This is a genomic window from Streptomyces kronopolitis, assembly GCF_014646275.1.
Lineage (GTDB): Bacteria > Actinomycetota > Actinomycetes > Streptomycetales > Streptomycetaceae > Streptomyces > Streptomyces kronopolitis.
Genome location: NZ_BMND01000026.1, coordinates 56,176 through 106,694 on the forward strand (window position 1 = coordinate 56,176; position 50,519 = coordinate 106,694).

Annotated in this window: 46 protein-coding genes (1 of these 46 running past the window's edge); 23 read left to right on the forward strand and 23 right to left on the reverse strand. The window is 71.7% G+C overall.

The annotated features are described in order from the left end of the window. The 8 genes from IEY78_RS24695 to IEY78_RS24730 all read right to left on the reverse strand — a co-directional run. Positions 1-308: the 5' portion of a hypothetical protein gene (locus IEY78_RS24695; protein WP_189101769.1), read on the reverse strand. The gene continues 844 nt to the left of window position 1, outside the view; the window shows 308 of its 1,152 coding nt (coding positions 1-308); it begins with the start codon at positions 306-308; the stop codon falls past the left edge of the window. Beyond that, positions 305-1,750, reverse strand: coding sequence for an FAD-dependent oxidoreductase (locus tag IEY78_RS24700; protein WP_189101771.1), 1,446 nt, complete (start codon positions 1,748-1,750; stop codon positions 305-307). The genes IEY78_RS24695 and IEY78_RS24700 overlap by 4 nt, the downstream gene beginning before the upstream one ends. 1 nt (position 1,751) lies before the next feature. Next, complete coding sequence (locus IEY78_RS24705) at positions 1,752-2,609, reverse strand: class I SAM-dependent methyltransferase (RefSeq protein ID WP_189101773.1); 858 nt, start codon at positions 2,607-2,609, stop codon at positions 1,752-1,754. A 108-nt stretch (positions 2,610-2,717) separates the two neighbouring features. After that, positions 2,718-4,403, reverse strand: coding sequence for a GH3 auxin-responsive promoter family protein (locus IEY78_RS24710; protein WP_189101775.1), 1,686 nt, complete (start codon positions 4,401-4,403; stop codon positions 2,718-2,720). Then, the gene (locus IEY78_RS24715; RefSeq protein ID WP_189101777.1) at positions 4,390-5,058 is read right to left on the reverse strand and encodes a hypothetical protein; all 669 of its coding nucleotides are present in this window, start codon (positions 5,056-5,058) and stop codon (positions 4,390-4,392) included. Before IEY78_RS24715 ends, IEY78_RS24710 begins: the two co-directional genes overlap by 14 nt. Before the next feature lie 10 nt (positions 5,059-5,068). Beyond that, on the reverse strand, positions 5,069-6,562 hold the full coding sequence (locus IEY78_RS24720; protein WP_189101779.1) for a class I adenylate-forming enzyme family protein: 1,494 nt from the start codon (positions 6,560-6,562) through the stop codon (positions 5,069-5,071). Further along, positions 6,559-7,449 carry a holo-ACP synthase gene (locus IEY78_RS24725; protein ID WP_229700154.1) on the reverse strand — a complete coding sequence of 297 codons (891 nt, stop codon included), beginning with the start codon at positions 7,447-7,449 and terminating at the stop codon, positions 6,559-6,561. Before IEY78_RS24725 ends, IEY78_RS24720 begins: the two co-directional genes overlap by 4 nt. Continuing rightward, positions 7,443-8,492 carry a ketoacyl-ACP synthase III family protein gene (locus tag IEY78_RS24730; RefSeq protein WP_189101781.1) on the reverse strand — a complete coding sequence of 350 codons (1,050 nt, stop codon included), beginning with the start codon at positions 8,490-8,492 and terminating at the stop codon, positions 7,443-7,445. Before IEY78_RS24730 ends, IEY78_RS24725 begins: the two co-directional genes overlap by 7 nt. Positions 8,493-8,770: 278 nt before the next feature. Between IEY78_RS24730 and IEY78_RS24735 the strand changes: the two genes are divergently transcribed. The 3 genes from IEY78_RS24735 to fabG are packed head-to-tail and all read left to right on the forward strand — an operon-like array spanning position 8,771 to position 10,479. Then, positions 8,771-9,199, forward strand: a complete 429-nt coding sequence (locus tag IEY78_RS24735; RefSeq protein ID WP_189101783.1) for a nuclear transport factor 2 family protein — start codon at positions 8,771-8,773, stop codon at positions 9,197-9,199. Between the two features lie 9 nt (positions 9,200-9,208). Beyond that, on the forward strand, positions 9,209-9,691 hold the full coding sequence (locus IEY78_RS24740) for an ester cyclase (protein WP_189101785.1): 483 nt from the start codon (positions 9,209-9,211) through the stop codon (positions 9,689-9,691). Between the two features lie 47 nt (positions 9,692-9,738). After that, a complete protein-coding gene (gene fabG / locus IEY78_RS24745; RefSeq protein ID WP_189101787.1) occupies positions 9,739-10,479 on the forward strand; it encodes a 3-oxoacyl-[acyl-carrier-protein] reductase in 741 nt (246 codons plus the stop codon). 314 nt (positions 10,480-10,793) lie between these two features. Here fabG and IEY78_RS24750 read toward each other — a convergent pair whose 3' ends face one another. The 6 genes from IEY78_RS24750 to IEY78_RS24775 form a co-directional block, all read right to left on the reverse strand. Then, positions 10,794-11,393 carry an RNA polymerase sigma factor gene (locus IEY78_RS24750; RefSeq protein ID WP_189101789.1) on the reverse strand — a complete coding sequence of 200 codons (600 nt, stop codon included), beginning with the start codon at positions 11,391-11,393 and terminating at the stop codon, positions 10,794-10,796. A gap of 96 nt (positions 11,394-11,489) precedes the next feature. Further along, the gene (locus tag IEY78_RS24755) at positions 11,490-12,653 is read right to left on the reverse strand and encodes a beta-ketoacyl synthase N-terminal-like domain-containing protein (protein ID WP_189101790.1); all 1,164 of its coding nucleotides are present in this window, start codon (positions 12,651-12,653) and stop codon (positions 11,490-11,492) included. Then, positions 12,650-13,849, reverse strand: coding sequence for a beta-ketoacyl-[acyl-carrier-protein] synthase family protein (locus tag IEY78_RS24760; RefSeq protein ID WP_229700155.1), 1,200 nt, complete (start codon positions 13,847-13,849; stop codon positions 12,650-12,652). The genes IEY78_RS24755 and IEY78_RS24760 overlap by 4 nt, the downstream gene beginning before the upstream one ends. A 29-nt stretch (positions 13,850-13,878) precedes the next feature. Then, positions 13,879-14,151, reverse strand: coding sequence for an acyl carrier protein (locus IEY78_RS24765; RefSeq protein WP_189101794.1), 273 nt, complete (start codon positions 14,149-14,151; stop codon positions 13,879-13,881). A 40-nt stretch (positions 14,152-14,191) separates the two neighbouring features. After that, positions 14,192-15,439 carry an NAD(P)/FAD-dependent oxidoreductase gene (locus IEY78_RS24770; RefSeq protein WP_189101796.1) on the reverse strand — a complete coding sequence of 416 codons (1,248 nt, stop codon included), beginning with the start codon at positions 15,437-15,439 and terminating at the stop codon, positions 14,192-14,194. Next, complete coding sequence (locus tag IEY78_RS24775; protein ID WP_189101798.1) at positions 15,436-16,305, reverse strand: alpha/beta fold hydrolase; 870 nt, start codon at positions 16,303-16,305, stop codon at positions 15,436-15,438. Before IEY78_RS24775 ends, IEY78_RS24770 begins: the two co-directional genes overlap by 4 nt. Before the next feature lie 623 nt (positions 16,306-16,928). On the opposite strand from IEY78_RS24775, the gene IEY78_RS24780 reads away from it, so the two are divergent. The 9 genes from IEY78_RS24780 (at position 16,929) to lpdA (ending at position 26,617) form a co-directional block, all read left to right on the forward strand. Then, positions 16,929-18,101, forward strand: coding sequence for a macrolide family glycosyltransferase (locus tag IEY78_RS24780; protein ID WP_189101800.1), 1,173 nt, complete (start codon positions 16,929-16,931; stop codon positions 18,099-18,101). 70 nt (positions 18,102-18,171) lie between these two features. After that, the gene (locus IEY78_RS24785) at positions 18,172-19,170 is read left to right on the forward strand and encodes an NAD-dependent epimerase/dehydratase family protein (protein WP_189101802.1); all 999 of its coding nucleotides are present in this window, start codon (positions 18,172-18,174) and stop codon (positions 19,168-19,170) included. Positions 19,171-19,184: 14 nt separating this feature from the next. After that, positions 19,185-20,138 carry a 3-oxoacyl-ACP synthase III family protein gene (locus IEY78_RS24790; protein ID WP_189101804.1) on the forward strand — a complete coding sequence of 318 codons (954 nt, stop codon included), beginning with the start codon at positions 19,185-19,187 and terminating at the stop codon, positions 20,136-20,138. Positions 20,139-20,141: 3 nt separating this feature from the next. Beyond that, positions 20,142-21,413 carry a type III PLP-dependent enzyme gene (locus IEY78_RS24795; protein ID WP_189101806.1) on the forward strand — a complete coding sequence of 424 codons (1,272 nt, stop codon included), beginning with the start codon at positions 20,142-20,144 and terminating at the stop codon, positions 21,411-21,413. Positions 21,414-21,494: 81 nt separating this feature from the next. Then, positions 21,495-21,746 carry an acyl carrier protein gene (locus IEY78_RS24800; protein ID WP_189101808.1) on the forward strand — a complete coding sequence of 84 codons (252 nt, stop codon included), beginning with the start codon at positions 21,495-21,497 and terminating at the stop codon, positions 21,744-21,746. After that, positions 21,746-22,585: a hypothetical protein gene (locus tag IEY78_RS24805; RefSeq protein ID WP_189101809.1), complete on the forward strand. Its 840-nt coding sequence runs from the start codon at positions 21,746-21,748 to the stop codon at positions 22,583-22,585. The genes IEY78_RS24800 and IEY78_RS24805 overlap by 1 nt, the downstream gene beginning before the upstream one ends. A gap of 22 nt (positions 22,586-22,607) precedes the next feature. Next, entirely contained in the window at positions 22,608-23,867 is a 1,260-nt protein-coding gene (locus IEY78_RS24810) for an MFS transporter (RefSeq protein ID WP_189101811.1), read from the forward strand. Positions 23,868-23,909: 42 nt separating this feature from the next. Continuing rightward, positions 23,910-25,142, forward strand: a complete 1,233-nt coding sequence (locus IEY78_RS24815; protein ID WP_189101813.1) for an MFS transporter — start codon at positions 23,910-23,912, stop codon at positions 25,140-25,142. 71 nt (positions 25,143-25,213) lie between these two features. Continuing rightward, complete coding sequence (lpdA, locus tag IEY78_RS24820) at positions 25,214-26,617, forward strand: dihydrolipoyl dehydrogenase (protein WP_189101815.1); 1,404 nt, start codon at positions 25,214-25,216, stop codon at positions 26,615-26,617. Positions 26,618-27,510: 893 nt separating this feature from the next. On the opposite strand, the gene IEY78_RS24825 is transcribed toward lpdA, so the two are convergent. From IEY78_RS24825 to IEY78_RS24855, 7 genes are all read right to left on the reverse strand, one after another. Further along, a complete protein-coding gene (locus IEY78_RS24825; protein WP_189101817.1) occupies positions 27,511-28,065 on the reverse strand; it encodes a M23 family metallopeptidase in 555 nt (184 codons plus the stop codon). A 137-nt stretch (positions 28,066-28,202) separates the two neighbouring features. Beyond that, positions 28,203-29,447 carry a glycosyltransferase gene (locus IEY78_RS24830; protein WP_189101819.1) on the reverse strand — a complete coding sequence of 415 codons (1,245 nt, stop codon included), beginning with the start codon at positions 29,445-29,447 and terminating at the stop codon, positions 28,203-28,205. Positions 29,448-29,536: 89 nt separating this feature from the next. After that, complete coding sequence (locus tag IEY78_RS24835; protein ID WP_189101821.1) at positions 29,537-30,316, reverse strand: MerR family transcriptional regulator; 780 nt, start codon at positions 30,314-30,316, stop codon at positions 29,537-29,539. A 153-nt stretch (positions 30,317-30,469) separates the two neighbouring features. Further along, the gene (locus IEY78_RS24840) at positions 30,470-30,865 is read right to left on the reverse strand and encodes a GntR family transcriptional regulator (protein ID WP_189101823.1); all 396 of its coding nucleotides are present in this window, start codon (positions 30,863-30,865) and stop codon (positions 30,470-30,472) included. 148 nt (positions 30,866-31,013) lie between these two features. Further along, positions 31,014-32,021, reverse strand: coding sequence for an ABC-2 membrane transporter-related protein (locus tag IEY78_RS24845; RefSeq protein ID WP_189101825.1), 1,008 nt, complete (start codon positions 32,019-32,021; stop codon positions 31,014-31,016). Beyond that, the gene (locus IEY78_RS24850) at positions 32,018-32,947 is read right to left on the reverse strand and encodes an ABC transporter ATP-binding protein (RefSeq protein WP_189101827.1); all 930 of its coding nucleotides are present in this window, start codon (positions 32,945-32,947) and stop codon (positions 32,018-32,020) included. The genes IEY78_RS24845 and IEY78_RS24850 overlap by 4 nt, the downstream gene beginning before the upstream one ends. Positions 32,948-33,081: 134 nt before the next feature. Then, entirely contained in the window at positions 33,082-33,570 is a 489-nt protein-coding gene (locus IEY78_RS24855) for a GNAT family N-acetyltransferase (RefSeq protein WP_189101829.1), read from the reverse strand. Positions 33,571-33,637: 67 nt separating this feature from the next. Between IEY78_RS24855 and IEY78_RS24860 the strand changes: the two genes are divergently transcribed. Further along, positions 33,638-34,441, forward strand: coding sequence for an exodeoxyribonuclease III (locus IEY78_RS24860; protein ID WP_189101831.1), 804 nt, complete (start codon positions 33,638-33,640; stop codon positions 34,439-34,441). Positions 34,442-34,493: 52 nt separating this feature from the next. On the opposite strand, the gene IEY78_RS24865 is transcribed toward IEY78_RS24860, so the two are convergent. Next, positions 34,494-35,294, reverse strand: coding sequence for a MerR family transcriptional regulator (locus tag IEY78_RS24865; RefSeq protein WP_373294237.1), 801 nt, complete (start codon positions 35,292-35,294; stop codon positions 34,494-34,496). Between the two features lie 233 nt (positions 35,295-35,527). Between IEY78_RS24865 and IEY78_RS24870 the strand changes: the two genes are divergently transcribed. From IEY78_RS24870 to IEY78_RS24885, 4 genes are all read left to right on the forward strand, one after another. After that, a complete protein-coding gene (locus tag IEY78_RS24870) occupies positions 35,528-37,054 on the forward strand; it encodes a flavin-containing monooxygenase (RefSeq protein WP_189101833.1) in 1,527 nt (508 codons plus the stop codon). Further along, the gene (locus IEY78_RS24875; RefSeq protein ID WP_189101835.1) at positions 37,051-38,058 is read left to right on the forward strand and encodes an alpha/beta fold hydrolase; all 1,008 of its coding nucleotides are present in this window, start codon (positions 37,051-37,053) and stop codon (positions 38,056-38,058) included. Before IEY78_RS24870 ends, IEY78_RS24875 begins: the two co-directional genes overlap by 4 nt. Beyond that, the gene (locus IEY78_RS24880; protein ID WP_189101837.1) at positions 38,055-38,936 is read left to right on the forward strand and encodes an SDR family oxidoreductase; all 882 of its coding nucleotides are present in this window, start codon (positions 38,055-38,057) and stop codon (positions 38,934-38,936) included. The genes IEY78_RS24875 and IEY78_RS24880 overlap by 4 nt, the downstream gene beginning before the upstream one ends. A 136-nt stretch (positions 38,937-39,072) precedes the next feature. Next, positions 39,073-39,318, forward strand: coding sequence for a hypothetical protein (locus IEY78_RS24885; protein ID WP_189101839.1), 246 nt, complete (start codon positions 39,073-39,075; stop codon positions 39,316-39,318). Between the two features lie 126 nt (positions 39,319-39,444). On the opposite strand, the gene IEY78_RS24890 is transcribed toward IEY78_RS24885, so the two are convergent. Then, positions 39,445-42,801, reverse strand: a complete 3,357-nt coding sequence (locus IEY78_RS24890) for a S41 family peptidase (RefSeq protein ID WP_189101864.1) — start codon at positions 42,799-42,801, stop codon at positions 39,445-39,447. 246 nt (positions 42,802-43,047) lie between these two features. Here IEY78_RS24890 and IEY78_RS24895 point away from each other — a divergent pair, with 246 nt between their 5' ends. From IEY78_RS24895 to IEY78_RS24920, 6 genes are all read left to right on the forward strand, one after another. After that, positions 43,048-43,623 (forward strand): TetR/AcrR family transcriptional regulator, encoded by a 576-nt coding sequence (locus tag IEY78_RS24895; RefSeq protein WP_189101841.1) that lies wholly within the window; start codon positions 43,048-43,050, stop codon positions 43,621-43,623. A 107-nt stretch (positions 43,624-43,730) separates the two neighbouring features. Then, on the forward strand, positions 43,731-45,962 hold the full coding sequence (locus IEY78_RS24900) for an MMPL family transporter (protein ID WP_189101843.1): 2,232 nt from the start codon (positions 43,731-43,733) through the stop codon (positions 45,960-45,962). 382 nt (positions 45,963-46,344) lie between these two features. Further along, positions 46,345-47,478, forward strand: coding sequence for an energy-coupling factor ABC transporter permease (locus IEY78_RS24905; RefSeq protein ID WP_189101845.1), 1,134 nt, complete (start codon positions 46,345-46,347; stop codon positions 47,476-47,478). Position 47,479: 1 nt separating this feature from the next. Beyond that, positions 47,480-48,241: a cobalt ECF transporter T component CbiQ gene (gene cbiQ, locus IEY78_RS24910; protein WP_189101847.1), complete on the forward strand. Its 762-nt coding sequence runs from the start codon at positions 47,480-47,482 to the stop codon at positions 48,239-48,241. Next, a complete protein-coding gene (locus IEY78_RS24915; protein WP_189101849.1) occupies positions 48,229-49,008 on the forward strand; it encodes an energy-coupling factor ABC transporter ATP-binding protein in 780 nt (259 codons plus the stop codon). Before cbiQ ends, IEY78_RS24915 begins: the two co-directional genes overlap by 13 nt. 103 nt (positions 49,009-49,111) lie before the next feature. Beyond that, the gene (locus tag IEY78_RS24920) at positions 49,112-50,308 is read left to right on the forward strand and encodes a serine hydrolase domain-containing protein (RefSeq protein ID WP_189101851.1); all 1,197 of its coding nucleotides are present in this window, start codon (positions 49,112-49,114) and stop codon (positions 50,306-50,308) included. Positions 50,309-50,519 lie beyond the last annotated feature (211 nt).

A 50,519-nucleotide genomic window follows, 5' to 3' on the forward strand; every position in this document is an offset into this window, starting at 1 on the left:
TCGACGTACAGCTCGCCGATGCGGTCCTCGGTGAGTTCGTCGTATCCGGTGTCACCGCGGGTGCGGTCGAGGAACTCCCAGAAGCCCAGGGTCTGTTCGGTGGGGTGGTAGGTGGTGTGGCTGTAGCGGTAGGTGACGTCGGCCAGGGACTGGGTGGCTCGGTACATCACGTCCGTCCACAGCAGCCCCTTGAGGTGGCTGGGGGTCAGCGGCTTGGACGGGGTGACGGTGATCGGCGCGAGCAGGACGCGGCGCCGGCCCGACGGCGTCGGGTGCGGCCTTGGCTGCTCCACGGAGAGGGCCGTCATACGAGAATCCCCTCGGCTGCCATGACCCTGCGGACGAGCTCGTCCCTGCCGGGTTCCTCGGGCCGTGCCGGGGCGGGCGGTCCTGCCTGCCGGACGCGGGCGAGGAACGTGTCGTCGCCGAACACATCCGCGGGCGTGCTGAGCGTCATAAGGATGCGGGTCAGTCCACGCCAGACGGTGCCGTCGCTGCGCGCCGCGGCCGCCACCTCGTCGAAGCCGGGCGGGCCGTCCTGCGTTCGGACCGGCGCGGGAGCGGGCGTGCCGTCGACGGCGGCCCGCCAGCGGGCGATGCGCAGCCGGTCGGACGCGGCGGACTGTTCGTACCAGGGCAGGAACAGTTGCTGCGTCATCCGTGCCACGGCCTTGCGCTGCGCGATGTCGACGTCCGGCCGCCCGGCGAGCAGGTCGGCGAGCCGGAAGGCGTGCTCCAGGGCGAGCGACATGCCGCGGCCGAACAGCGGATTGGTGATACAGGCCGCGTCGCCCACCGGGAACAGCCCCGCGACCGGGGACTGCTGGGTGCTCGCCGTGCCCCAAAAGGCGTTGGGCGGACTGGTGATCGCGCTGACGGGGGAGATCGGCGCGCTGACGCCGCCTTCCAGCCACGGGGCGAGGCCCGGGGTGGCGAGCGCCGCCGCGGTGAATCCCGCCCGGGTGCGCAGGCCGTGCAGCGCCCGGTCGCCGGGTAGGGTGGCCAGGGCAATGGAGAAGATGTCATTGTCGCCCGGGTGCAGGACCCCCGCGTAGTGGCTGAAGATGTCACCGACGGCGTTGCCGCGGTTGATCAGCCCCGGCAGGGTGCTGCTCTTGAGCCGGTAGAAGCGGGAGTAGCCGGTGAGCCCGGCCGGGCTGGTGCGGTCGGCGGCGAGCGGTATACCCGCGTTGCGCAGCCAGGTGTGCGACAGGGCGCGGCGCCCGGTGGCGTCCACCACGATGTCGGCGGGTATGCGCTCTCCGCCGCCGGTGGCAACGGCGCGCACCCGCTGTGCCGGCCGGTCGAGTTCGATGCCGTCGACGGTGGTGTCGTGCCGGATGGTGACGCCGGGCAGGTCGCTGACCGCTCGGTGGAGGATCAATTCCAGGCTGGAGCGGCGGCAGCCGAGTGCGACCAGTTCGTGGTCGCCGGGCTCGGGCGCGCGGTGGGTCGAGCTCGCGGGCAGGGCGTCGGTGAGGTCGAGGGTGGGGGCGCCCGCGACCCGTGCCGCGGCGAGCACCTGCGGGGCCCGCTCGCGCAGCACCTGTACGCCGAGTGAGGTCAGGGTGTGCGAGTGCAGCCCCTGCGGCACGGTCGGGCGCTTCCACCAGGAGGTCGCCTCGGCGATGGACCACTGGGGAGGCTTCGGCGCCCGTTCGAGGACCAGCACGCGGTAGCCGATGCCGGACAGCGCCATCGCGCTGGCGAGCCCGGCGACGCTGCCACCAGCGATCACTGCTGTTGGCACGTCAGTGCCGCCGTCCGTGGACGAAGAAGACGCGGCGTACGTCGCGTTCCTCGCGCGGCGGCACCGGGTCGGGCCAGCGCCCGAAGTCCGCGCCCTCTTCCCCTGGCTGGGTCGCCTGCACGGTGAAGCCGTGGCCGTTGAACAGGGCCTCCGGTTCATCCGTGCCAAACAGCCAGGGGCAGCCCCATCGCTCGAACACGTCGAGCAGGCCGTGCATATGGGGCAGGGCCAGGGCGGCGGCGTTAACGATGTCGGCGGCGATCCGGCTGCCGGGAGCGGAGATCGCGGCGACCCGCTCGAGGATGCGGTGGGTGTCGCGCTCGGGGATGTAGTAGAGCAGTCCCTCAAGCAGCCAGGTGGAGGGGACGCTGGGGTCGTACCCTGCGGCCTGCAGGTCGTCCTCCCAGGAGGGCGAGGTGAGGTCGACGGCGACCTTGCGGTGGTCGGCGCGCGGCTCGACGTCGCCGAGCCGCTCCTGCTTGTACGCGAGAACGGCCGGCCGGTCGACCTCGAACCAGCGCACGCGGCCGGGCCAGTCGAGCCGGTAGGCGCGCGAGTCCATGCCAGCGGGGGCGAGCACGATCTGGGTGGTCTCCGGGTCGGCTGCCGCCTGCTGCAGGTAGTCGTCGAAGAACCTGGTGCGGATGGCGTTGTAGTCGGGGGTGCTCGGCAGGGTCCGCTCGCGGCCGGGCGGGAAGGTGGCCGCGCGGACCTCAGCGAGCAGTTCGGGGCCGATGTCCCCGGCGAGCGCCGCAGCGTACGGGTCCTCGTACAGCCGATCCGGGCGCTTGGTCTCGGCAGCACGCAGTGCGGCGGTGAGCAGTGCGGTCCGTTCGACGGCGTCCAGTGATGCGGTCATTGCTGTCCTTACCTTCTTCTCTGTGCGTGAGGGGCCGAGCGTCGGCCCCTCACGTGCCCGTCTGCGGCGGGGTGTCCGCAGTACGGGGTCGGGGCGCTGTCGGCGCTCTCAGTCGCCAGCGGGTTCCGTGAGCCGGGCCCACAGCCGCGGGTCCTGCCGGAAGAGCCGGTCCTTGACCTGTGTGGGGCGGATGCCGGATGCGACCTGGTCCTGCCAGTCGCGCAGGAACGCCTCGGGGTGCAGCAGGCGCACCGACGGAGCGGCGAGCCGGTCCGCGGCGCGCGCCGTGCGGTAGTCGGCCGACTCGCGCTGCAGAGCCTGGTCGAGCCGGACGGTGAAGCGGGCGGACTCGTCCTGACTCCATGGCGTCGTCGCCGCCACCGCGAACTCGTAGGCCGCGGGCCGCTGCCGGTCCGTTGTCACCCGGCAGGCGGCGTTACGTAGTTCAAGGCCGGTGGCGACGAGTGCGCTCTGCAGAGCCCTGATGACCTGGGCGTCACGCAGCCGCTCCCCGGCATGGTCGGAGCGGTTGTTGCCCCGGCCGGCGTACTCGAGGCGGGGCACGCCGTCCTGGTGGTCGACGATCCGTACGACGTCACCGACCGCGTACCGGTAGAGCCCACCGACGTGGCTGAAGACGACGTGATAGTCGCGGCCCGGCTCCAACTCGTCGGGCCGCAGGGTGGCGGTGTCGGGCCCGAGGTCCTGATCGGCGTCGGCGAACTCGTGAACCGCGGCGGTGACGACGAGGCTGCCCGCCGAGCGGTGCCGGTCGAGGGCCACGCCCACCGGCCCTTCGGACGCGGCGACAGGGGCGGGCAGAGCGGTCACGCCGGCGCCGAACTCCTCGCGCAGGCGCGGGAGATACAGCGATGCGAGGCCCGTGGTCCAGCAGAACAGGGCGCGCATGTTCGGCCAGAGGTGAGCCGGGCGCACGGTGCCGTGGCGCTCGGCGAGCTGCTCCAGTTCGGCTGCGCGTGCGGGTTTCGGGGAGCCGTATGGCAGGCCGCCCAGGGTGCCGTCGCGTACCTCCTTGACGATGCGCGGCCACCACTGGCGTAGCTGATAGGGCAGGACCGCCACCATTGCGGGGTTGATCCCGATGACACAGCGCACATCGCTCTCCACCGCGAGGCGCAGCCGCAGATACATCTTCTCCAGGTGATCGTTGGCCGCGACCGGGACCGGGAGGGTCGCCCAGGGCGCACCGGTGCCGGGTTCCGCGGACAGCGGCTCGTCGAAGGCCGAGCCGAAGTCGACCTGGCTGGCGCCCACGTGGGGCCGCCCGGATGCGGTGGTGGGCGGGGCGGCGAGCGGGTCGTGCTTGAGGTTGAGCACGGCGCCCGGGTGGCTCAGGACATCAGGGAAGTGCTCGATCAGGGGTGCCCATGCGGCGTAGTAGAAGGGGAAGAAGGTGGTGCTCATGAAGCGGGGCGCCACCGGGATCTTCTTGTGTGCGCCGGTGCTGCCGCTGCTGGTGAAGAAGACGGTGGGCCGGTCGGCGGTCAGGACGTTGCGCTCGCCGCCTGCGGCGCGCTCGATCCAAGGCTCCAGGTCCGCGTAGGTCTGAATGGGCACGGCCTTGCGGAAATCGTCCAGAGTGCGGATGCGGTCGAAGCCGTGCTGCTTTCCGTATTCCGTACCGGAGTTGAAATCGAGCAGGTCGCGAAGGACGCGTTGCTGGTGGCCCGCGGCGTCGGCGAAGGACTCCCGCAGGCCCTGTCGTTCGGCGAACACGCGGGCGCGGTAGCGACGCAGCCGGTCGGGATCCGTCCAGGATTCAGCCGATCTCATGGGTGAGCACCTCTCGTATCGCTGCCACGCTGTCTTCCGGGCGGTCGTGTTCCTCGATCTCGGTCACGGGCAGGGACTGGATCTCGTCCCGCATGGTCTTGGCCAGGTCGGTCTGATAGCGGCGGAAGCCGTCCCACTCGGGCCGCGGGCCGTAGTACTCGAGCAGGTTGAGGTCGGCTCCCCGGCGGCTGCGCCGCCAGGTCGTCTCGGGTGGCACGTCGAGGTAGATCACCCGGCGCGGCTGGGGGAACGTGCGCCACCACGCGAACAGCGGGCTGTCCGGGGCCCCCGCGAGCCGGCACTTGGCCAGGAATTTGTAGTAGTAGGAGTCGACGACGACCGGCCGTCCCGAGCCGTCGTCGCGCAGCAGCTGGTCGCGCAGATGGACGACCGCGGTCTGCAGCAGCGTGGAGAAGAACTCCGGGGACCAGGTGTCCGGGTGGGGCGCGACGTCCTTTACGACGTCCCTGCGCAGCCGGCCGATCAGGGTGTGCTCGGGGGCGAGGTGGGCGTCGTCGACGGACAGTAGCCGCCACTGGGGCGCGGTCCGGCCGAGGTGGTCGAGCGCGGTCGACTTGCCCGCGTGGTCGGGGCCGAGCAGGACGCAGAAGGGCGGGTGTCCGGTGCTCGGCGCGGTGCGGTCGTGGGCGGTCATGGGAAGCGGCCTACCTCTCCGCCAGGGCCTTGAGGCGTGTGCGGTCGACCTTGCCGTTGCCGTTGAGCGGCAGTTCCGGCAGCAGCAGGCAGCGGCGCGGGACCTTGTACGGTTCGATCTGCTCCCGCAGCCGGTCGAGCACCTCCTCCTTGGTCAGGCCGGTGACGACGACGAGCACGGAGGTGCGGCCGTCCGCCGGGGGCAGTACGGCGGCGGCGGTGACGTCCGGGATGCGCAGGGCTGCGGCCTCCACCTCCGTGCAACTGACGCGGAATCCCCGTTCCTTGTAGAGGTCGTCGCGACGGCCGGAGAAGTAGAGGTAACCGTCCGCGTCGAGGTGGCCGTAGTCACCGGTGTGCAGTTCGGGGAAGAGTCCCTCGCGTCGCGGGAAGCGTTGGGCGGTGAGCTCCGGGCGGCGCCAGTAGCCGGCCATGACGTGTGGTCCGCGGATCACGATCTGCCCGACTTCGCCGGGAGGGAGTTCTGCGCCCGCGTCGTCGAGGATGACGATCTCCGTCCCGCGCAGTGGTCGGCCGCAGGAGACCGGCCGTTTCAGGTCGCCGTCCGGCTCCATGATCGTGGCGCGTTTGCACTCGGTCAGGCCATACATCACCTGGATGCGCAGCGAGGGCAGGTGCTCCCGCAGGTCGGCCATGGTGCGCGCGGGCAGATCGGCGCCGGTGTTCGTCAGCAGGCGCAGCTTGGGCAGGGGGGCGCCCGGCGCTCGTTTGGCCAGCCAGGCGAGGGTGCCGGACACGGAGGGGACGCCGGCCAGCACCGTGGCGCCGCTGCGCTGGAGGCTGCGCAGCAGTGGTGGGCCGGCCTCGGAAACCGTCGCCAGCCGCAGTGTCGCACCGCTGACGGTAGCCAGGAACAGCTGGTAGAGCCCGTAGTCGAAGGACAGTGGCAGCGGGCAGTGGACGATGTCGTCGGACCGCAGGTTCAGCTCGGCCTGGATGGCGTGGACGGCGTACAGCATCTGCTGATGCGTGCTGACCACGGCTTTGGGCAGCGAGGTGGTACCCGACGTGTAGATCAGGCAGGCCGGGTCGGTGGTGAGGCCCGGGTCGGGCAGGCCGTCGGGTGCCGCGCCGGACCGGAGCTCCGCCGTGCGCAGGCATGGCACCCCGCACTCCTGTGCCGTCCGCTCCGCCGCTTCGTCCTCGGTGATCAGGAGGGCGGGTTCGGCGTCGTCCAGGACGTGGGTGAGCGGCGCGCCGCATACGTCCTCGTGGATCACGCTGAAGACCGCGCCCAGACGGGAAGCGGCGTACACGATGGCAGCCACCGCATGGCGGTCCTCGGTGGAGACCAGGACCCGCTCGCCCCGCCGCACGCCGTGGCCGTGCAGGACGTGCGCGGCGGAGGTGCTGGCCGCGGCGAGTTCCCGGTAGGTGAGGGTGGTCTCCTGCCAGATGACGGCGGGCGCGTCGGGGTAGCTCCGGGCGGCGGCGTCGAGGATGTCGTGGAGGTGGACCGGTACCTGGGTCCGTGCCGGTGTCATGGCTTCTCCTTCTGGGACCGCGCCGCGCTCGGGGGGACAACGGTGGTCGCGGTTGCCCGGCAGACGAGCTGTGGTGCCGGGAGCAGACGGGCAGCGCTCTCCCGGTCGGTTCCGCCGGCGGCGATGACCCGGTGTGCCTCCAGGGCGACGACGCGGCGCAGCCGGGTCCGCCGGATCAGGCGTGCGGTCGCCTCCAGGTAGTCGCCCGGGTGGACGGGGGCCGTGAACCGTACGTCGGAGTACTCCGACAGCAGACCTTCGTCGCCGTCCGTCCGCACGGTGATCTCGGTGAGCAGATCACCGAACAGCTGCATGATCCGGGCGCCGTCGACCAGATCACCCCCGTAGTGGGCGTCGGGCTGAGCCAGGCGCACCCGCAGGAACGCGGTGACCGGAGCTTCTTCGGAAGACGTCCCGGCCGAGGGGACCCCGTGTGTCGTGGAATGTGGTGACATGCCCTGTTCCTCTTCCGGGCGTGGGACGGCCCGCTGGGTTGCCGGGTGTGGGGGTTGCGGGTGCTGGGTCGCCACGGCGGTTGCCACGACGAGTTCGTCCTTGTGCGCGATGGAGACCCTCATTTCATCGAGGCGGAGCCGGGCGGCGACTCGTGCGGCCGCGCCGGTCAGGTGGGCCGAGGGCGCCCCGTCCGCGGAGCGTCGTACGGTGACGTGGTGGGGACGTATCCCGGAGCCGAAGCCGACGCCCAGGGCCTTCACCACCGCTTCCTTGGCCGCGAACCGGCCGGCGAGGAATTCCCGCGCGCGGGTGGGGCCGCAGACCGCCGCGTGGTGTAGCTCTTCAGTGGCGAAGGCATAGCCCCTGAACCACGGGCGCCGCATGAGCCGGTCGAGTTCCCCGATCCGCAGCACATCGACGCCGGTCAGCACGGTGCCGCTCCGTCCCCGGCGCTGCCGCCCAGTACGGTGCAGGACCAGGTGAATCCGCCTCCGCCGGAGAGGAGCAGTGCCACCTCTCCGGCGGCGAGGAGCTGTTCGCTCTGCACCGCGGCGAGGTTGGCGAGGACGTCGCCGCTGCCCAGGTGGCCGGTGTGGGCGCCCAGCCGGTGGACGGTGGCATGCGGCAACTGCCGTTCCACGACGGGCAGATAGGTGCGTTCCAGGGTTGCCGGGCCGAGCCGAGGCAGCAGCACATGGCGAATGCGGCGATCCCCGTGAGCCAGGCCCGCCTCCGCGAGGGCGGCGACGAGGAGGTCGCTGATGGCAACCGGCGCCAGTTCGGCGAACCGGGCCATGCCACCCGCCGCGGCGAACGCCTTCTTGGTACGGCGGACATTGACGGGGCGGCTGTGCTCCATGGGCTCGCGGCTGAAGGCGTCGTCCCCGCGGTACATGCCTTCCATGGCGGGGGCGGCGCGGACGGACTGGGCGAGCAGCCGCAGGCCGCGGCCAGAGCGGGAGAGCACGGCGGCCGTGGCACCATCCCCGTAGGCGACGTGCGAGTCGCTGGTCCAGCGATCGAAGCCGGGTTGCTGGAAGCGGTCGGCGGTGGTCACCAAGGCCGCCTTGGCCGAGGGGTTGGCGCAGAGGTGCAGGGCAGCTTCGTGCAGGGCCATGGCGCCGCCGTGACACATCTGCGCGATGCCGACCGGTACGGCGTTGACGGCGCCCACCCTGTCGGCCACGTAGTGGGCCGGTGACCAGAAGTCGTGCCCCTGGTGGTAGGTCCAGCTGTGGAAAAGCAGGTCGATGTCCGGGGGCGCCACTCCGGCGTGCCGCAGGGCGCGCTGTCCGGCCAGTACGGCCATCTCGGGTGCCGCCTGGTCGGTGGCGACCGGCACCTCCATCACACCGGACTGTGCCTCTTCCACCGGGGCCAGTACGCCGTCGGCCACTTGAGACGCGGCGGACTGTCGGGTGGTGGGCAGCCAGCAGACGGCCGCATCGATCGTCACGTTCTCGCCGAACCGCATGAGTGGGCTCCTGTGCTCCGGTCGCTCCGCAGGTGGTGTCTTCGCCATTCGTGGATTGGCCGCATCACTTACGTCACTACAGACCCCGGCAGCCCGTCGGTGGATACACCCTTGGCCGAACGTTCCGGCGCGCGTGGCTGCTTTGCTCCGGGTCCGCCGTTTTCGACCTGCCACGGCTGTTTCTGGATGTATCCGCGTGGCCACCCGCCGGCTCTGTGTCAGAGCAAGCCGCCCACTGGGCTATTCGACCCATCGCAATCAAGTGGAAAGGACATCGCATGGCGCGCACAGCTGCCGAGGTGTGGGAGATCTGGCTGGAAATGTGGAACGAGGACCCGAGGGCTGCACTCAAGATTGTGAGCGACGACTTCCGAGTCCATGTGCCGTCCAAAGCAGCGGTCTTCGACACCTCCAGCATTCGTGACGGAGCGGCGCTGGCCGACTGGGTGGCCGGTTTTCGGTCCAAGTTCGGGAGCCTGCGCTACAAGACGGAATTCGGTCCGATACAGGACGGCGAACTGGCCGTCTGGCGCTGGTACGGAACCGCGGAATGCCTCGGCCGTACGGGATGGCCCTCCGACGTGGCCGGCGGGACCATCCACTGGGCCGGCGTGGACATCCTCCGGATCGTGGACGGTCAGGTTGTCGAGGCGTGGACGCAGGGTGTGGAGACCAACGAGGTGCCCCGCACCCGTATGCACGACTGAGGAGAAGTGGTGAACAAACTCGACGTCGCACGACCGCCGCAGGCGACTGCTGACCTCTGGGAGCAGTGGCTCGGCATCTGGAATGGCCACTACGACAACGCCTCGCAGATCGTCGCCGACGACGTGACGCTGCACCTACCGCGCTACGGAATGCCGGACCCCGCCAGCATCCCGGACCGTGCGCGGCTGATCGCCTGGATCGACGCTTTCCGGTCCTCGTACACGGACGTGAGTTTCCGCACCGTGCTGGGGCCGTTCACCGACGACGGCCATCTGATCGGCCGTTGGCGGTTCACGGGCCACTGGCGGTCGGGGCGGCCCGAGGGGACGACCGCCGCGCCCGGCACGCCCGTGGAGCAGCACGGCGTCGACATCCTGCGCCTCGACGCGGCGGGACGGATCGCCGAGTACTGGCTCTCCGACGATCTGCTGGACGTCTATGTGCAGCTCGGGGCACCGCTGCCGGCATTGCGGACGGCGCCGGCCGAGTGACCGCACAGGACCCGACGTGGAAGCGCACACTTGCTGAGGAGGGAACCATGCCAGACACCCGGCGCCCTGTCGCCCTGGTCACCGGTGGTACGCGCGGCATCGGCCGGGCCGTCGCACGCCGGCTCGCCGCGGACGGGTACGACATCGCCTACTGCGGGCGCGGCGAATCCGCCGGTGAGACCGCGGAGCTGCTGGCCGAGCACGGTGCCGCCCACTTCTACCAGGCGTGTGATGTGGCGGACAGCGACGAGGTCGGGCTCTTCGTCAAGCGGGTGACGCAGGAGCTGGGCCCGATCGACGCGCTGGTGAACTCGGCCGGTGTCGTCCGGGACCGCAATCTGGTCATGATGCCGTTCGAGGACTGGGCCGAGGTCATCGACACGAACCTGACGGGCACCTTCAATTTCTGCCGGGCCGTGGGATTCCAGATGGTGCGGCGGCGCAAGGGGGCGATCGTCAATATGTCGTCGGTGTCCGGTGTTCACGGCCATGCGGGGCAGGCCAATTACGCGGCATCGAAAGGCGGGGTCAATGCCCTGAGCCGTTCGCTCGCGAGGGAGCTGGCCCGCTATGGCATTCTTGTCAACGCCGTGGCGCCCGGCTTCATCGAGACCGACATGACGGGCGAACTCCCCGAGCAGGCGAAAGAGCGCGCGCTACGCTCCATTCCGATGCAGCGTTTCGGAACGCCCGAGGAGGTCGCCGACCTGACCGCATTTCTTGTGTCGGACCGAGCCACCTACGTCACGGGACAAGTTCTGCAGATTGACGGCGGCATAAGTTTGTGATGAGACGGGTTCCGGGCACGCCGGAGGACTCCGATCACGAGCACGCATACAGATGTCCCGACGAGTTGGACGAGGCAACGAAGGAGGTACCGGAGCACTTGGTCGAGGGCGTCGCGGCCTGGCCGATGTCCGGCCTGTAGCCGGCACCGGGCCAGGCTTCGTTCGGCACGCTGGCCCCGCACCATGAGAGCGGGCCATACGAGGTCGCGGCCCTCACCGCACAGAGTGGTGAGGGCCCGACCTCGTATGGCCCGGAAGCTGGTTGACGGATGTCGGTGGGGCCTACGTCGACACGGGAGCGGGCGAGCGCCGGTTCACCGGGTGCCCGTCTCGACGGAGGTGGCAGCCAGCTGTTCGGTCAGCCGACGCAGCGCGCGCGCCCGCAGCGGGCCGACCGAGCCGCGGGCCACCCCCAGCCTGCGGCTCACCTCGTCATAGCTGCACTCCTCGTCAGCGCTGAGCATCCCGAGCAGCGTCTGGTCCCGGGCCGATAATCGGCCGAGAGCCGAGAGGACCTCGTCTCGACGTTCGTTGGATATCACCGCGTTCTCCGGGCCGGAGTCCGGGGCGGTGGGCCGGTCGAAGACCTCGGGTCCGCCCACGGGTACGTAGCGCAGGGCGCGTTCGCGCTGCTTGAGGCTCTCCCGCTTCGCGCAGGTGGTGAGCCAAGCGGGGAAGCGCTCGGGCGACTGCAAGGCACGCAGCCCCTGGTAGGCGCGGAGCCAGGTCTGCTGGAAGATCTCTTCACAGTCCGCCTGGCTCACCCGATGAGATCGCGCGATCGTCCACACCAGGGGCGAGAAGCGCCTTACCAGCGCCGCCCAGGCTGCCTGTCTCCCCTCGCAGCAGGCCTCGATGAGGTCAGCCGTGGAGAAGGTGGTGGCATCGAACCGCTTCGTCAGCGACGGTGACATGGCTGTCCTTTTCGGAGATGGTGGTGAATCGCTGTGAGAGTGACCACCGCCCGACGTGTGGCGTGTTGTCCGGATGTCGTCGTGGGTCACCTGGGGTCAGTGGGCCGGAGAGGTCGCGGGCCCGCGCACCACGAGGCAGCCGACCGAGCCGTCGTGGCCCAGGGCGGTGATGAGCGCCGCCTCGCCGGGGTGGGCACCCCGCTGCCGCCAGGTGTCCACCAGCGCGGCGAGTTGGAGGGTGACCGTCGCACTGAAGGTCTCGCCCACCGCCTGCCTCACGTCCACGGTCGGCGGCATCCCGGCCGTCCCCAGCGCACCCCGTACGGCGCGGAGTTCGAGACGGTCGGCGCCGACCTGACCCGTCGCGCCCAGCGCCACGGACCGTACGTCGGCCGGCGCGACACCGCTGCGGTCCAGTGCCCTGCCGATGCACGTGGTCAGGGTCGCGAAGAGGCGTCCGCGGGGTGCGAAGCCCACTTCGGCGGCGAGCACCCGGGCGAGGACCGGGCGGCCCTCGGCGTGGGCGACCTCCTCCGGCTCGACGACCAGGGCGGCGGCGCCCTCCCCCAGCGGGAAGTCCGGTCGGAGCGCGCCAGAGCGCTGCCAGCCCCAGCCGGTCTGTGCGCTGAGTTCCTCGGCACCGGCCACCAGGAGGCGTTCGGCCTGCCCCTGCCGAGTGGCGTTGCGCGCATAGCGCAGCGCCTGGATACCGGCGAGCGCACCGCCGGCGACGGTGGCGTTCACGCCGTGCAGTCCGTGCCGAATGGCGACCTGCCCGGCGGCGCAGTTCATCACGGTGTTGGGGAAGAGGCTGGGGTTGACGAGGTAGGGGCGCTCGGCCTGGAGGGTCCGCAGGGAGTACTCGCCGGAGCTCCGCACCGAACCGCTGGACGTACCCATCACCACGCCCGCACCCGGGCCGATCGATCCCGGGTAGGAGTCGAGCGCCATCTGGCACGCCACCAAGGCGAGCCGGGTCGTGCGGTCCAGGTTCCGCAGGCCCTTGCGGCCGAGCAATTCCGCGAACGGCAGTGGGGGGACGGCTCGTACCGGCCGCGGCGGCAGGGTCTCCTCGCCGAGGTCGCCCAGGCCCTCGGTGGCCTCTCCACCGGTGGCTCCGCCCACTGCGAGGGCGGCGGCGAGCGCAGTGGTGCCGACGCCGGCCGGTGAGACCGCTGCGGTGGAGGTCACGGCCAGGGTGGTGAGGGTGGGCGTGAAGTCGTCGGTGGGCAGGGGGCGTCGGGCCGTGTCCGTGGTCATGCTGCCTTCCCCAGGATGACGATGGCGTTGTTGCCACCGAAGGCGAAACCGTGGTTCTGGACCACCTGCGGTGCGGCCTGGCGCGCCTTCCCCGGCACCGGGTCGACACCGCGTCCCAGCTCCGGGTCCACCCGCTCGACGTTGGCCGTCGGCGGCAGGAATCCCTCGTACAGGGCACGGCAGCAGATCAACGCGCCGAATCCGCTGGCCGCCCCCATCGTGTGGCCGATCATCGACTTGATCGAGCTGATCGGCGGCATGGCGTCGCCGAACACCTCGCGCACCGCGGCGACTTCGGTGGCGTCGTTGGTGCGGGTACCGGTGCCGTGGGCGCAGATGTAGTCGATCTGCTCGGGGGTGACACCGGCGTTGCGCTGGGCCTCCCGTATGCAGCCCGCGATGGTGGCGGCGTTCGGGTGCACCATGTGGTCGGCGTCGCAGTTGAGGCCGTAGCCCAGCACTTCGGCGTAGATCCGGGCGCCGCGCGCGATCGCCCGTTCGTACGGCTCCACCAGCAGGGCGACACCGCCTTCGGCAGTGAGGATGCCCCCCCGTTCGGTGTCGAAGGGGCGGCAGACCTCCTCGGCGAGGGCGCCGAGCCGGTAGAACCCGGCGTGCGCCCAGCGGTTCACCGAGTCTGCGCCGCCCGCAAACATGTAGTCGGCCTCGCCCTGCCCGACCATGTCGTAGGCGTAGCCGAGCGCGTAGTTGCTGGCCGAGCAGGCGGTGGCGAGGGTCAACGCCTCGCCATCGATGCCGAGTTCGGTGTTGACAGCGGCGGCGATCCGGCCCGCCGGAACCGCCTGGACCAGGGAGGGACTGAGGGACTTCAGCCCGTCGCTCCGCCACTCGCCGACGAGCTGCTCGATGGCGGCCGACTCACCACTGGTGGTGCCCATGACGGAACCGGTGCGGGCGCGGGCCAAGTCCTCCGGACGCAGGTCCGCGTCGAGCGTCGCCAGCCGGGCGGCGGAGGCGGCGAACTGGCTGCTGCGGCCCCACCGGTCGGGGTCGATACGGGTCAGCCACTCCTCCGGCCGGAAGCCGGGTACCTCACCGGCGTTCCGGTGGGGGAAGCCTCCGGCATCGAAGCTGGTGATCGGGCCGGTGGTGCACCGTCCGTCTCGGATGGCCGCGGTGAAGTCGTCAGCGCCGATACCGGCGCTGCTGACCGCTCCCAGTCCGGTGATCACCACGCGCCTGCTCGGCCGGGTCGTTGTCCGGGTCACTGATCTCCACCCCTCTGGTTGCGGGCGACGACAGCCCACACACCGGCGAGGTTGACCATCTCCGGGAGCTGGTCCTGCGGGATGTCGACGTCGAGGTCCTGCTCGATGCGCGCGAGGATCTCGATGGCCAGCAGTGAGTCGGCATCGTGGTCGTTCACAAAGTGGCTGGTCTCGGTGAGCTCATCGGGCTCCAGCTCCAGGACATCGATGACGATCTCGCGCAGCTGCCGGGCTTGCTCTTCGGTCACGGTCGGGTGGGACAGCGTCATGGTTGCTCCTCGGTGGTTCTGTCAGGGGAGTCGGCAGGCTTCAGGCGTTCCGGTGCCGCAGGTTCACGGCGGCAGCCCGGCCGAGGGCCGCAGGGTTGAGGAAACGCGCCGGGCCGATCAGTCGGGACGCGAACAGGTGCATATGGCGAGCCATGGACTCGTCCCGAGCGGCGGCGGAGAACATCAGCCGCTCGAAAGGGTTGAAGGGGCGGGCCTTCGCGTAGTCGGCGGAGAGGAATTGATGGCCGCGCAGCTGCCGCCGGTGGACTCTTCGGTAGGTGTCCAGCGCCTGGTCCATGGCCGCCCGGCTGCCCGAGACAGCGGCCGCGCGGGTGGATGTGGCGAGCCACTGCGCCGACTCCAGTGCCCATCCGCAGCCGACCCCCCACAACGGGTCGCCGGTGAGGGCGGCGTCGCCGATCAAGGCGAGACCGGGCGCGGTCACCTGCCTGCTGAGGAGGGGATAGTTGGTGGTGCCGACGATCTTCGAGACGCGTTCGGCGGCACTGAGGTCGGGGGCCTCGGGCAGTTGGCTGATGAAGTCGAGGAAGCTGCCTTCGAGGTCCGCGCGGAAGGCGGGGAGCCGCTTCTTGTCGGGGATGACGGCAATGACGGTGACCCCGTCGTCGTTCGGCATCGCATAGGCGACATCCGGGTCGAGGAACCAGCAGTGGCTTTCCTCGCGCGCCATCCGTACGCCGCGGAAGTGTGCGAAGTAGCTGAACCGGTTGTTCTTGTGCGTTCTCTCGCGTACCCCGGCCAGCTTGGCGACCGCGGAGTCCTTCCCGTCCGCCCCCACCACGAGACGCGCCCGGATCTCCTGCTCGCCCTCGTCGGACGTTGTACGGACGCCCGCGGTACGGGAGCCTTCGCGCAGCAGACCGGTTACGGTGTGCCCCGCGAGGAGATCGACCCCTGGCTGGTCAGCAGCATAGGACCGCAGCAACGGGTCGAGCGTGCTACGCCGCACGTTGTAGCCGTGTACCAGGGGGGCGCCGTCCCGGCCGGGACGGGGCTCGATCCAGCCCCAACGAGTGTACCAGCGAGCCTGATTGGCGATGGCGCCGGCGTCTCGCAGCAGGGGGGTGATGCCCAGATCATCGAGCACCTGGTAGGCGCACGGCTGGAGGTAGTGCGTGCACAGGACCTTGTGTGCCTCGGGCGAGGAGCGCCGTTCGAGCAGGGCCACCCGGGCCCCGGCACGGGCCAGGAGGGCCGCAGCGGTGCACCCCGCGATGCTGGCACCGCTGATGGCTACGTCGTATTCCCTTATCTGTGGGGAGGTCACGTTGTCCTCATCTCCTCGGCTGAGTGGGGCAGTCGGAGCATCGGTAGGAAGTCGGTGATCTGTTCGGCCACATAGCCGGGCTGCTGGGTCTGGCAGAAGTGGCCGAGGTGCGGCGTCTGACAGAGGGTGACGTTGCGGACCCGGCTGCGCAGGACTTCGAGGTCGCCACCCGGCGCGGCCGCGTCATCCAGTCCGCTGACGACGAGCAGGGGTGCCAGGATCCGATCCAGCGGTAGTTCGGGCAGCCGGGCCAGCTCCAGATAGAACTGGAGAAAGCCCTCCGGCTCGACGCGCTTCAGCACCTTGGCGGCCATGATGCGCAGCAGCGCGGGGCTCACGATGCGGCCTCGGGTACGGAGTTGGATGTTCAGACCTTCGGTGATCGTGTACCGGAACCGGGTCCTGGCCTCCGCGAAGAACTCGGGAGTCAGGGATGGATCGCTGACCCGCCACACGGGCGCCACCAAGGTGGCCGGGACACTGTGGTAGGGGTGGCCGGGGTGCCGGGCGAGTAGCTGGAGCAGGGCGCAGGCGCCGAAAGAGTGCCCGACGAAAAGATCCGGGGGCCGATCCAGCACTTCGAGTGCGCGCAACAGCCAGGTGGCGGCGTCTCCGTGGCGCGGCCACGTGTGCGGAGAGCCCGCCCGCCAGGGCAGCGAGAGCGCGGACACCCGTGCCGTCTGCGGAAGTTGTTCAACCAGCGGTTCCCAGCTGTCCCAGCGCTCCTCGAAGCCGTGGACGAGCACCACGTGGGGCGCCGTCCCGGCGTCCGGGTACTCCTCCCGCCCCCACACCGCCAGTTCCGTGCCGTCGATGCGGACGGTTCTTTCCTCCCGCCATCGGGCGGCGGTCACGGCACGCTTCATCACGACGAGCAGAGCGCGGACCCGGGAAACGCACCGTCGGCTCTCTCCATGGTGGATACCGGAGGACGTAACGGACTACGCCCGGCTTGGTTCGCAGTTTCCACAAGAATTTGGCAAAATATTCTGCATCTGGAATACATGTCCCCCCACGAAACCCTTCCCCGTATGCAGTCAACTCGGATAACCGAGATGCCGCGCCGCCGGGGGAAGCGAGGGTATGTGGGTGCGCAAAGCCGCAGCCGCACGTTCGCAAAATGAATCCCCCGAAGATCCCCCGAAGCAAATGCAGCTTCACAAGGCGGCGCTGCACTGTCAACGTGACGAACGCCACAGCCTAGCCCGCCGGCGTTCGGGAATCCAGCGGCCTTTCCGGCGCATCCGGGTCGCTGAGGGCGCCGCCGCCCGCGCCCTGCCACCCCCGCCCTCCCGAAAGAGCCGGCTCTTCGGGTGTATCCAAAGGCGCTTCCGACTGCACTGTAGAGACGCAGGCTCTCGCCTCGCCGATTTTCTCGCGAAACGCTATCGACACCAAAGGAAGGCCGTGGCATCCGCTGTTCCCAACGATTCACGACGACCTGCAGCGCAGTAATGACGAATTCGCGAGGAGCCCGACAATGACCTCGATGTCGCACATAGCCTTCATGAATATCGGATTGCACGGTCACCTGCTTCCGACGCTGCCCGTGGCCCGTGAACTCGTCTCCCGGGGGCACCGGGTGAGCTACGCGGTGCCGGAACGGTTCGTGCCGCTGGTCGAGGCGACCGGGGCCCGCCCGGTCCCCTACCGCTCGGCCTGGCGAGCCGATGACGACTCGACGAAGTTGCTCACCGACTTCACCGCGATCGTCTCCTACATGCTGGACGAGGCCGAGTCTGCGCTGCCGCAACTCGCCACGGCCTTCGAGACCGACCGGCCGGACGTGTTCGTCTACGACGTGTTCGCGTACGGTGCCCGTGTCCTCGGTACGCGCTGGGGCGTGCCCACCATTAACTTCTGGCCCTTCGCCGTCCCTTACGAAGGCAAGGACAACGGCATCGCGGCGGTGTACAAGGGCCTGCTCGACGACCCGGCCGCCCACCGGCTGCGGGACCGCTTCTCCCGGTGGCTGGCCGGCAACGGGATCGACATGACGGTGGAGGACTTCGGACTGGTTCCCGAGCAGGGCATCGCCTCCCTCACCCGGACCCTGCAACCGCACGCCGACAAGGCGGACGAGCCCCGCTTCTCCTTCGTCGGACCGTGCTTCGGGCCGCGCTCCGACACGGCCGCCTGGACTCCGCCGCCCGGTGCCGAACGCATCGTGCTCGTCTCCCTCGGCTCGACGTTCACGAACCGGCCGGACATCTACCGACAGCTCATGGCCGCGTTCGCCGACTCCGACTGGCATGTCGTACTCCAGACCGGCAAGTTTGTCTCCACGCAGGCGCTCGGCCCGATCTCGGACAACGTGGAAGTCCACGAGTGGCTGCCCCAGCTCGACGTCCTCGCCCACACCGACGCCTTCATCACCCACGCCGGTATGGGCGGCACCGTCGAGGCATTGAGCCACGGGGTTCCGATGCTCACCCTCCCGCAGGGAGCCGACCAGTTCTTCATCTCCGACCGACTCTCTGAACTCGGCGTCGGCAGGCGGCTGCACGACGATGAGTTGACCGGGGGCACGGTCCGTACGGCGCTGGAGGAACTGCTCGCCCGTCCGGAGCTCACCACCCGGCTGAATCGGCTGCAGGAGGAGATCCGTACATCGGGCGGCGCGCCGGCCGCGGCCGACCTTATAGAGAAGCGCCTGCGCTGAGGGCCGAAGCGCCCGCAGACCTGACCTCTCCCGGCCACACCTGGCCCCTTTACTGATGAACGGGGAAGACGTGACACTCAACATCGCGATCATAGGCGCTGCAGGATTCGTCGGCACGAACCTCGCACTCGCCGCCGAACAGCGCGGACACCGCCTCACTCTCGTCGACGTCAACGATCGGCTGGGCCGCCTGGGCGCCTCCGGTCTCCTGGAGCGCTCCTCCTGTCACTTCCTCGACCTGTCGCAGCCGGACGCCCGGATACCCGACTGCGACGTCATGATCAGCCTCGCGGCCCTGCCGCAGGTGGACTTCTCGCTCCACTACCCGGAGCGCACCTTCACCAACAACATCGGCATCATGTCCGCGGTGTTGGAAGCGGCCCGGCTGCGCCGGATCCCCCTGCTCTTCGCCTCCTCCATCGAGGTGTACGGAGGCAACGACGGCGATCTGCTGACCGAGTCGAGCGAGCTGTGGCCGCTGTCCCCCTACGCCGCCTCGAAGATCGCCTGCGAGAGCATCACAGAGTCGTACCAGCACGTCTACGGAACCGTTTCGACGACGGTGCGGCTCACCAACCTCTACGGGCCGTGGCAGGCCCCGGACCGTATCATCCCCCGCATCACCGCCCAGGCTCTGCTCGGCATCGAGTCGGAGGCCGTCACCGGCCGCCTGCGCGACTTCCTCGCTGTCCAGGACGCGGTCGGTGTGCTGCTCGACCTTGCCGAGAACGGGCCCTGGGGTGAGACGTTCAACCTCGCGGCCGGTCGGCACACCCCGCTGGAGGAGGCGGCGGAAGCGGTGGTGAGCACCGCGGGCTGCGGCTCCTTCGTGACGAAGGACGTCCCGCAGACCGACGGACGCGGTCCCTCCCTGGTGGCCACCTCCGCCCATCTGACCGAAGTCACCGGGTGGAAGCCCACCACGGACCTGTGTGACGGCGTGAGCCTGACGACGAACTGGTACCGCGAGAACCGCGCGTGGTGGGCACCCTTCGAGGCTCAGGTCCGCGCCGACCGGACCGGTCCGGGATTCCTCCTTGACCACGCCTTCCCGTTCTGGGCCAACTGACGAGGACGCCACTCATGACGGACTCCCTCATCACACTGGAAAGCATCGCCGCGCACGCCCCGGACCGCACGGTCACCGTGCAGGATCTGGCGGAACCGCTCGGGCTCAACCCGTCGAAGGTCCGCCTGTTCACGACCATGCAGGGTCTTAAGGAACTACGGCAGGATCCCGAGGTCGACCTCTTCCAACTGGTGTTGCCCGCAGCCCGACAGATCGTCGACGCCCTGCCGTCCAAGGACCGGGTGAAGTACCTGCTCTACGGCCACGCCACCCAGCAGGTCGCCCCGCACGGCATCCTCCCCGCGCAGGTCCTGCGCGAGGAGCTCGGACTGGACAAGGCCATCGCCTTCGCGGTCACCCAGCAGAACTGCGCGACCGGAATGGCCGCCATCGACATCGCCGGGGAACTACTCCGGTCGGACGGCGACCCGGACGCCAGAGCCTTGGTCGTCACCGGTGAGAAGTCCTTCACCCCAGGTGTGCAACTCGTCCCAGATACTGCGCTGATGGGTGAAGCCTCAGCCGCCTGCCTGGTGGCCGTCGACGGGCCAGGCGACCCCGTGCTGTCGTATGTGACGCGCACCCTGGGTGCGTACGCGAACGGTGTCCGCCTCGGCAAGGAGAAAGCCGCCGAGCTGGGACAGATCTATCCGGACCTGTTCGCGGACGTCATGCGGAAGGCCGTCGCCGACGCGGGCCTCACTCTGGACGACATCGAGCTGCTGATCCCGCACAACGTCAACATGATGTCGTGGCGCCAGACGATCAAGGCGATGGGCTTCCCCCGGGAGCGGACCTACCTCGACAACATCCCCCGGTTCAGCCACTGTTTCGCCTCCGACGTACTGATCAATTACGACACCCTCAAGGCCGATGGACGCCTGGTGCCCGGCGGCCACTACCTCATGGCCTCCGTTGGCGTCGGAACGACGTTCGCCGCCATGGTCTTCACCCACCGGGGGACGTGACAGATGTCGAACACACCAGCGACGGTGCAGGGTATCCCCGTCACAGACCTGGCCGAGGAGTTCGGCACCCCCTTTTTCCTCTACGACGGGGACGTCCTGGAGGGCACCTACCGGGAGGTCCGCCGACTGCTCCACCCCGGCGTGGACCTGTTCTTCTCCCTCAAGGCCAATCCGAACGTCAGCGTGTGCGCCGTGCTCGGCGCGCTGGGCTCCGGCGCCGAGGTCTCCTCGCTGGCGGAACTCAGGACCGCGCTGTGGGCCGGCATCGCGCCGCAGGACATCATCTTCCTAGGCCCCGGCAAGACGCAGCGAGAGATCGAAGCCTGTGTGAGCACCGGTCTGCGCGCCGTGGTCTGCGAGTCACCTGCGGAACTCCAACGGCTGGAGCGGGCGGCTCGGGAACAGGGCCGCACTGATGTACCGGTGCTGCTGCGCATCAACCCGGACTTCGTCACCAAGGGTTCGGGGCTCGCGATGGGCGGCAAGCCCCGCCAGTTCGGCATGGATGTCACCCTCCTACGGAAGCAGCGGCACCAGCTGCGGGAACTGCGGCATCTCCGAGTACGTGGCCTCCACGCCTATATGGGGACCCGCTTCCTCCGGCACCAGGACATCGTCCACAACACCCGGGAGGTCCTGCGGCTGGCGGCGGAGCTCTCCGCCGAACTGGACATCCCCTGCGAGATCGTCGATATCGGCGGCGGGTTTGGAGTGGCCTACTTCGACAACGAGGCGGACCTGGATCTGCCGGCCCTGGCGGCCGGCGCCGACGAGGTCATCGACGGCTTCCTCCGGACACATCCCGGCTCCCAGGTGATCTGCGAACTGGGTCGCTACCTCACCGCGATGTGCGGCACATACGTCAGCCGGGTCCTGGACGTCAAGGAGTCGATGGGAACCCGCTTCGCCGTCACGGACGGCGGCACCAACCACCACATGGCCGCCGTCGGCGTGGGCAGTTTCGTTAAGCGGAACTTCCCCATGCGCTCGCTTACCCGGCCCGCCGGGACCGGCCAACAGCCCTACACGGTCACCGGTCCGCTGTGCACACCGAACGACGTCCTGGGGAAGAACGTCCTTCTTCCCCAGGTCGAACCTGGCGACCTGATCGGGGTCGAGCGGTCCGGGGCCTACGGGCCCTCCGCTTCCCCCGGACTGTTCCTCAGCCACGGATTCCCCGCGGAGGTCATGGTCCGCGCCGGCTGCGCCCATCTGGTGCGTGTCCGGGACACGGTGGACGACCTGCTGAGCCGGCAACGGCTCATCGACGAGTGACCGCGGCACGCACCGCCGGCCGCGGCCGCCGAGCCGTGAGCCCGAGAACCACCGCCCACAACCGAGAACGCAGGAGATGCGATGGACCGCCAGCATATGGTCGGCACCATTCAGTCCGCCCTCAGCGGCGTCCTGGAGCGTGAAGTGCCCGAGGTATCGGAGGAGACGAGGTTCTTTGACGACCTCCACCTGGACTCCACCTCGATTCTGGAGCTGCTGATGGCTCTTGAGGAGGAGGTCGGATTCACCGTCGATCCCGAGGAGGTCGACATGGACGACTTCGTGTCTGTGGCCACATTCATCAACTACCTCGAAAGGCTTGAGACCACGTGATGCCCGGTCTGGAAGGAGCCGCGGCCGTCCTCGACCCGCCGGCCCGGCAGCACGAGGAGAATCCGGGGAACCACGCGTTCTATCACGATCTGTTCGCCATGTTCGGCGAGGCCAGCGACCCGGACCAGTTCGCCGCCGGACCGCAGAACACCCACCGCCACCTGACCGAGCTGCTGGCCGCCCACCCGTCGCTGCGCGAGCGGTCCGCAGACCTCGTCGTCGTCGCTCACGCGCTGCCCGACTCCCAGCCGTACGGGGTGACCGCCTCACACGCGGGGCTGCTCTTCGGCGATGACTCGCATGGGTTCGCCGTCTCCGAACAGGGGCTGGCCGCGCCCTTCACCGCGCTGCGCATCTTGTCCGGCTTCTGGTGCAGCGGGCGTACCCGGCGGCCGGTGCTGCTGGTACTGGAGCAGACCACGCTTCCGGTGCGCGACCCTGCGGTGCACGGCGAGCACCCACTCGTGGACTCCGGCGCCCTCCTGGCCTTCGGCGGCGAAGGAAGCCTGCGGCTGCGCGGAGCGACGGACATCCATCTGGAGGTGGCTCGCGAGGAGCTGACGGTCCGGCTCAACGCCGTTGTGGACCAAGACCCCGAGGGAACGTTGGTGGTACTCGGCCCCTCGGCGGCGGAACGCTGTGGCACGGCCATCCGGGGGCAGCATCGCCACGAGGTCGCACCCGGCACCTACGCCACCGGCGTGTGGGTGGCGCTCGCCGACAACTGGACGTCCTGGCAAGCCCGTTACCGCCGCATCGTGCTGTGTGATCTCGAACTCGCCACGGATCAGGGGTGCATGGCCGTCCTATATGGTGATCCCGATGCGTCGGGGGGCTGAGCAGATGATCGCAGGGGAAGCCGTGAGCGCACCGCTGCACACCCCGCCCGCACCGGCCCACTGCCCGGAGCGCCCGGTCGGCCCCTTGTTCATCGGACTCTTCGCCGCGGCCTACTGCGGGGTGTACATCGCGCTGGTGACGCCCGTGACCGTCACTCTGGCGGTCAAGGCCCAGCAGATCGCACCGCAGGACAAACAGGCGACCCTCTCCTTGGCCCTCGGGATCGGGTCCGTGCTGGCGATCCTGGGCAATCCGCTGATCGGCAGGCTGAGCGACCGCACCACCTCGCGGTTCGGGATGCGGCGGCCCTGGCTGGTGGGCGGGCTCGTGGGCGGTCTGGCGGGCCTGCTCATCTGCGCGATGACACGGGACGTCACCACCTTGGTGGTCGGCTGGTGTCTGACCCAGCTCTCGTTCAACGCGGTGCTCGCTGCTCTGATCGCCGTACTGCCCGACCGGATACCCGAACGCCAACGCGGCTCGGTCTCCGGAGTCCTGGGGCTGTGCCTGTCGGTCGCGCTGGTGGTCGGGAGCTTCCTGGCGCAGGCCGTCTCGTCGTCAGTGGTCCTGATGTTCATGGTGCCGGCCTCGGTGGGCGCGCTGACGGTGCTCGCGCTCGTCGCAGTATTACGCGACCGCCGCCTCACCCAGCGCCCGCCCTACGGGGTACGCGAGTTGGCGCGGAGCTACTGGGTGAATCCCCGGCGCCACCCCGACTTCGGCTGGGCCTGGCTGAGCCGGTGCCTGATGTTCATGGGCACGTCCGTGCTCAGCGCCTACAAGACGTTCTACCTCTCCGACCATCTGGGCTATTCCCTCGCGCAGGTGCCGCGGCTCGTGTTCTGGGCGCTCCTCACGCAGACCGTCGTCACCGTGGTCAGCAGCCAGTTGAGTGGCTGGCTCTCCGACCGGCTCAAGCGGCGCAAGCCCTTCGTCGTGTGGGCGGCGGTGTTGTACGGGCTCGGTCTGCTGGTGATCTCGCTGGCCGACTCCTTCTCCTTGTTCCTGGTGGGCATGGCCATCACCGGCATAGGGTTCGGGACCTATCTCTCCGTCGACCTGGCGCTGGTCACCGACGTACTGCCGAGCCGTGCGACGGCCGGCCGGGATCTGGGCGTCTTCAATATCGCCACCGCGCTGCCGCAGTCCCTGGCTCCGACGCTCGCTCCCGCTGTCCTGGCCATCGGTGGCGGGGACAACTATGCCCTGCTGTTTCTGCTCGCCGCCCTGTGCGCGGTGGCGGGAGCGGCAGTCCTTCAGCCCGTGCGGGCGGTCCGGTGAAGGGTCCGACGCGCGGGTCGCACCTGATCCCAAGGAGTACACGTGACAACCTCTCCCCCCACCACGGAACAAGGTGTGCGCACCGAAGCGGGGCGCTTCCCTATGTGGCTGGTGTGCCTGTGTGTGGCATCCTTCACCGCCGGGACGGACAACTTCGTCATCGCCGGTGTGCTGAAGGACATTGCTCAGGGGCTGCACGTCTCGGAGGCCGTGGCGGGGCAGCTGATCACCATCTTCTCCATCACCTACGCGTTATCGGCACCGTTCGTGGCGCTGCGGACCGCGCGCTACCCACGGCGCCGGGTGTTGATGACGGCTCTGGCGATCTTCGCGTTGGCGAACCTGGGCGCCGCCCTCGCCCCCACCTACGGCGTGCTCGTGATCTTCAGGGTCATCACCGCCCTCGCCGGGGCGTCGATCATGCCCGCGGCGTTCTCAACCGCGGCTGCACTGGCGCCTAAGGGGGCAGTGGGCCGCTACTTGGGCAACGTCACCTTCGGACAGTCCGTCGCCCTGGTGGTCGGCGTCCCGGTCGGCACCGCGATCGCCGGAGCCTTCGGCTGGCGCGCCACGATGGTCTTCGTCGGCGCCCTCGCCCTCGTAGTGATCGTCGGAATCGCGGCCTTCCTGCCTGCCCTGCCCGGCGCTCCCGCAATTCCGCTGCGCCGCCGGCTGGCCCCGCTGGGCCACCGCCCCGTGCTGCTGGGTCTGGTGGGCACCGTTGTCGGGGCCACCGGCAACTTCATGACCTTCAGCTACATCGCGGTCATCGCCGATGACCTCGGCGGCTCCGGCCCCGCCCAACTGGCCGTCCTGGTCTCCCTCATGGGCATCGCCAGCGCGTGCGGAGCCCTCATCGGCGGGCGCGCTGCCGACTCCCGGGGAGCCGGTCGCACCATCGTGCTCGCCCTGTCCTTGCAGGTCGCCTCGACCCTGCTGCTCGCCGTCTTCGGCTGGGCGTGGCCGGGGAGTGTATCCATCATCGCGGTGGCCCTGCTGCTGGCCGGCTGGGGCATCTTCGGCGGCGCGCTCAACCCGCCGCTGCAGTCGCGGCTGCTGTCGCTCGCCGGCGCCGCGGGCAACGAGGTGGTGGCCCTCAACAGCAGCTGCCTGTTCCTGGGCATTTCTCTCAGCGGCGCGCTGGGCGGACTGGTCCTCGCCGGCCTGGGACCGGTCGCGGTGCTCGCTGCTGCCGGTGCGGTGGGAGCCGTATCTGTCCTGATCTTGTCGTGGTCGATCTACGGGGACAAGGCTGCGAAGGGCCAGAATGCCTGAGAGGCATCCCGGTCAGCAGCGTCGAGATCGGGCCAGCACGCTGACCCGCTTATGGATACGAGGAGTTATCGATGGTTGACCACTATGACGTCGTCGTGCTGGGCGCCGGTCCCGGGGGATATGTAGCGGCCATCCGAGCGTCCCAGTTGGGGCTGCGCGTCGCAGTCGTCGAGGAGATGTACTGGGGAGGCGTCTGCCTCAACGTCGGGTGCATCCCCACCAAGGCCCTGCTGCGCAACGCCGAGTTAGCGCACATCTTCACCCACGAGGCCAAGACGTTCGGCATCAAGGTAGACGGCGAGGTGCGCTTCGACTACGGCGAGGCCTTCCAACGCAGTCGCCGCGTAGCCGACGGCCGCGTCAAGGGCGTGCACTACCTGATGAAGAAGAACAAGATCACTGAATACAACGGCCGTGGGGCCTTCGTGGACGCGAACAGCCTCCAGGTGGCCCATGCCGACGGAACCACTAGCACAGTCGGTTTCGACCACTGCATCATCGCCACTGGCGCGACCCCTCGCATGCTGCCCGGCACCAGCCGCACGGAGCGGGTGGTCTCCTATCAGGAGCAGATCCTCGACGGGACGCTGCCGGAGAGCATCGTGATCGTCGGTGCCGGGGCGATCGGTGTCGAATTCGCCTACGTCCTGCACAACTACGGCGTGAAGGTCACCCTCGTCGAGTTTCTTGACCGCATCGCCCCCTTGGAGGACGAGGAGGTCTCCGCCGAACTGGCCCGCCAGTACCGCAAGCTCGGTATCGAGGTCATGTCCTCCACGCGCGTCGAATCCATCGACGACTCCGGACCCCAAGTTCAGGTCGACGTCCGGTCGAAGGACGGAACGCAGCAGACCCTCGAAGCCGGCAAGGTGCTCGTGGCCATCGGCTTCCAACCGAACGTCACCGGCTACGGCCTGGAGAACACCGGTGTCCAGGTCACCGACAGCGGCGCCATCGCGGTGGACGAGCGATGCCGCACATCGATTCCGGGCATATACGCCATCGGTGACGTCACCGCCAAGCTCATGCTCGCGCACGCGGCAGAGGCGATGGGCGTTGTGGCGGCGGAGACCATCGCCGGTGCGGAGACCATGGAACTGGACTACCCCATGATTCCCCGCGCCACCTACTGCCAGCCGCAGATCGCCAGTTTCGGCTGGACGGAGGCGCAGGCACGGGAGAAGGGCTTCGAGGTACAGGTCGTGAAGTTCCCCTTTGCCGCCAACGGAAAGGCCCACGGCCTGGGTGACGCCACGGGCTTCGTGAAGATCCTCAGCGATGCGACGCACGGCGAACTCCTCGGCGCGCACATGGTGGGCCCGGACGTCACGGAGCTTCTGCCGGAACTGACCCTGGCCCAGCAGTGGGACCTCACCGTGCACGAGGTTGCCCGCAACGTCCACGCCCACCCCACGCTCTCCGAAGCGGTCAAGGAAGCCGTGCACGGCCTGGCCGGGCACATGATCAACTTCTAATTCTCCGACGGCACCTGTGCGCAGCGGAGCGTCACGGGGTGAGCGGGTTATCCGCTCGCCCCGGCCTTTGCGCGCATCAGTCCGGCTCCTGCGGAGCGGTGATGAAGTCGATGGCGAAGCCTGTGCGGGTGCCCGGGGCATCGGTAAGGAGTGTCGGGATAGATCATTGCGTGCAGAATGCAAATACTTGGGAAATGCTCTTCGCTGCGGTGGGAAGCCTCTGCCGAACGCCGCCAAACCCCCAGCTCACCCCCACCCGTGAACGGTCCACAGCGCATCAAAGCCCCCACCGGGGAGATCCGGTGGGGGCTTTCGCGTGCAGTGCGGCAGCGAAGACAGCAACTCAGTGGATCCGCCTGGTTGCCGAGATGCTTGACCGGTTTCCGCAGTGCCCTTCCGCGTCGACTCCGATGGCACGTGCGGGTAGATCTCCATGGTTTCCCCGATCTTGCGGGTGCACGTCGAGCGCGGCGAGCAGTGACCCGCAGGTGTGGCGCGTTTCATGCAGGCGGAACTGCCGTACGCCGATTTGGCCGACCGGGCAGCGAACTCCCGGTTGAAGTCCCTCGGCTCGACCGGGGTGCCGTAGTGCGTGGTGAAACACGAACCCGGAGTCCGGCCACAGTTCGCCGGCCGTCTGCTTGGCGGCTCTGTGCGCCTTCCGTCGGAGCTGAAGGGCCCGTTACGCAGATGTCCCGCAGGGGGCATCGCGGTCGAAGCTTCGGCCGGCCCGTGAATCAGGGGTAGTAGGCCTACTTCTGACGGGGAATGGCCTGTTCCGACGGACAATGGCAACACCCGTCATTGTCATTCGACTTGAGTGAGTCGCAGCCTGTGCCGAGCAGGAAGAGGCGCAGATGAGGGCGGTGGTCTGCGGCGGCCGGCCGGGGCGGCTAGTGGCGGTGGTACCGGCCCGGGGTGAGGTGGATGCCGTGGTGGGACAGGTAGGCGAGGGGGTTGATGTCTGAGCCGTAGTGGCGGCTGGTGCGGACTTCCAGGTGGAGGTGGGGGCCGGTGGCGCGGCCGGTGGCGCCGCTGTAGCCGAGGCGGGTGCGGGCGCGGACCTTCTGGCCGGGGCGGACCGTGATGCGGGAGAGGTGGCCGAAGAGGACGTAGTGGCCGTCGTTCATGCGGATCGTGACGGCGTTTCCGTAGGAGCCGGAGCGCCGGGCCAGGACGACGGTGCCCGAGCCCACGGATCTGATCCGGGTGCCGGCGCGGACGGCGAGGTCGACGCCGGTGTGGTGGCCGGCGAGCCAGGCGCCGCGGATGCCGTAGGGCGCGCTGATGCGGTAACGGGCGGTCGTGGGGTGCGTCCAGTGCTTGCCGGCGGGGGCGGCGAGGGCCGGCGGGGGCGCCGCCAGGGCGAGGACGGAACCCAGGGCCGCCGGGGCTATGGCGTGCAGCAGCATTCTGCGCAGCGGGGTGCGGGTGCGGAACGTCGTCATACCTGCGAGCCCACGCCCAGTGGCGGGTGGCCGCACCCCGGGGCGGGCGCGCGGCGGCCGAACGGGTGGCCGGGGCTCCGCCGGACGGGCGTTCGCGGTACGGGCCGGCGGCCGGTGCGGCGGTGGTCGGCGGTGCCTCACGCCGACAGGCGGCCGACCGCCTCGGCGACCGCGCCCGCGCCGTCCTCGGCGGCGAGGCGGCGGGCGACGGCGGTGGCGCGCTCGCGCCGGGCGGGGGCGGCGGTGACCTGGGTGAGGGCGTCGGCGAGGCGGGCGGCGCCGTGGTCCGAGGACAGGTCGCGGAAGGGGACGGGGGCAGTGGCCGCGCCCAGGGCCGCCAGGCGGGCCGCCCAGAAGGGCTGGTCGGCGGTGACCGGTACCGGGACGGTGGGGACGCCCGCGCGCAGCCCCGCGGCGGCGGTCCCGGCCCCGCAGTGGTGGACCACCGCGGACATCCGGGGGAAGAGCAGGGCGTGCGGGAGCGCGCCGACGGTGAGGAGGTCGGGGTGCTCCGGGGCGGCCAGGCCCGCCCAGCCGGACTGCAGGACGCCGCGGAGCCCGGCGCGGCGCAGGGCGTCCGCCGCGAGGGCGCCGAGCCGCTCGCCGTCGCCGGCCGCCATGCTGCCGAAGCCGACGTAGACCGGGGGCGGGCCCGCGGCGAGGAAGTCCTCGACGACGGGCGGCAGCCGCTCGCCGGGGGCGTGCCAGGGCCACCAGTTCCCGACGACCTCCAGGTGGGCGGGCCAGTCCGCCGGGCGGGGCAGCAGGACCTCGCTGAAGCCGTGCAGGACCGGGCGGCCGGCGGCCTCGGTGCGGCGGCGGACCGTACGGGCGGTGGCGGGCGGCAGTCCGAGGCGGGCGCGCAGGTCGCGGGCCGCGTCGGCGTGGAGGCGGTCGAGGACGCGCAGGGAGAGCCGGCCGGCGGCGCGGTTGCCCCGGCGGCCCAGGGAGCGGCCGCCGCCGACGACCGGGGCGAAGTCGCCGGTGGGGGCGCCGGGTACCAGGGGCAGGTCCAGGAACGGGAGGCGCAGCGCCTCGGCGAGGTGGTGGCCGAGCGGTGCCGTGGTGGTGGAGAAGAGCAGGAGGTCGGTGTCCTGCCGGGCGGCGTCGGCGAGCCCGTCGCCCAGTTCCCGCAGGAAGGCGGCGGCCGTGCGCAGGAGGGCGCGGGGGCCGGTGTTCCGGCGCTGCCCGGTGGCGCCGGGGCGCCGGGGGTCGGCCGGGAGGCGGCGGAACTCCAGTCCGGCCGCCCGGACGAGGGGCGCGTAGCTGTCGTGTGTGGCGAGGGCGACCCGGTGGCCGGCTTCGCGCAGCCGGGCGCCCACGCCGGTGTACGGGGCGACATCGCCGTACGAACCGGCCGCGGTGAGGAGGATTCTGGGCATGGGCGGGCCGCCCTTCGGGTCGAGGGGAGGGGAGAGGGGGGTGGGCCTGTTGTGCTCTGCCGTGGCGGGCGGGGGCGCGGGCGTGCGGCTCAGGCCGGGGGCGGGTGGCGTACGGCGTTGGCGTGTACGGCGGTGCGCAGGTATGCGGCCAGGCCGGGGCGTTGGGCGGAGGGCGGGACGAGCAGGGCGAAGGCGCGGGGGTCGGCGGCGAAGTCGTCGGCGATCCGGCCGTGCATGTCGGTGGGGCAGGGGGTGAACCAGCGGCAGAGGTGCCGGCGGTGTTCCTCCGCGAGGTCCATGGCGCGCTCGCCGTCCGCCGGCTCCCCGGCGTCGAAGGCGGCGCGCAGCCGCAGGCGCCAGTCGGCGGCCTCGGCCATCAGCACCGCCCAGTCCTCCTTGGAGTGCGTGGCGGCGCGCGCCATCGCGCGCTGATGGCCCGGGCGGTGCTGCCACTTGAGATGGGCCTCGGTGGCGTAGGTCAGGTCGAAGGTCACCTCTCCGAAGACCTCGAACCGCTCCTCGGGCGTCAGGTCCACCCCGGTCTGCTGGACCTCCATGGCGTGCTCGGCGACCTCGACCAGCCGTTGCAGCGCGGCGATCTGCCCGGTCAGCAGGCGGTGCCGGGCGCGGAGGTGGTCGAGGGCGTTGGCCTGGGGGTCCTCAAGGATGGTGGCGATCTCGTCGAGCGGGAAGCCGAGTTCGCGGTAGAAGAGGATCTGCTGGAGCCGGGCGAGGCCGGCGTCGCCGTAGAGGCGGTAGCCGGCCGGGCTGCGGTCGCCGGGGGAGAGCAGGCCGAGGGTGTCGTAGTGGTGCAGGGTGCGCACGGTGATCCCCGTGAAGTCGGAGACCTGCCCGACCGTGTAGCCCATCGCAGCGCCTTTCGTCCCGTCCGGTGCGGCCGGCCCGGGTGGTGCGGCGGTGGTGGTGCCGCGTGCCGGGCCGGGCTTCAGGGTGGGGCCTGACGCCGGGTGAGGGTCAACCGGGCCGGGGCCGCGGCTTCCTCCGCCCGGCCCGCCGGTCGGTCAGGCGTCGGGGTAGCGCTCCTGGAGCACGGAGTTCAGCAGGGCGCGGACGTCCTCGCGGTCCAGGCCCTCGGTGTGGGCCCGGCCCATCCAGGTGCGGAGTTCCTCGCGCAGTCGGTCGTCCGCCGCGGAGGTGGGGCGGGCGAGCGTGCGGCTGACGAAGGTGCCCAGGCCGGGGCGCGGTTCGACCAGGCCCTCGCGTTCGAGTTCGCGGTAGGCCTTCAGGGTCGTATTGGGGTTGACCTTGGTCGTCGCGGCGACCTGCGCGGCGGTCGGCAGCCGGTCGCCCTCCACGAGGATGCCCAACCGCAGCGCCTGCTGGACCTGTTGGACGATCTGGAGGTAGGTGGCGACGCCACTGCGGCGGTCGATTCGGAACTCGACGACGCTCACCACCTCTCCGCTGCTTCCGCCGGTGCCGCGCTGCCCGACCGCTTGATGATCGGGCGGCCCGTGCCGGGTGTCAAAGCGCCGCTCGGGGCGGGTGGCCGGCGCGGCGTCCCGGCGGGCCGCCGCCCGGCACGGCCGCCGCGCGCCCGCCCGTTCAGAGCGGCCGCCGTCGGACGCGCCACACCACGAAGGCGAGCACGAGGGCGGTCAGCGCCAGCAGGATCCCGGCGCCGCGCCACTGCATCCCGGCCAGCTGCCCGTAGTCGAAGTACTGGGCCACGTGGTGGACGATGCCCAGCCTGGCCCGGCAGGCCTCAGTGTCGCCGGTGTGGCAGGTGCCGTAGCCGTAGAGCCGGCCGTCGGCGGTGGCCACCCAGTCGTCGACGCGTACGGCGCCGCGCGGCAGGGCGGGGCCGTCGGAGCCGTAGGGGTAGGTGATGCTGCGCAGGGTGCCCAGCCCGGTGCGGAGCCGTTCGAACCAGAGCCCGGTGGCCAGGGCGAGGACGAGGGTGGCGGCCATGGCCGCCACCGTCCGCCGGAGCAGCATGCCCAGGGCGATCCCGCAGACGGTCAGAAAGAGGGCCATGGCGACCGGGACGGGCCCGGTGCTCTCGAAGAGCCCGCCGGACAGCCAGTCACCGCCGTCGACGAGGAGGTGCGCGGGCTCCCACAGCCAGGTGAAGGCGGCCGACAGCAGGGCGGTGCACAGCACGATCACGGCCAGCGGCAGGCCGATGGCGGCGGCGGCCCAGCGGCCGCGGCTCACCGACTGGGTGCTGACCAGGGTGAGGGTGCGCTGCTCCTGCTCCGCGGCGATCAGCGGGGCGCCGAGGAAGACGCCGGCCAGCACGGGCAGCCAGGTCAGCAGCTGGCGGCCGCCGGAGAACAGCTGCCCGTAGGCGTGCTCGAAGGAGTTGTCCGGGGCTCCTTCGGCGCCGGGGGCGGTGCTGTGGGTGTGGAGGAAGCCGAGCAGGCCGGGGCGCTGCCAGACGAAGATCAGGCAGCCGACGGCCGTGGTCAGCAGGACCAGGAGCAACAGGGTGCGGTGCCGGCGCCAGACCAGCCAGGGCAGACCGTGCAGCAGGGTGCGGCGGGGCGCGGGGCCGCCGGGCGCGGGGGCGGTGTCCGCCGGCCGGGCCCCGGCGGCGCGGGTGCGCGTCATGCGGCGGCCTCGCCGGGGCCGCCGACGCGCGCCTCGTCCGCGATCAGGCCGGGCGCCTCGGGCGAGCGCAGATAGGCCAGCAGGACCTCCTCCATGCTCGGCGCGAGCGTCTCCCAGCCGTCGCCGACCGGTCCGCCGGGCCGGATCAGGGCGCTGAACTGCCGCCCGGTGACCCGGGACTCGATCACGGTGTGCCGGCGCCGCAGCTCCTCGGGCACCCCGTCGCCGCCCTCTGCCACGCCGGTCACCAGCAGATGGGCCGGGACCAGCTCCTCGGTCTGGCCGGCCATCCGCAGCCGGCCCTCGGCGAGCACGAGGAGGTAGTCGCACATGACCTCCAGCTCGGAGAGCATGTGGGACGACATCAGCACGGTCGTGCCGTGCTCGGCGGCCTCGGCCAGCAGCAGCCCCGACAGCTCGTGCCGGGCGAGCGGGTCCAGGTCGGACATCGGCTCGTCGAGCAGCAGCAGCTCGGGCCGCTTGCCGAAGGCGAGGGCGAAGGCCACCCGGGTGCGCTGGCCGCCCGAGAGGGTGCCGACCCGCGCGTCGAGGGACACGCTCCCGGACCGCACGATCCGCTCGGCCAGCGCCTGGTCCCAGCGCGGGTTCAGCTCACGGCCCAGCCGCAGGGTCTCGGCGACCGTGAAGCGGGGGTAGAGCGGCTTGTCCTGGGCGAGGAAGGCGACGCGGGACAGCACGGCCGGGTCGGAGACCGGGACGCCGAACAGCTTCAGCGTGCCGGTGGTCGGCTCCACCAGCCGGGTCGCGGTGCCCAGGAACGTGCTCTTGCCCGCGCCGTTCGGGCCGACCAGGGCGCAGATGTGGCCGGCGGGGAGCCGGAAGGAGCAGTCCCGCAGGGCCCAGCCGCCGCGGTACTTCTTCCCCAGTCCCTCGGCCTCGATGGCCCATGGGCTCGGGTCGCTCACCCGGATCCCCCCTTTAGCTAGTTCATTAGTGGAATGAGTATGGGGAGGGGGCCGGACGCCTGTCAACAAGAGTCAGGACCCCGCGCGTGCGGCGGAGTGGACGGGGAGGCCGATGCGCGGCGGTCCGCCGTCCCTCAGACGCGCTCCACCAGCGATTTCGTCATGCAGCGGCTGTCCTGGTAGGTCCGGTACAGCCCGAACTTCTTCTCGGCCATCACATAGCCGCTGGAGGCGTACAGCTCCAGTGCCTCGGGCTGCTTGGTGCCGGTCTCCAGCACCATCCGGGTGCGTCCCGCGGCCCGCGCGTCCGCTTCCAGGGCGGCCAGGATCCGCCGGGCCAGCCCCCGCCCGCGCGCCTCCTGGAGCACGAACATCCGCTTGATCTCGGCGTCGCCGATCTCGTACCCCTCGGCCGTGTCCTCCTGGAGCCGCCATCCGCCGGTGGCCAGCGGGCGGGTGCCGTCGTAGGCGATCAGGTACGTGCCGCGCGGCGGGGCGAACATCTCCGGGGCGAGCGGGGTGATGTCGCCGTCGTCGCCGTAGCGCCGGGCGTACTCCTGCTGCACCAGCGCGTCGAGGGCGACCGCGTCGGGGTGGTCGTAGCGGACGGGGCGTATCTCCATTCCGGAAAGCGTACGGGGGAGCGGGCGGGCGGCGCGATCAGGTGCCGGGGGTGGGTATCGTGCCCGGATGCTCACCGTGACCTCAGTGAATGTGAACGGGCTGCGCGCCGCGGCCAGGAAGGGCTTCGTCCCGTGGCTGGCGGAGACCCCGGCCGATGTGGTGTGCCTGCAGGAGGTGCGGGCCGAGGCCGCCCAGCTGCCGGACGAGGTGCGCGCGCCCGCCGGCTGGCACGCCGTGCACGCCCCGGCGGCGGCCAAGGGGCGGGCCGGCGTCTCGCTCCTCACCCGGCGGGAGCCGGAGCGGGTCCGGGTGGGCTTCGGCTCCGCGGAGTTCGACGGCAGCGGGCGCTACGTCGAGGCGGACCTGCCCGGCGTGACGGTCGCCAGCCTCTACTTGCCCTCCGGGGAGGTCGGCACCGAGCGGCAGGACGAGAAGGAGCGCTTCCTGGCGGAGTTCCTGCCCTACCTCGTCGACCTGCGCAAGCGCTCCGCCGCGGACGGCCGCGAGGTCGTGGTGTGCGGTGACTGGAACATCGCGCACCGGGAGGCCGACCTGAAGAACTGGAAGGCCAACCAGAAGAAGTCCGGCTTCCTCCCCGAGGAGCGCGCCTGGCTGACCGAGGTCCTCGACGAGAACGGCGGCGGCTACGTGGACGTCGTCCGCGCCCTGCACCCGGACGCGGTGGGCCCCTACTCGTGGTGGTCCTACCGGGGCCGGGCCTTCGACAACGACGCGGGCTGGCGCATCGACTACGCGATGGCCACGCCCGGCCTCGCCGCGCGGGCGGTCAAGGCGTACGTGGAGCGTGCGGCGAGCCATGACGAGCGGTGGTCCGACCACGCGCCGGTGACGGTCGTCTTCGAGCGCTGAGCGGGCGGTCGCCGAGGGTCCGGGCGGCGCCCGCCGCGCCGTCCGGGCGGGCTCAGCTCCCCTCGCACCCGCGCTCGCGCAGCAACTGCGTCACCTCGGCCCGGACCCGGCGGTCCACGGCCATCGCGAGTTCGGCCTCGACCACGCCCTTGGACAGCGGGCGGAGCGCGTCGATGGTCCCGGTGATGAGATCGACCTCGTCGGGGCCGGGGTGCTCGCCGGCGGCGGCCCGGGCCAGCACGTCGGACAGGACGTGGGTGCGGATGAGGGTGGTGAAGATGCCGGCGAGCGCGTCGGCGTGCGCGCGGACCTGGCGGCCCGCCTCCAGGACGGCGGCCAGCGGGATGCCCTGGCCGACGAGTTCGGTGGAGGCGTCCAGCAGGCGGCGGCTGATGTGCACGAACTCGTCGCCGTCGACGGCGAGATAGCCGATGTCCAGGGACGCGGTGAGGTTCTCGGCGGTGATGTCCCCGCGGAAGTGGTCGGCCAGCTCCTCGGGGGTCAGGCGGACCGGCGTCTCCTCGGACCAGGGGGCGACCAAGGGGTCGTCCAGGCCCAGGAGTTCGCCGACGTCGCGGCCGGACTCGAAGGCCGAGAAGAGGTCGGCGATGCCGCCCAGGGTGTGGCCGCGCTCCAGCAGGGCGCCGATGGTGCGCAGCCGGGCGAGATGGTGCTCGTTGTACCAGGCGATCCGGCCCTCGCGGCGGGGCGCCGGCAGCAGCTTGCGCTCGCGGTAGAAGCGCAGCGTGCGGACCGTGATGCCGGCCTCCCTGGCCAGGTCGGCCATGCGGAATTCGCGCGCCGGGGGGTCCGCGGTCCCGGTGTGCCCGTCCTGGTGCTCGTTGCCTGCCACGGGTTCAGCCTATGCCGGGGGTGCGGCGCCGGGCGGGGGTACCGGGGTGCGGGCGCAACCGCCGGTAACTTCCGCCGTCCGCCCCCTACCGCTCGGTACGCCGCTGCCCTACGCTCCTATTGCGCCAGTGATTGCTGGCGCGGTTTTCGGGGGCGGCGGTGGCACCGGCTGTGAGGGCCGGGGGCGCGGCACCGAAGATGGCAGGACGGACGTCGGACTCGGGAGGCGGCGGGATGGCCGAGCGCGAGCGCAGGCATGTGCGGGTTGCGGTGATCGGATCGGGCTTCGGTGGACTGGGGGCGGCCGTCCGGCTGCGGCGCCAGGGCATCACCGACTTCGTGGTCCTGGAACGGGCCGGCTCGGTGGGCGGCACCTGGCGGGACAACGACTATCCGGGGTGCGCGTGCGACGTGCCCTCGCATCTGTACTCCTTCTCCTTCGCGCCGCACCCCGAGTGGCCGCGGAACTTCTCCGGGCAGCCGCACATCCGCGCCTATCTGGAGCGGGTCACCGACACCTTCGGGCTCCGTCCGCACCTGCGCTTCCATTCGGAGGTGGAGAGCCTGCGGTGGGACGGCGCGGAGCTGCGCTGGGAGATCGAGACCGCGAGCGGGCCGCTGACCGCCGATGTCGTGGTGTCGGCGACCGGGCCGCTGTCGGACCCCAAGACCCCCGACATACCGGGGCTGGAGACCTTCCCCGGCACGGTGATGCACTCCGCGCGCTGGGACCACGGCCACTCGCTGCGCGGCAAGCGTGTCGCGGTGGTCGGCACCGGTGCCTCGGCCATCCAGATCGTGCCCGCCGTCCAGCCGGAGGTGGCGCGCCTCACGCTCTTCCAGCGCACCGCGCCCTGGGTGCTGCCACGCGCCGACCGCGAGATCAGCGCGGCCGAGAAGTGGCTGCACACCAAGATCCCGGCGACCCGGGCCGCGCGCCGTCAACTGCTGTGGGGCATACGGGAGTTGCAGGTCGGCGCGTTCACCAGGCACCCCGACCGGCTGGGCCTGCTGGAGCGGCTGGCCCGCGGCCACCTGACCAAGGCCGTCAAGGACCCGGCGCTGCGGGCCGCGCTGACCCCCGGCTACCGCATCGGCTGCAAGCGGATCCTGCTCTCCAACACCTACTACCCGGCCCTGGCGCAGCCGAATGTGGACCTGGTCGCCGCGGGGCTGAAGGAGGTGCGCGGCAGCACCCTCGTGGGGTCCGACGGGAGCGAGGTGGAGGCCGACACGATCGTCTTCGGCACCGGGTTCCATGTGACGGACATGCCGATCGCGCGGCGCGTCACCGGCGCCCACGGCACGACACTGGCCGAGGAGTGGAAGGACGGCATGGAGGCGCTGCGCGGCGCCACCGCGGCCGGCTTCCCCAACTTCCTCACCATCATCGGGCCCAACACCGGCCTCGGGAACAGCTCGATGATCCTGATGATCGAGGCCCAGCTGAACTACCTGGCCGACTACCTGCGCCAACTGGACGTCCTCGGCGGGAAGATCGCGCTGAGCGCCCGCCCGTCCGCCGTGCAGGAGTGGAACCGCACGATCCAGCGCCGGATGGCGCGCACGGTGTGGAACACCGGCGGCTGCGACAGCTGGTATCTGGACGCCAACGGCCGCAACACCACCGTCTGGCCGGGCACCACCGGGGAGTTCAAGAAGGCCACCCGCCAGGTCGACCTCGCGGAGTACGAGGTGCTGCGGCCCGCCCGCACCCCCGCGGAACGGACGTCCGGCACGGCCGCGGAGGTGGTCGCATGAGCCGCCGCCCCGCCCACGTCACCAGCGGCCCCTACGCCCCGCCGGTGCCGCGCCGCACGCTGACCGTCACCTCGGCCGACGGCGCCCGGCTGTACGCCGAGGTCCACGGCCCGCAGGACGCCCCGGCCGTCGTCCTGGCGCACGGCTGGACCTGCTCGACCGCCTTCTGGGCCCCGGTCGTCCGGGCGCTGGCCGAGGACCACAAGGTCGTCGTCTACGACCAGCGCGGGCACGGCCGCAGCCCCGCCGCCCCGCCGGCCGGCCACAGCACCGGCGCGCTCGCCGACGATCTGGTCGCCGTCCTGGAGGCGGCCCTGGAGCCGGGCGAACGCGCCGTGCTGGGCGGCCATTCGATGGGCGGGATGACGATCATGGCCGCGTCCGGGCGGCCGGAGCTGCGCGCGCGGGCCGCGGCCGCGCTGCTGTGCAGCACCGGCAGCGCCGACCTCGCCGCCGAGTCACGGGTGTTCCCGCTGCGCAGCCCGCGGGGGCGCCACCGCGCGCACCGGCTGCTGCTGCGCTCGCGCGCCCCGCTCGGCCCCCAGTCGCCGCTCACCCGGCGGGTGCTGAAGTACGCCACGATGGGCCCCGGCGCCTCCGCCGCGGAGGTGGCGGCCTGCGCCCGGATCGTGCACGGTTGCCCGGCCGGGGTGCGGGCCCGGTGGGGCGCGGTGCTGGCCGGGGTCGAACTGACCGGCGGCGCCGGCGGCCTGGAGCTGCCCACCGAGGTCCTCGTGGGCACCGCCGACCGGCTCACCCCGCCGGTGCAGGCCCGGCGGCTGGCATCCGTCCTCCCCGACTTCCGCGGTCTGACCGAGCTGCCCGGCCTGGGGCACATGACGCCGGTCGAGGACCCGGCCGCGGTCGCCGGGCGGCTGCGCGCACTCGTCCGCGCCCATCTGCACCCGACCGGCACCGAGCCCACCGGCACCGAGCCCACCGGCACCGAGCCCACCGACACCGCTCCCGGGGGCGGCCGGCAGACGAAGGAGAGCACGGCATGAGCGCACACAGGAGCCTGGCGGGCCAGGTCGTCGTCGTCACGGGCGCGGCACGCGGGGTCGGCGCGCTGCTGGCCCGCAAGCTGTCGGCACGCGGGGCGACGCTGGCCCTGGTCGGGCTGGAGCCGGACGAGCTGCGCGGGGTCGCGGCCGCGCTGCACGGTCCGGCACACCACTGGCACGCCGATGTCACCGACCACGAGGCGATGGCGCGGGTCGCGGACGAGGTCAAGGACCGCTTCGGGAAGGTCGACGTGGTCGTCGCCAACGCCGGGGTGGCGACCGGCGGACCGTTCGCCGACTCCGATCCCGCCGCCTGGAAGCGGGTCATCGAGGTCAACCTCATCGGCGGCGCGGTCACCGGCCGCGCCTTCCTGCCCCACCTCGCGGCGTCCCGCGGCTACTTCCTGCAGATCGCCTCGCTGGCCGCGATCACCCCGGCGCCGATGATGACCGCGTACTGCGCGTCCAAGTCGGGCGTCGAGGCGTTCGCGCACAGCCTGCGCGCCGAGGTCGGACACCGCGGTGTGCGGGTCGGGGTCGGCTATCTGAGCTGGACCGACACCGACATGGTGCGCGGCGCCGACCAGGACGACGTGATGCGCGAGTTGCGCGCCCGGCTGCCGTGGCCGTCGAACAAGACCTACCCGCTGGGCCCCGCCGTCGACCGCATCGTGGCGGGCATCGAGCGCCGCTCCGCGCACGTCTACGGGCAGTGGTGGCTGCGCGGGATGCAGTCGGTGCGCGGCTACCTGCCCGCGCTCATCGGGACCGTGGGCCAGCGGGAGATGCGGCGGTTCGGGGCGCGGCTGGACGGGATGCGGGTCGGGCTGGTGGGCGCCGGCGGTGCGGCGGACGAGAAGGAGCGGGCCGGCCGGTGAGCGGGCGTACGCCCGGCCCGTGAGCGGCCGGGCGTCACGGAGAGTGTCCGTTTATGATCGAAGTGCGAGCAATGTCCGGGCGTGTCACGCTGAATCGGGGTCACAACCCCCCTACACCCCACTAGGAGTGAACAGCATGGGCATCAAGGACCAGTTCCAGGACAAGGCCAACGAGCGCAAGGGCCAGGCGCCCCACGCCATGAGCGACTCCCGCGAGCAGGGTCACGAGCGCGGTCAGCGCAAGGACCAGGAGCGCGGCGGCCAGCGTCAGGACCAGGGCGGCCAGCGTCCGGCTCAGCCGCGTGAGCGTGAGCGCGGCCAGCAGGGCCGTCAGCCCGCCCAGGACGCGATGGACGCGGCCGAGGGTCGCCACCAGAGCTGAATTGGCACGTCCTGAACACCACGCGGGGCGGCGTACGCGCCATGCGTGAGGGGCGCACCCGGTCGACCGGGTGCGCCTCACCGCGTGCCCGCCGCCGGCCGTGAACCCCGGGGGAGCGCGGCCGATTCAGACTCCGGCTTCCCCGGCCTCCGCCTCCCCGGAGGTGCCCGCGCCGCGCGGCGGCAGCGGGGGGCGCCGCAGGTCCGGGGCGTCCGACAGGTCCGGAGGGGTCGCCGCCGGGTGCCGCTCCAGCAACTCCAGCGCCGTGCGCACCGCGACGCCCAGGGTTGGATGCCGGCCCTCGGCCCAGTGCAGCGGGGAGCGCAGCGCCTCGATGTCGACCTCGACGCCGTGGTTCTCCACGCCCCAGCCGTAGAGCCGGAACCACGCGGCGTTCATCGGGACGGTGATGGTGGTGCCGTCGCCGAGCCGGTGCCGGCCGGTCATGCCGACCACCCCGCCCCAGGTGCGCATGCCCACCACCGGGCCGATCCCCTGGAGCTTGAAGGCCGCGGTGATCATGTCGCCGTCGGAGGAGGTCATCTCGTCGGCGACCGCCACGACCGGGCCGCGCGGGGCGTTGGAGGTGTACGAGACGGGCTCGGCGTCGCGGGTCAGGTCCCAGCCCATGATCGTGCGGGTGAGCTTCTCGATGACCAGCTCGGAGATGTTGCCGCCCGCGTTGCCCCGGACGTCCACGATCAGCGCCGGCCGGGAGACCTCCATCCGCAGATCGCGGTTGAACTGCGCCCAGCCGGAGCCGCCCATGTCGGGGATGTGCAGATAGCCGCACCGCCCGCCGCTCAACTCCCGCACCACCGCCCGGCGCTTGGCCACCCAGTCCTGGTAGCGCAGCGGCCGTTCGTCGACCAGCGGGACCACCGCGACCCGGCGGGCCGGGCCCTCGCCGTCGGGCGGGGAGAAAGTGAGTTCCACCGTGGTGCCGCCGGCCGCGGCCAGCAGCGGGGCCGGCCCGGCCAGCGGGTCCACCCGGCGGCCGTCGACATGGGTCAGCGCCGCGCCCTCGCGGATGCCCGTACCGGCCAGCGGCGAGCGGGCCTTGGAGTCCGAGGACTCGCCGGGCAGGATCCGCTGCACCACCCAATGGCCGTCCCGGTGCACGAAGTTGGCGCCGAGCAGGCCCATGGCGCGCTGGTAGTGCGGCGGGCCCTCGTTGCGCCGGGCGCCGGTGACGTACGCGTGCGAGGTGCCCAGTTCGCCGAGCACCTCGCGCAGCAGATCGGCGAACTCGTCCGGGCTGGCGACCCGGTCGAGCAGCGGCCGGTACTGCGCGAGCACCGCCTCCCAGTCGATGCCGCACATCCCCGGGTCCCAGAAGTAGGACCGGGTGATCCGGCCCGCCTCCTCGAACGCCTGGTACCACTCGGCCGCCGGTTCGACGTCGTGCAGGATGCGCCGCAGGTCCAGGAAGACCGTGGAGTCGCTGTCCGGCGGCTCGGTCGCGGGCACCGCGCGCAGTTCGCCCTCGTCGTTGACGACCAGCCGGGAGCCGTCGCCGCTGAGCGCGAACTCGTCCAGGGAGCTGGTGAGTTCGGTGCGCCGGGCCTTGGTCAGGTCGAAGTGTTCGAGGGTGGGGCGGCCCGAGGTGTCGGCGGGGTTGGCGAAGGTCTCGCCCAGCGCGCCGGAGATCGGCCAGCGCAGCCAGACCAGCCCGCCGCCGCTGACCGGTTCCAGGGAGGAGTACTTGGAGGCCGCCACCGGGAACGGGGTGACCCGGTTCGCCAGCCCCTCCACCTCCACCAGCACCGGCCCCTCGCCCGGCGGCGGCGGATTCTCGTCCGGGTCCAGTCCGCCCGCCGCGGGCCGCCCCTCCGGGGACAGCGCGAAGGGCGAGGGGGTCGCCGAGGACAGCGGGACGAGGTAGGGCCGGCAGCCCAGCGGGAACGACAGGTCGCCGGTGTGCACGTCGTAGACCGGGTCGAAGCCGCGCCAGGACAGGAACGCCAGATAGCGGCCGTCGCGGGTGAACACCGGCTGCTCGTCCTCGAAGCGGCCGTTGGTGACGTCCACGATGTGCCCGTCGGACAGCCGGGCCATCCTGATCTGCCGCAGCGTGCGGCCGATGCCGGGGTGCGACCAGGTCAGCCAGCGGGAGTCGGGCGAGAACGCCAGGTCGCGGACCGGGCCGTTGGCGGAGCGGACCAGTTCGGTGACCGTGCCGTCGGCCGCCTCCGGGCCGGTGCCGCCCTCGTCCTCGGGGCGGGCCACCGCCACCAGCAGCAGCCGGCCGTCGTGCGAGGCCACCGCGAGGCGGTCGCCGTCGGGGGAGGCGGTCATCTCGTGCACCCGGCCCAGCGCACCGGCGGCCAGCCGCCGCGGGCCGCCCGGTTCGCTGGCCCGCGGCAGGTCGGTGATCTCGATCGCGTCCTCGCCCTCGGCGTCGGTGAGGTAGGCGATCCGGCCGGTGGAGCCCAGCATTTCGGGCAGCCGGACGCGCACGCCCGGGGTGTCGTGGATGGTGCGGGCCGGGCCGTCGCGGTGGGTGAGCCAGTACAGGCTGCCGCGGACGCCGACCGCGCTGGCCCGCCCGGTGGTGTCCACCGCGAGCGAGGTGACGTGCGAGGCGGCCGGGACCTGGTAGGTCCGCCGGCCGGCCCGCGGCCCGCCCAGGCGCACCTCCAGCCGGCGCGGCACGGCGTCCGGCCCCAGGTCGTCGATCAGCCAGAGGTCGCCGGCGCACTGGTAGACGATGCGCGAGCCGTCGGTCGAGGCGTGCCGGGCGTAGAAGTCGCCGTGGTCGGTGTGCCGGCGCAGATCGGTGCTGTCGGGCAGGCAGGAGTAGACGTTGGCGATGCCCTCGTGGTCGGAGAGGAACGCGATCCGGCCGCCGACGAACATCACCGAGTCGAGATGCCCGCGCAGATCCGGCATCAGCCGGGTGCCGTGCAGCCACATCCGCCCCGTCGCCCCGCCCCGGTAGCGCTTCCAGGAGGCGGGCTCGTGCGGCGGTTTGCCGGTGAGCAGCAGGGTGCGGCGCTCGCCGTCGACGTCGGTGACCGCGAGGTCGGAGACCGGCCCCCAGGGCAGCTTGCCGCCCGTGCCGCCGTCGGTCGGCAGGGTGTAGGCCCACGAGTAGTAGGAGAACGGCTGGCCGTGCGAGGAGACCGCGAGGATGTGGGCGTTGCCCTCGTGGTCGGGCGGCGTCCAGCCGCAGACCCGGGCATCGGTGCTGCCCCAGTACGTCAGCCGGCGGGCCGGGCCGCCCTCGACCGGCGCGAGGTGCACCTCCGGGTCGAGGCTGCGCCAGGTCGTGAAGGCGAGGTGCTTCCCGTCGGGCGAGAAGCGGGGGTGGCCGACGCGGGTGCGGTCCACGGTCAGCCGCCAGGCCCGGCCGGGCGCGCGGCCCTCCGGGGCGAGCGGGGCGACCCACAGATCGTCCTCGGCGGCGAAGCAGAGCAGGTCGCCGTGCAGATGCGGAAAGCGCAGGTACGAGCCGGCGGGCGGAGCGGGGGTGGCGGGCATGCGGCGCAGCCGTCCACGAGGCTTCGCGGTGTTCGGCTCCGGGCGCGGCCCGACGGCCTCGGGTGCATCGCTCACGCCCCCATCGTTTCGGGACGGGGGAGCGGCGGCAAGTCGATCGGGTGACGCAGGCCACTTCCGAAACGGTTCCGTTTCGCTATGCGCCTCGCTAGGGTCGAAGTGTACGAAACAGTTTCGTTCGCCATCGAGCGTGGCGGCGCTGATACGGTCCGGACGGAGGTGTGTGCCATGGGACGCAGCCGGCTGACTCCCGAGCGGGAGGCCGAGCTCTACGACGCCGTACTCGACCTGTTGCGCGAGGTCGGCTACGACGCGCTGACCATGGACGCCGTCGCCGCCCGTACCCGCTCCAGCAAGGCCACGCTCTACCGCCAGTGGCAGGGCAAGCCCGAGCTGGTGGCCAGGGCGCTGCGGCACTGCAAGCCGGTCAGCACCGGCGACGTCGACACCGGCACCCTGCGCGGCGACTTCGCCGAACTGGTGCGCCGGGCCGATGAACACGGGCAGGTGGAGAAGGACGCCGCGCTGATGCGCGGTCTGGGCATGGCCATCCACGGCAACCCCGATCTCCACCAGGCCCTGCGCGAGGTGCTCCTCGACCCCGAGGTGACCGGGCTGAACGCCATGCTGCAACGCGGCATCGACCGGGGCGAGATCGCGGCCGACTGCCCGGCGCTCGACTTCGCCCCGCACATGCTCGTGGGCGCGCTGATCGCCCGTCAGCTCATCGAGGACCGCCCCGCCGACGGCACGTTCCTGTCCGCCTATCTCGACGCCGTGGTCCTCCCCGCCCTCGGCGTCTGACCCACCGCCCGACCTCACCCCAGCCTCCGTACCCGGCACGCCGCTCTCGTCGCCGGGGCGACGGCGCACGCCTCCATACCCCTCTCACGACGGGAGCACCCGGTCTCGTGGCCACCTTCCTGTACAAACTCGGACGCCTCGCCTTCCGGCGGCGCCGCTTCGTCGCCCTGATATGGGTGGCCCTGCTGGCCGTCGCCGGGGTCGGAGCCGCCACCGCCGCCGCCCCGGCCGCCGACTCCTTCTCGGTCCCCGGCACCGAGGCCCAGCGCGCCTTCGACCTGCTCGACCAGCGCTTCCCGGGCGCCAACGCCGACGGTGCCACGGCCCGGGTGGTCTTCCGGGCGCCCCGGGGCGAGACCATGAAGGACCCGGCGAACAAGGCGGCCGTCGAACACACCGTGCGCGCCCTGAAGTCGGGCTCCGACCAGGTCGACCAGGTCGCCGACCCGTACCTCGCCAAGACCGTGAGCAAGGACGGCCGCACCGCCTACGCCCAGGTCACGTACAAGGTCACCGGCTTCGAGCTGACCGACCACTCCAAGGACGCCCTCAAGGACGCGGCCAAGGACGGCCGGACGTCCGGGCTGACCGTCGAGGTCGGCGGCAACGCGCTGCAGGCCATCCCCGAGACCGGGGCCACCGAGGTCATCGGCATCGGCGTCTCCGCGGTGGTGCTGGTGCTCACCTTCGGCGCGCTGATCGCGGCCGGACTGCCCCTGCTGACCGCGCTGATCGGCGTCGGCATCGGCGTCTCCACCATCACCGCGCTCAGCAGCGCGCTCGATCTGTCCAAGACGACCTCGACGCTGGCGATGATGATCGGCCTCGCCGTCGGCATCGACTACGCCCTGTTCATCGTCTCCCGCTACCGCGCCGAACTCACCGAGGGCCGGGAGCGCGAGGAGGCCGCCGGGCGCGCGGTGGGCACCGCCGGCTCCGCGGTCGTCTTCGCCGGACTGACCGTGGTGATCGCGCTGGTCGGCCTCGCCGTCGTCAACATCCCGATGCTGACGAAGATGGGCCTGGCCGCGGCCGGCACCGTCGTCATCGCCGTGCTCATCGCGCTCACCCTCATCCCGGCGCTGCTGGGCTTCGCGGGCAAGCGGGTGCTGCCCCGCAAGGAGCGGACCGCGAAGGAGGCCGGCGGGCCGGGCGCCGAGGGCGCGGCCCGCCGGCCCAACATGGGCACCCGCTGGGCGCGGTTCGTGCTGCGCCGCCCGGTCCCGGTCCTCGTCGCCGTGGTGCTCGGCCTCGGCGCCGTCGCGGTCCCCGCCGCCTCCCTGGAGCTGGGCCTGCCGGACGACGGCTCGCAGCCCACCCACACCACCCAGCGCAAGGCCTACGACCTGGTGTCGGACGGCTTCGGCGCCGGCTTCAACGGCCCGCTGATGCTGGTCGTCGACGCGCGGGACGTGCACGAGGGGCAGAGCGCGAAGTCCGCCGCCGCGCAGGTCGCCGCGAAGGTCAAGGCCCTCGACGATGTCGCCGTGCTCACCCCACCGGCGTTCAACAAGGCCGGCGACACCGCGCGGCTCACCGTCGTCCCGAAGTCCAAGCCCAGCAGCGTCGCGACCGAGGACCTGGTCCACGACATCCGGTCGCGGACGGCCGACATCGCGGCGGACACCGGGGCGCGGACCCTGGTCACCGGCACCACCGCGATGAACGTCGATGTCTCGCAGAAGCTCAACGACGCCCTGGTGCCCTACCTCGCGCTGGTCGTCGGCCTGGCCTTCCTCCTGCTGATGGTCGTCTTCCGCTCGGTGCTGGTCCCGCTCAAGGCGGCCCTGGGCTTCCTGCTGTCGGTGGTGGCGGCCCTCGGCGCGGTCGTCGCCGTCTTCCAATGGGGCTGGCTGGCCGACCTGTTCGGGGTCGAGCAGACCGGGCCGATCATGAGCATGATGCCGATCTTCCTGGTGGGTGTGGTCTTCGGCCTGGCGATGGACTACGAGGTCTTCCTCGTGACGCGGATGCGGGAGGCCTTCGTGCACGGCGAGCGCCCCGGCGAGGCCGTCGTCACCGGATTCCGGCACGGCGCCCGGGTGGTCACCGCCGCCGCGGTCATCATGATCAGCGTCTTCGCCGGCTTCATCGGCTCCTCCGACTCGATGATCAAGATGATCGGCTTCGGCCTCGCCGTCGCCGTCTTCTTCGACGCCTTCCTCGTCCGGATGGCCCTCGTCCCCGCCGTCCTGGCCCTGCTGGGCCGCGCGGCCTGGTGGCTGCCCCGGTGGCTCGGGCGCATCCTGCCGAACGTGGACGTCGAGGGCGAGGGGCTGCGCGAGCCGTCCGCCGGCGAGGCCGACGCGCACGAGGCCCGCACACCGGAGCGCGTCTGACGGCACGCCACCGCGCCGGCCGCCGGCCATCCGCCGCCGGCCGGCGCACCGAGACCTCCGGGACCGCTGTATGAGCGGAGCGGCACCCCGGAGCGGGCGCCGCGCCCGTGGGGACGGGAGCGGCGCACCAGGAGGGCCCGGCAGCGGCCTCCCCGTGGGGACGGGGGCCGTTGCCGGGCCATTTGCGCCGTATACGCGGAAAGGGGCGCGCGGCCTCCTCCGTCCGCCCCGTTCGCACTCACGTACCACTCATCGGGAGGCCGCCGGGCGGGACCCCGCGTGCGGGGCCGCCGTGGCCGTTTCGCATCATGGGCGCTCTTGCAACACGTTTGCAGGAGGCACCACCATGGGTGGGCTGCGGAACCTGAAGCGGAGAACCCTGATGCACGTACCCGATGGATTCATCAACGCGCCGGTGTCGCTGGCGACCGGCGCGGTCGCCGCGGCCGCGGTCGCGGTCAGCCTGCGCGGTGCCCGGCGGGAGTTGGCGGGCACGGGGGCGGGCGCCGTCGCGGGTGCCGAGCGCACGGCGCCGCTGGCCGGACTGGTCGCGGCGTTCATCTTCGCCGTGCAGATGCTGAACTTCCCGGTCGCGGCGGGCACCAGCGGACACCTCCTGGGCGGTGCGCTGGCGGCGATCCTCGTCGGCCCGTACACGGGCGTGCTGTGCGTCTCCGTCGTGCTGCTCATGCAGGGCGTGCTGTTCGCCGACGGCGGGTTGACCGCGCTCGGCGTGAACATCACCGACATGGCGATCGTGACGACCGTGGTCGCCTACGGCCTGTTCCGCGGGCTGGTGAAGGTGCTGCCGCGCCGGCGCCGCTCGATCACCGTGGCCTCGTTCGTCGCCGCGCTGGTGTCGGTGCCGGCCGCCGCGGTCGCCTTCACCGCCATCTACGCCCTCGGCGGGACCGCGGACGTGCCGATCGGCAAGGTCTTCACCGCCATGGTCGGCGTGCATGTGCTGATCGGCATCGGCGAGGCGGTGATCACCGCGCTCACGGTCGGCGCCGTCATCGCCGTCCGTCCCGACCTCGTCCACGGCGCGCGCGGCCTGACCGCCCCGCTGGAGCTGCGCACCTCCCCGCTCGCCGCCCCGGCCGACGCGCCCGCCGCCGCCCCGGAGGCCGAGCCCGTCCCGGCCGCCGCGGCCACCGCCCCCCGCCGCTCCGCCCGCCGCATCTGGCTGGCCGGGCTCGCCGCCGCCCTGGTGTGCGCGGGCGGCATCAGCTACTACGCCTCCGCCAGCCCCGACGGCCTGGAGAAGGTCGCCCACGACCAGGGCATCGACGCCAAGGCCGAGGACCACGCCGCCAAGGACTCCCCGCTCGCCGACTACAGCGTCAAGGACATCACCGACGCACGGCTGTCCGGCGGCCTCGCCGGGGTCATCGGGGTCGGCGCGACGCTGGCCGTGGGCACCGGCGTCTTCGTCGTCCTGCGCCGCCGCAAGAGCGCCGCCACCGCCGAGCCGGCCGGTCCCGGCGCCGAGCATCCCGCCCCGGAGAGCGTCTGAGATGGGCGCGGGACACGCCCACAAGCTCTACCGGCACGGGCACTCGCCGGTGCACGGCCTGCCGGCGCACTGCAAGATCGCGGCGGTCTTCTGCTTCGTCCTCGTCGTCGTCTCCACCCCGCGCGAGGCGCTCTGGGCCTTCGGGCTCTACGCGGCGCTGCTCGCCCTCGCCGCCGCGGCCGCCCGCGTCCCCGCCCGCTTCCTGCTCACCAGGCTGCTGATCGAGGTGCCGTTCGTCGCCTTCGCCGTGCTGATGCCGTTCGTCGCCGAGGGCCCGCGGGTGCACGTCGGCGGCCTGAGCCTGAGCACCTCCGGCCTGTGGGGCACCTGGAACATCCTCGCCAAGGGGACGCTGGGCGTCGCCGCGTCCGTGCTGCTCGCCGCCACCACCGAGCTGCGCGAACTGCTCCAGGGACTCCAGCGGCTGCGGATGCCGCCGCTGCTCGTGCAGATCGCCTCCTTCATGATCCGCTACGGCGACGTGATCACCGACGAGATGCGCCGGATGCGGATCGCCCGGCTCTCCCGCGGGTTCGAGGCGCGCGGCGTGCGGCACTGGGGCGTGCTCGCCAAGTCCGCCGGCGCGCTGTTCATCCGCTCCTACGAGCGCGGCGAGCGCGTCCACCTCGCCATGGTCAGCCGCGGCTACACCGGCACCATGCCCGTCCTCGACGCGGCCTCGGTCACCCGCGCACAATGGACCCGCGCGGCCGCCCTCCCGCTCGCCGCGCTCGCCGTCTGCCTCCTGGGATGGACCCTTTGAGCACCACCACGCCCGCACCCGCCCCCTCCCTCGCCGTCTCCCGGCTCGCCTACGCCTACCCCGACGGCCACCAGGCGCTCTTCGGCGTCGACCTGACCGTCGGCCGCGGCGAGCGGGTCGCGCTGCTCGGGCCCAACGGCGCCGGCAAGACCACCCTCGTCCTCCACCTCAACGGCATCCTCACCGCGGGCGCCGGCACCGTCGCGGTCGCCGGCCTCCCGGTCGCCAAGGAGCACCTCGCGGAGATCCGCCGCCGCGTCGGCATCGTCTTCCAGGACCCCGACGACCAGCTGTTCATGCCCACCGTCCGCGAGGACGTCGCCTTCGGACCGGCCGCCGCGGGCCTGCGCGGCGCGGAGCTGGACGCCCGCGTCACCGAGGCCCTCACCCGGGTCGGCATGGCGGACTTCGCCGACCGCCCGCCGCACCACCTCTCCTTCGGCCAGCGCCGCCGGGTCGCCGTCGCCACGGTCCTCGCCATGCGCCCCGAGATCCTCGTCCTCGACGAGCCCTCCTCCAACCTCGACCCGGCCTCCCGCCGCGAACTCGCCGACATCCTGCGGTCGCTGGACGTCACGGTCCTGATGGTCACCCACGACCTGCCCTACGCGCTGGAGCTGTGCCCGCGCTCCGTGGTGCTCTCCGGCGGGGTGATCGTCGCCGACGGCACCACCCAGGAGCTGCTGTGCGACGAGGAACTGATGCGCACCCACCGCCTGGAACTCCCCTTCGGGTTCGACCCGCGCTCGGTCGACGTACCGCTGTGACCCACCGCGGCACCCGGGCCGTGTGACGAAGGCCACCCACCACCGTCCTGGTCATCAGCACTGATCCGCACGTTGCACCATGGATGGGTCACAAAGGCGACGGATGAGTGGGAAGCAGGAACCAGTGGTGGACGTCCAGGGCACGGTCGAGGACGGCTTCGAGCCGGTCCGGGACGCCTTCGTGGCCAACTTCGACCGGCGCGGCGAACGGGGTGCCGCGGTCGCCGTCTACCACCACGGGCGCAAGGTCGTCGACCTGTGGGGCGGCACGAAGGACGGCGACGCCCAGGAGGACGCCGCGCCCTGGGAGGCCGGCACGGCCCAGGTGATCCGCTCCGCCACCAAGGGCATCGCCGCCGTCGTCCCGCTGCTGCTGCACCAGCGCGGACAGCTCGACCTCGACGCTCCCGTCGGCACGTACTGGCCCGAGTTCAAGGCCGCCGGCAAGGAACGCGTCCTCGTCCGCCACCTGCTCTCGCACCGCGCCGGGCTGCCGGTGCTGGACACCCCGCTCACCCCCGCCGAGGCCGTCGACGGCGTCAGCGGCCCCGCCGCCCTCGCCGCCCAGGCCCCCGCCTGGGAGCCCGGCACCGACCACGGCTACCACGCCCAGACCTACAGCTGGCTGCTCGGCGAACTGGTGCGGCGGGCCACCGGCCGCACCATCGGCACCTGGATCGCCGAGGAGATATCCGGACCGCTCGGCCTCGACCTGTGGCTCGGCCTCCCCGAGGCCGCACAGTCCCGGGTCGGCCGGCTCGCCCCCGTCGAGACACCGCCGCGGCCCGCCGCCGGACTCCGGGTCCGCCCCAAGCAGTCCGTCGCCGACGCCTACGCCGACCCGCGGTCCCTCACCAGCCGCGCCTTCGCGGCGATCTCCCCGGCCCCCGACGAGAACGACCCCGCCTACCGGGCCGCCGAACTCCCCGCCTCCGCGGGCATCGCCACCGCCCGCTCCCTGGCCCGCTGCTACGCCGGCCTCATCGGCCCCGTCGAAGGCCACTCCCGGCTCTTCGCCCCGGCCACCCTCACCCTCGCCCGCACCGAGGAGTCCGCCGGCCCCGACCGCACCCTCCTCGTCCACACCCACTTCGGCCTCGGCTTCATGCGCCACGGCCCGGCCTCCCCCCTCCTGGGCCCGGGCTCCTTCGGCCATCCCGGCCGCGGGGGCGCCCTGGCCTGCGCCGACCCGGAAACGGGGCTCGCCTTCGGCTACGTCACGAACGGGATGCAGCGGAACGTGACGGCGGACCCTCGCGCGCAGGCGCTGGCGCGGGCGGCTTCCCACGTTGCCGGGTGATCCGGCGTTTTTGTTTCTGTTTGTTTTTTCCGCCTTTGGCGGGGCGGGGTTGGTTGTGGGGTGGGGTCCCGGTTGCTGCGTGGTGGGTGGCGGTGGCAGGGGCTCCGGGGTGGGTGTGTGGACTGCTTCGCTTTACGTCCACACACCCACCCCTCCGCCCCTGCCCCCTCCCGTAGTTGTGGGGCCCCACCCCGGTGGGAGGAGTGTCAAA

Bases quoted from the DNA above. Each gene is read 5' to 3' on its own strand.
- IEY78_RS24730 (WP_189101781.1), bottom strand. From the start codon at position 8,492: ATGCGGTTCGGCGAGAACGTGACGATCGATGCGGCCGTCTGCTGGCTG.
- fabG (WP_189101787.1), top strand. From the start codon at position 9,739: ATGCCAGACACCCGGCGCCCTGTCGCCCTGGTCACCGGTGGTACGCGC.
- IEY78_RS24715 (WP_189101777.1), bottom strand. From the start codon at position 5,058: ATGACCGCCCACGACCGCACCGCGCCGAGCACCGGACACCCGCCCTTC.
- IEY78_RS24800 (WP_189101808.1), top strand. From the start codon at position 21,495: ATGGACCGCCAGCATATGGTCGGCACCATTCAGTCCGCCCTCAGCGGC.
- IEY78_RS24875 (WP_189101835.1), top strand. From the start codon at position 37,051: ATGAGCCGCCGCCCCGCCCACGTCACCAGCGGCCCCTACGCCCCGCCG.
- IEY78_RS24885 (WP_189101839.1), top strand. From the start codon at position 39,073: ATGGGCATCAAGGACCAGTTCCAGGACAAGGCCAACGAGCGCAAGGGC.
- IEY78_RS24835 (WP_189101821.1), bottom strand. From the start codon at position 30,316: ATGGGCTACACGGTCGGGCAGGTCTCCGACTTCACGGGGATCACCGTG.
- IEY78_RS24775 (WP_189101798.1), bottom strand. From the start codon at position 16,305: ATGAAGCGTGCCGTGACCGCCGCCCGATGGCGGGAGGAAAGAACCGTC.
- IEY78_RS24720 (WP_189101779.1), bottom strand. From the start codon at position 6,562: ATGACACCGGCACGGACCCAGGTACCGGTCCACCTCCACGACATCCTC.
- IEY78_RS24765 (WP_189101794.1), bottom strand. From the start codon at position 14,151: ATGACGCTGTCCCACCCGACCGTGACCGAAGAGCAAGCCCGGCAGCTG.
- lpdA (WP_189101815.1), top strand. From the start codon at position 25,214: ATGGTTGACCACTATGACGTCGTCGTGCTGGGCGCCGGTCCCGGGGGA.
- IEY78_RS24890 (WP_189101864.1), bottom strand. From the start codon at position 42,801: ATGCCCGCCACCCCCGCTCCGCCCGCCGGCTCGTACCTGCGCTTTCCG.
- IEY78_RS24920 (WP_189101851.1), top strand. From the start codon at position 49,112: ATGAGTGGGAAGCAGGAACCAGTGGTGGACGTCCAGGGCACGGTCGAG.
- IEY78_RS24795 (WP_189101806.1), top strand. From the start codon at position 20,142: ATGTCGAACACACCAGCGACGGTGCAGGGTATCCCCGTCACAGACCTG.
- IEY78_RS24860 (WP_189101831.1), top strand. From the start codon at position 33,638: ATGCTCACCGTGACCTCAGTGAATGTGAACGGGCTGCGCGCCGCGGCC.
- IEY78_RS24755 (WP_189101790.1), bottom strand. From the start codon at position 12,653: ATGACCACGGACACGGCCCGACGCCCCCTGCCCACCGACGACTTCACG.
- IEY78_RS24845 (WP_189101825.1), bottom strand. From the start codon at position 32,021: ATGACGCGCACCCGCGCCGCCGGGGCCCGGCCGGCGGACACCGCCCCC.
- IEY78_RS24880 (WP_189101837.1), top strand. From the start codon at position 38,055: ATGAGCGCACACAGGAGCCTGGCGGGCCAGGTCGTCGTCGTCACGGGC.
- IEY78_RS24915 (WP_189101849.1), top strand. From the start codon at position 48,229: ATGGACCCTTTGAGCACCACCACGCCCGCACCCGCCCCCTCCCTCGCC.
- IEY78_RS24895 (WP_189101841.1), top strand. From the start codon at position 43,048: ATGGGACGCAGCCGGCTGACTCCCGAGCGGGAGGCCGAGCTCTACGAC.
- IEY78_RS24830 (WP_189101819.1), bottom strand. From the start codon at position 29,447: ATGCCCAGAATCCTCCTCACCGCGGCCGGTTCGTACGGCGATGTCGCC.
- cbiQ (WP_189101847.1), top strand. From the start codon at position 47,480: ATGGGCGCGGGACACGCCCACAAGCTCTACCGGCACGGGCACTCGCCG.
- IEY78_RS24750 (WP_189101789.1), bottom strand. From the start codon at position 11,393: ATGTCACCGTCGCTGACGAAGCGGTTCGATGCCACCACCTTCTCCACG.
- IEY78_RS24780 (WP_189101800.1), top strand. From the start codon at position 16,929: ATGTCGCACATAGCCTTCATGAATATCGGATTGCACGGTCACCTGCTT.
- IEY78_RS24805 (WP_189101809.1), top strand. From the start codon at position 21,746: ATGCCCGGTCTGGAAGGAGCCGCGGCCGTCCTCGACCCGCCGGCCCGG.
- IEY78_RS24705 (WP_189101773.1), bottom strand. From the start codon at position 2,609: ATGACCGCATCACTGGACGCCGTCGAACGGACCGCACTGCTCACCGCC.
- IEY78_RS24710 (WP_189101775.1), bottom strand. From the start codon at position 4,403: ATGAGATCGGCTGAATCCTGGACGGATCCCGACCGGCTGCGTCGCTAC.
- IEY78_RS24735 (WP_189101783.1), top strand. From the start codon at position 8,771: ATGGCGCGCACAGCTGCCGAGGTGTGGGAGATCTGGCTGGAAATGTGG.
- IEY78_RS24870 (WP_189101833.1), top strand. From the start codon at position 35,528: ATGGCCGAGCGCGAGCGCAGGCATGTGCGGGTTGCGGTGATCGGATCG.
- IEY78_RS24790 (WP_189101804.1), top strand. From the start codon at position 19,185: ATGACGGACTCCCTCATCACACTGGAAAGCATCGCCGCGCACGCCCCG.
- IEY78_RS24825 (WP_189101817.1), bottom strand. From the start codon at position 28,065: ATGACGACGTTCCGCACCCGCACCCCGCTGCGCAGAATGCTGCTGCAC.
- IEY78_RS24905 (WP_189101845.1), top strand. From the start codon at position 46,345: ATGCACGTACCCGATGGATTCATCAACGCGCCGGTGTCGCTGGCGACC.
- IEY78_RS24855 (WP_189101829.1), bottom strand. From the start codon at position 33,570: ATGGAGATACGCCCCGTCCGCTACGACCACCCCGACGCGGTCGCCCTC.